Genomic DNA, 55,608 nt, shown 5'->3' with positions numbered 1-55,608 from the left:
TCATGGGTGGGCATGGAAAGCGCTCCGCTTCTCGGGAAAGGGGGACTGCGAGACGTCACACATAGCCATAGGCGGTCCATCCCCCATCGACCCCAAGCGTCTGCCCAGTGATGAAGGAAGCCCCGTCAGAGGCGAGGAAGAACAGGGTTTCGGCGATCTCATGGGCCTCGGCCAGACGGCCCTGGGGAATGCGCGCGCGCAGCACGTCCAGGTCCATGCGGCCTCGGGCCACCAGGTCCTCCACCAGTTTTGTGCGCACGTAACCCGGCGCGACGGTATTGACCCGCACGCCCCGCTTGGCCCATTCAATGGCCAGAACGCGGGTGATCATGTCCACGGCGGCTTTGGTTCCGCAGTAGGCCACCCGTTCCGGCGCGGCGACGGTGCCATACATGGACCCCATGTTGAGGATCACCCCTCCCCCGGCATCGACCATGTGGCGGCCAGCCTCGCGGGCTGCCAGAAAGACGCCGGTCATATTGATGTCCACGGCCCGGCGCCAATCCTCCAGCGACAGCTCCAAGGTGGGCAGGTTGCTGGAGATCCCCGCATTGTTGATCAGAACATCCAACCCGCCCAGCTCGGCCACCGTTCTGGCGATGACCCCGGAAACGGCGGCTTCATCGATGACAGAACCGACAATGGTCAACACCGGCATACCCAAGTCCGCCAGGTCGGCCGCTGCCTTTTCCAAGGCCTCCGCATCAATATCGAAAAGGGCAACGGCGTATCCCCCTTGCGCGAAGCGGCGGGCGGCGGCAAGACCGATCCCAGCCCCGGCACCGGTCACCAGGACCACGCGGCGGCGATCAGGCACCCCACGGTCAGGCGCCCGATCCAGTTCCGTATTTGCCATGGTCGTTTCCTTTATGGATCTTATGTTTTCTCGCTCGCTCATCCCCGGAATCAGGCCACTTCCAGCCAGTCCCGCCGAATATCGGCACGATTGCGCATGTCCTCGGGGGGGCCCGCGAAGACCACCTCGCCATGGCCCATCACCAGGACCCGGCGGGCCACCTTCAGGGCCATGCTCATTTTCTGCTCGACCAGCAGGACGCCCACACCCCGGCTGTGGATATCGCGGATGACCTCGCTCACCACGTCAACGATCTTGGGAGCCAGTCCTTCGGTGGGTTCATCGATAAGGACGACCAGAGGATTCCCCAGCAGGGTGCGGCACATGGTCAGCATCTGCTGCTCGCCACCGGACATGGTGCCCGCCCGCTGGTCCCGCCGTTCCTTGAGGCGGGGGAAGTAGGTGAACATGTCCTCCAGCCTCCACTTGGGCGCGCCCTCCACGCCGGGCAGAATGCCCATGTGCAGGTTCTCTTCCACCGTCAGGTTGGGGAAGACCAGCCGGTCCTCGGGCACGTAGCCCAGACCGGACCGGGCGATGCCATGGGCAGAGCGCCCGGCCAGCTCCCGCCCCTTGAGGACCACGGAGCCCTGGGTGGGCGGCAGCCAGCCCATCATGGCCTTCAGGGTGGTGGAGCGGCCGGAACCGTTGCGCCCCAACAGACAGACGATGTCCGCCTCCTCCATGTCGAAGGTCACGCCGTGGAGGATGTGGCTTTTGCCGTAATGGGCATGCAGGTCTTGAACATGCAATAGCATCACGCGGCCTCCTCGCCCAGGTAGGCTTCCTGGACTTTCCGGTTGGAGCGGATGTCGTCCGGAGTGCCCGTGGCCAGGATGGTGCCGTGGACCAGCACGGAAATACGATCGCAGAGACCGAAGACAACGCTCATGTCGTGTTCCACGGTCAGCAGGGTCTTGCCCTGGGTGACCTCCCGGACGAGGTCGACCACATGGGCGGTTTCCTCCCGGGACATGCCTGCGGTGGGTTCATCCAGCAAGATCACGTCCGGATCGGTGGTCAAGGTCATGCCGATTTCCAGGGAACGCTGTTCCGAATAGCTCAGGTCTCCAGCCAGGGTGTCGGCCCGGTGACCCAGGCGGATCCGCTCGAGGAGGGCCATGGCCTCCTCGTTGACGCGGCGCCGCTTGGAGATGGGACGGAACAGGTCGAAGCGCGCGCCATGGCGGGCCATCACGCCGATGCGGATGTTCTCGAAGGCACTCATCCGACCAAAGATGTTGGAGATCTGGAAGGACCGGGCCAACCCCCTGCGGTTAATCACCTCCGGCGCCAAACCCTGGATGGGGGCGCCGTTCAGGGCAATGATCCCGCCCGTGGGCGGGAAGGCGCCGGAAATCAGGTTGAACAGGGTGGACTTGCCTGCGCCATTGGGACCGATCACCGCGTGACGCTCGCCCCGGGTCACGTCGAAGGTGACCCCCCGCATGATGGACAATCCGCCGAAGTTTTTTTCTAGGCCGCGCAGGGCCAAGGCAACACTGTCGGGAATGGGCTGTTGCTTGCTCATTCTCCAGCCTCCAGGACGGGGGGGTGACGGGGTGGGGTGGGACTGGTTTCGGCCAGGGCGGCCAGTCGGCGGCGACCTTCGACCAGCAGCGTCAGGCCCAGGATCGCAACACCGAGGGGAAGGATCCAGGTGAGGGGCGACAAGGGATCCCATTCGGTGCCGAACAGGGGAACCGGCTCCCATAGGCCGGTGCGCGCCACTTCGGCTTTGTAAGTCGTACCCAAAATATGCTCGAGGGTTTGGACCACAAAAACAGTCGCGCCCGCTGTCAGCACACCGCCCAGGGTGGCCAGGGCCGCGAGGGGCGCCACCCGGGAGCAGTCCAAGCGTTCCCGCACCCGCCAAAGGTCGACCAGAGCCCCCCCCAGGCCCTTGGGCAGGAACAGCATGACCAACACGAAGATCACCCCCTGGTACAACAGCCAGGATCGGGTCATCTCCGAGACCAGGAAGCCGAACAGGGTCAACAGGCTGGCCCCCAGCACCGGCCCGAGGAAGACACCGGAACCACCGACGAAAGTCTGCAACACCACCTGGGCGGACATATGGGTGGAGAAAATATTGTAGTTGGCCGTCTCGTTGCTCAAGGCCAACAGGCCACCAGCAATGCCAGAGAACAGGGCCGAGGTGGCGAAGACCAGGATCTTGGACCGATGGGCGTCATAACCGAGGAAGCGGATCCGTTGTTCATTGTCGCGTAGGGCCAGGGTCAACCGCCCGAAGGGGGTGCGCGTATAGGCCCAGAGCAAGCCCAGGCAGAGCGCCACCCAGGCCAGGGCCACGTAATAGACTTCGATCTGATCGCCGAAGACCAACCCCATGGAGGGCATCCGCATGGACGACAGGCCGGACTCGCCGCCGAACATCCCCCCCCAATGGGGAGCCAGGGAGCGCAGTAGCTCGGCAATGGCCAGGGTCACCAGCGAGAAGTACACGCCCGCCCGCTGGGTCGCGAAATAGCCCGCGATCCCTCCGGCCACCAATCCGACCAGCCCCCCCGCCAGAGGCAGCAGCATGGTGGGGAACGCCAAACCGTCTTCCACCGCCGTCATCAGATGCAGGGTGGCAAAGGCCCCCAAACCGAAATAGGCGGCATGACCGAAAGACAGCATGCCCCCCTGCCCCATCAGCAGGTTGAAGGACATCGCGAACAATGACGCGATGAGCATATTGGTCAGGGCGTTCTGCCACCCCAGACCCAGGAAAGGCGGCAGGACCACCAGAAGGACGAGGGTCAGAGCGAGAACCGGAATACGGGATGTCATGAATGTCATGTCCTTGCCCAGCCGATCAGATCCGCGATCCCATCAAACCGGCCGGACGAACCAGCAGGACGATGAGCATCAACAGGAAGGGCACCGTGCCCGAAATGGAGGACAGGGTGAGGGTCATGAGCCCCCCCACACCCATGGCCCAGTCCCCCAATCCCACCAGGGAGAGCAGGCTGGCGAGCGACCAATCCAAACCAACGGCGAAGGAGGTGAAAATCCCGATGAGCAAGGAGGCCAGCAGGGACCCCTCCAACGAGCCCAGCCCGCCGACCACCACCACGACGAAAACGATAATGCCCAGGTCCAAGGCCATGTTGGGATTGGTGGGGAAAAAGGCCCCCGCCACCGCTCCCCCCAACCCCGCGAGCGCAGCCCCCACGCCGAAGACGCCCATGAAGATCAGCGGCACATTATGACCCAAGGCCTCGGCCATCTTGGGCAGGCGCTCGGCGCCGCGCACGATGATGCCTACCCGGGTGCGGGTCAGCAGCAGGTACAGACCCGCAAACATCACCAGCGCCACGAGACCGATGAAGATCCGATAGAAGGGGTAGTTCGTGTCGAACAGACTGAAGGCGGCGAAGCTCAGTCCCTCGGGCATGGTGTAGTTCACGGGAAAGTCCCCATAGAACAGCTTCACCAGTTCCTCGAAGATCAACGCGATACCGAAGGTCAGCAACAATTCGTGAGCATGGCCATGGGCATGGACCCGGCGCAGCATGAAGCGCTCCACCAGGACGCCAATGACGCCCACCAACAGGGGGGCGACGATGATCCCTGTCCAGAAACCGAACAGTCCCGACAGGGTGTAGGCGAAATAGGCCCCCAGCATATAGAAGGACGCATGGGCGAAGTTCAGCACGCCCATCATGCCAAAAATCAGCGTCAGGCCCGCTGAAACCATGAACAGCAACAGGCCTTGAATGGCGCCGTTCAAGATCGAAATGACGAGGAATTCCATCACGGGATCCCTTTTTCCGGTTGAAGCCATTCGGGAGCAGGCCACGCCAGCGGCAGCCCCCTGGGGAGGACGGGCATCGAGATCAAGGGACAGGGCATCGGCCTGCGCCCATCACGGTGGAAGCGGTCCGGCGAACGGGGCGCCCCGACCACCGGAGACAGTCCGTCAGGACGGACGCTTCATCCGGCAGGAGTCCTGCACCGGATAGAGGACTTGATCGGCGGGAACCACCTTCACGGGCTTGAACCCCATATCCGTGCCATCCACCGGATAGGCCACATCCTTGGACACCACCGACACCACGACGGGCATGATGGTCTGGTGGTCCTCTGCCCGGATGGACAGTTGACCGATAGGGGTGTCGAGGGTCACCTTTTCCAAGGCCAGGGCGATGGCGTTGGTGTCGATCTTGCCACCACCGAAGTCCACAGTCTCCAGGGCCTTGGCGACCATGGTCATGCCGTTGACCGCACCGGGCTCGACGTAGACGGGATTGTGCCCTGTCACCGCCTTGTAGTCTGCGGCCAGAGTGTCGCCTTCAACCTCGATGTTGTAGGGATGGGCCACGTAGTTCCCCAGGGCCACCTCCCCGGCATTGCCCAGATTGCCAACCTGATCCAGGAAGGCCGTGCCAAAGCGCAGATCGAGACCGGCATCACCCACAGCTTTCATCAGCAACAGCAGGTCATTGGACCAATTGCCGGTGATCACCGTATCGGGAGCGGCAGCCTGGATTTTGGCCACATAGGGCGCGAAATCCTGGATGCGGTTCACCTCGTGCAGAACCTTGCCCACGACCTCGTAGCCCATGGGTCCGGCATCGGCCTCGATGGCTGCCTCCATGTCCTGACCCCAGGAATAGTTCTGATTGATCGAATAGACCTTCGTCCCCAAAACTCCGGCCTCTTTCATCACCTGGGTCAAGGCACCGACACGCATGGGCGCGGTGGTGGTAAAGCGGAAACCGTGGAAGTGGCACTTCTCGCCGGTCAGCTCCAGGGCCTCGGCGCCGACGTTCAGATACAGAACCTCCTCCCCAGGGTGGCGCAGGTTGTATTTGCGGACATCCTCGGACACCTGCCCGGCAACTGCAGAGGACGAGCCCTGGATCACCACATCGACCCCATCGGCCACGGCCTGCTTGAACTTGTCCGCAGCGCCGGTGGTATTCCCCCCATTGTCATACTCGGTGACAATGATCGGTTCCCCATTGAACCCACCCTTGGCGTTGATCTTGTCAAGCACATAGTGGGCCACCGTCGCATACAGGCGCCCGGTGGAGGTCTGGGAGCCGGACAGGCTTTCAATAACGGCGACGCGGAGCGGCTCGGCCTGGACTGCGGAGACAGCGCCTAGGGTTAAGGCAGTGGCCCCAAGAAGGGTCAGGACGGGGTTCATGGGTTTCCTCCAGTCTGGTGGCTTTTTGATTATTGGCTTGGATCGGCGATAGACCGCGATCCGACCCGAAGGGTCGAAAACGCAGACCCGCCACAACACGAGACTTCAGCTTTTATGGAAGTGAACAGCCCGCGCTCTTGTTGTCCCAGAAACGGATTTTCCGCTGATCGGTCTTCATGGTCGCATCACTCCCGTTCCCGAGAGGCTCCGGCGTTTGACGCTTCGAGCGCGTCCGGATGCCCTCACGGTTTTTCCTTTTGATGATCGGCTTATGCGCCAATCTTGCACTCTGCCTAGCATATGATAAGGTTGTCTTACAACTTATTTTGTAATGTTGTATGACAAATAATGCGAGACCGCGAAAAGCGGAGGAAGGCACAGGCCCTTGCCTCCCAACACAAAAGGAGACGACCATGGGAGAGACATTGCGGGATCGCTGGGCTCTCATCACCGGAGCCAACGGAGAAATCGGTCGGGCAATCGCCCAGGCCTTGGCCGCAGAAGGCGCCAGCCTGCACCTGACGGACCGATCCCTGGCGGGGCTAGAGGACTTCGCCCGAGACCTGAACGTGCCTCACACCTGTCAGATCCATGATGCCGCAGACGCGGAAGCAACCAAACGGGTGGTGACCGCATGCACGACGCATGGTGCCTTGCACATGGTTATTCCCTGCGTGGGCCTGTATCAGCACCTGCCGATCACCGACCTGACGGTGGAGTCCTGGTCCACCTCCATCTCCGTGAACCTGAACGGCACCTTTTTAACCATCCACGCCGCCTTGCCCCATCTGGCCGAGGACAGCGCAATTGTCACCCTGACCTCCGTTGCTGGTCACCGGGGCAGCGTGGATCACACACCCTATGCCGCAGCAAAGGGCGGGATTCTGACCTTGACCCGTAGCCTCGCCCAGGAGCTGGCACCCCGCACCAGGGTAAACGCGGTCTCGCCCGGGTTAATCGACACCAAGATGCTCCAGGGCATGGATCCGGCACGCAAAACGACCACCACCGCAGGTTTACCCATGAAGCGTCTGGGGACCGCCATGGAGGTCGCGACGGTTGTCCGGTTCCTCTGCTCGCCCGAGTCCTCCTATATCACCGGGGAAACCATCCACGTGAATGGGGGCCTATACATCGCCAGTTAGGCGGGGCATATCTAGACTATTCCGAGATCAAGTTGGGTCGCTTCGCGACCAAACTTGGCCTCGAAGATACTCTAAAACTTATAGAATGAGAGTGAAACGGGACCAGCTTGACTCAAGCTGATCCCGTTTCACTCTAGAGCATCGAGCGGAAAAGTGGGCACCGGTTTTCCGGTCCACTCGATGCTCAACTTATTGAATCTAGATCAAATTTCCTGCCTTAAATCGATTCCGATTTAAGGCGGTTTGATCTAGTCGGATCAGGACCACCAACCGGTCCTTTAAGAAGAGGGTTAAGCCTATGGAGTCACGGCTCATTCGACGGTCGGCCAGCCTCCCCGAGGAGGTCGCCAACCAGCTTCGCGAGGCCATAGGCCGGGGAGAGATGAAACCCGGAGACAAAATGCCGACCCAACACGCATTGTGCGACGCCTATGGCGTGAGCCGTCCTGTGATCCGCGAGGCCATCTCCCTCCTGAAATCGGAGGGATTGGTACTCTCGCAACAGGGACGGGGGCAATTCGTGAACCCGGAAGGCAGCGGAGTTTTCCGCTTGAAACCCGACCTTGCAGACCGGGCGGACCTGACCCTCCTTCTGGAATTCCTCAAGTCCGTGGAAGTGGCCGCCACCCAACTGGCGGCGGAGCGCCACACTCCAGAGGACTTACTCCGCATCAAGGAGGCCCTGGACGACTTGGCCAAGGCGATTGAGCGGGGAGAATCCGGGGTGGACGAGGACATGCGCTTCCACGCCGCCATCGTTCAAACGGCCAAGAATCACTATTTCGGCGAGTTCGCCACCTTTCTGGAAGGGCAGGTCCGCCGCTTGATCCGAACCGCCCGCGCCAATACGGCCCGCCATGGAGATCTTGTCCGAGCCGTCCACGGCGAACACGAAGCCATTTACCAAGCCATCGCCGCACGAGACGTGGATCGGGCTCGCCAAGCGGCCGCCCAACACCTGACCAACGCAGCAACCCGCCTTGCGCACTATCGAGAAAACCAGCCGCCCGGCTAAACCATATGATCAGTAGGCTGCGGAAAAAGGACGACAAAAGAGTTTTTCCGCACCCCGTTAGAGCGGAATGGGAGCGGAAAGTCGGCGCCCATTTTTCCTCATTTCGTTCTAGACTGAAATTCTAGAACATAAGGCGATTTACGCGACATTTGAGCCCACGATACACAACACTGTTTCGTATTTTTGGGCGATAGCCCAAACCCATTTGGGGGCAAATGCCCCCAAACCCCCATTTTTTTTAGCCCGGGGTCTGGGGCCTTTCGGCCCCAGTGGAGGACGGGGCAAAACCCGTGACGGGAAAATATCCCTGTCGTATCCCGTGATTGTTGCTCGGAATACTCTAAAATTTACCGAATGAGAGGGAAACGGGGCCAGCTTGACTCAAGCTGATCCCGTCTCCCGTTAACATATCGAAGAAGAAACGAGCACCCCCAGGTTGGCGACGATTTCGTCGCTGGGGATAGTCCGCACCTCCAATGGCAGTAGCAGAAAGGAGAAAACGATCCAAAAGAGGAATGATCCGGAAAGAAAACGGAAATCGGCAACGCCATAGACGACCAGCATGGACATGGCGATTTTTCCTGCGGTGAATCTCCTCCCCCAGGACCAAGAGATTCTCTGGATCGTCACCCGCATTCTAAAGCGCCCAAGCGACCGACCTGTCACCCCGGGCACCACCCGATCCCTGCAACGGGGCTGAGCCTTTCTCCTGCCATCGAAGATTTTCCGTCTTTGTTCCGCAAATCCATGGTACCGCGCCTTCACGGCATGTACGATGTCTTGATGGTATGTTCGATAAGGACCATAGGCAAAGACTGCGAACGGAAATGAGTTTGGAGAGGTGCTTCCCGGAAGGGAGCTTACCACAATAGGCTCAAGACTTGGATTAGGTTGGACATCCGACATGAAGCAACCAGACTTCAACAGCGCTGCCCATAAAGCGCTTTCTCTATTGGAAAACCATTCCTATGTCGCCCCCCCCATTAATCCGGAACAAATCGCGAGAGATATGGGATTACGCGTTGTTTACGCGGATTTCGAAGGCGAAGACCAGAACAACGTTTCCGGATTTTTTCGTCTTGCGGATAAGACAATCCTTGTGAATAACGCCATTTCGGATAACCGCATAACGTTCACGATCGCCCATGAATTGGCGCATTACCTTCTTCACAAGGACTACATTGAATCGAATAACTACAAGCCCATGCCAAGAAACAACATCTATGTAGAAGAAAAGCCAAACGAAGAAGTAGAAGCCGATACGTTCGCGGCAAATCTGCTCGTGCCACTGAAAATGCTAAAAAAATATAAAGACGTGGCAACTCCAGAAGAACTGGCAACCCTATTTTTTGTCTCGGAGGACGTGATCAGGTACAGGCTTGATCTTCTAAAAAGGCATCCTCACTTCGCGAGGTAGACGGACATGGCACAAGTCCGCGTCCGCACAGGAAGCGAACAAGAGAGATCGCCGCGCATCCAGCTAGGCATGGACTTGGCGATATCTGAGCGCATTGAACTTGAAAAGGATATCGAACGCGCTGGAAGAAAGGACTTTTTCGAGCTCCGCAAGACATGGTCCTGTTGGATTATCGGATGGATCACGGCCCTGATTGGGTTCAACATTGTATTAACGCTTTGCATTGGATTTTCCTGGCTGAACTTCAAAGAATACGAGTGGTTCATCACGGCCGTAACAGTCGAAACATTTTTACAAATCGTGGGAATGGGGTATATCGCCGTCAAATATTTATTTAGTGATCGGCCAAATAATGAATAGGCAAAAGGAACCTAAAGACCTGTTCAAGGCGAGACAAAGCAACGTGAAAAACGGACATCATTGCGAAGGATCGGAACCATGGCCATTTCCTTTAGCGGGATGATCCCGCCCATCGACAAGACGAGCCTTGCCCGCGACAAGGTAACCCGGACGGAAAAGGGTTCCGGGGACCGGCAGGACCCCCCGGTGGATAGCGCGGGCGCCTATCGCCCTCCTCCCCGGCGTGCACCAAGGGATGACGTCTCCGTACCCGGCGTCCTTCACCTGGACCCCGGAGATATCCTGTTCGAGGAAGGGGATCCCGGCGATATGGCCTATTTCGTGGAAGAGGGGGTGCTCGACATTTTCCTCCGGCGGGGCGAGGAGACCATCACGGTCAACACCATCCTGCGCGGCCAAGTGGTCGGCGAAATGGCCGTAATCGATTCCGCGCCGCGCAGCACATCGGTCCGCGCCTCAGCCCCCACCCGTCTGCGGGAAATCGCCCCGGCAACTCTCCATGCCATGATCAACCGGGCCGATCCGGGCCTCCAGGCCCTGATGAAAACCCTGCTCAATCGGCTCCGTATGGCCACCAATCAGGTCGGCGAAACGATCAAGGAGGTCTGACTCCCGTCACGGCTTCCGCTGGCCCCCACTCACCCTTCTTCCGCTGGTCGCGGCGGAGGAGGGCTTGATGTCAAGGCCGAGGCGATCTCCACCATCAGGATGCTCCCTAAGATCAGGCCCGCGCCCACCACCTGGGTCCCGCTCATCCGCTCCCCCAGGGCCACCGCCCCAGCCAGGGCGGCGAAAACCATCTCCATTGACATAATGATCGCTGCGGCTGCCGGATGCAGGTCCTTCTGCGCCACCACCTGCAGGGTGAAGGCCACCCCCACCGACAAGACTCCCGCATAGGCGATTTCCGGGGCGGAAGCCAACAGACTCTCCCATCGAATGGTCTCGAACAGGACCGCCCCCCCGAGCCCCAGGACCCCGCAGGCGAGGAATTGCCCGAAAGCCAGACTCAGGGGTCGTTGGGTGCGGCCCACAACAATCCCCACCAGGGTGACATGACCGGCCCAAAACAGAACACTCGACAAAACCCATAGATCTCCGCCCCCCAGGGCCGAGAGTCCGTCTTCCTGGCCTCCGGTCAGCAACCAGGCTCCGCCCAGACAGCCCAAAGCTCCGGGCCAGAGAATATGGGGCACGCTCCGACCAAAGACCACCAAGGCCAGAACGGGCACCAGGGGCACGTAGATTGCCGTCAGAAACCCCGCATTGGTCACCGTGGTCCCCAAGATTCCCTGCTGCTGGGTCAGGGACGCCGTGAAGAGCACCGCCCCGATCCCAAGATAGCGCCAAAAATCCCCTCCCTCTTCTGTCCCTTTGCCGACACGGATTCCCGCTCTGGATCGTTCCCACAGCATGAAGGGCAGAACCACCAAGGCACCAAGAATAAAGCGAATACCCGTAAAGGTAAGAACGCCCAGGGGTATATTGACCCCCGACTCGCCGTGGGTTTCAAAAGCGGTTTTTTGGGCGACGAAAGCACTTCCCCAAATAAATGCAACCAAAAGCAACAACAGGGACGAGCGAAGGCGTACAAAGGGAGACGAGTTACCCATAGAGCACCTGCAAATGGGAGATTTTGGGGACTGGATCCAAAAACACTGCATACCCCCCGGCCCGCGCCCCGACAAGCCGCGCATTTCCCCACAGAGACGGAAGACGACGCCCGCAGCATAGGGTAGGGTCCTGGAAACGTCTCTCTGTTCCACCTTCGCATCAGTCCCGGAGCTGCCCTATGGTCTCTCAAACCCGATTCTCTGCCAGCGGCCAGGAACGCGCCTGTTTGTTTGCGGTGCCCCACTTGTTTGTGGAAAATACCCCTGCGCCCAGGGCTACAACTCCATTGAATCGCTGACGCTGACGGTCCGGCTATGGCATCGATCAAAACCAAACTCGTTTCCTTGAACCTGGGGATCGCCACCTTGATCACGGCGGTCCTTGGCCTGTTCCTCTGGATGGTTGCCTCCCTATCGGAGGATTTATCCCAGGCGCGGATGAGCCTGCCCCAGATGGAAGCCACCTTCACCAACCTGGATAACCAGGTGACCGAAGCGACCCTGGCCCTATGGACCCTCTCCTTCGCCGCAAACGGTCATAACCTCCTGGAACGCGCCAAGGAGGTGGAGACGGTGATCGGGACCATGCGTGAAGACGTCAACACCCTCAAGGACACCATGCAGGACGCCCCACACCAGGGTGGCGTCGTGTCCCTATCCAATGAACTGTTATTGCTCGAGAACAGAGCCCAAGCGATCACCGAAGCCCGCCGCGCGCTGCTTAATGCCAAACGCATCCGGGGCAGGAGCATCCCCCTATTGACGGAGATGCTCTTCGAACAGGCCACAACCGAGGAGGAGCGGAAGAATGCCGCTGTCCTTCTGGTTGACCTGGAACAGGCGCTGCATGGAAAGCCCGCATTCAGAGATGCCCTGCCCGAAAGATGCCAGCGCCTGACCGGAGCCCAAGACAGCCCCCCCTGTCGTCTCCTCGACGAAATCCTCAACAACCTCCTTCACCCCAGGGCCGCAGAGGACGCTCTTCGGTTGGCCGTGGGCGAGGTGGGCAATCACCTGCGGTCGTTCCGGGCCATTCTCAATGCTTCCCGGACTCAGATAGAAGACTCCCGCGCCACCGCCCTGACATCCTGGTCCGATCGGCTCACCCTGTTGACCACGGCTATGACCGTCGCCTTGGTCCTGGCCGTCCCCGTGTTGTTCTTCAGCCAATGGATCCAGGAAATTCAGATCATCCGGCGTCTCGAGGCCATGCGCAACGGCATGGCCGATTGGCTCAAGGGTCGCGCCCCGGTCATCCCCGTCCGAGGCGAGGACGAATTGGACCAGATGGAAACCTATCTCACCCGCTTCAAGGAAACCATTGAGCGGCGGGACGTCGTTCTGAAAAGCACGTCGGAAGGGTTGGAACGGGCACGGGAGAACCTCCGCACCCTGCTTGCCACTGTTCCTACGGGTATTCTTCTGATTGATCTATCCGAACGCATGATCCTGGAATCCAACGTCGCTGCAGAGCGATTGTTGGGCATCGACACAGCAGAGACCGCCCATGAAACCATCCGCCGGACCCTGCCGACTCAGGAGCCCTGGTCCGATATCCTGACCCGCGTGGCTTCTGGCGACCGGGTGGAGAACGCGGAAGTCACCTTGATGCCGGGCCGGGGCAAGGTCCCACAATCCGACAGAAACATCGCCAATGGTCCCCCAACCCAGAGTCACCCGGAACTCGGATCGGCAGAAGGGGAGAGCTCCTGGCTGCTGGTGTCTGCCCGCTCCATACCCTTCGACGGAGGACTGCGGGCGCTGATCGGCTTGGCCGATATTTCCCGACAGAAGGAGTTGGAGAAGGAACTGCGAGACCGGGCTATTCGCGACCCCCTGACCGGTCTTTACAACCGCCGCCACTTCGAAGCCTTGGCTCTCCAATCCATGAAGCGCTTCCGCCGAAACGGAGAGCCCCTGACCGTGGCCCTGATGGACATCGACCATTTCAAGGTTATCAATGACACCCATGGCCATGTGAATGGCGACCGGGCCTTGCGCCGACTGGCCGAGATCATCGCAGATACCATCCGTGAAGCTGACACCCCTGGTCGTCTGGGGGGCGAGGAATTCGGCCTGCTGTTGCCCGGCGTTGATCTCAAGGGAGCCCATGTCTTCGCCGAACGCCTGCGCAAAGCCGTGGCCGAGACGAGCATTCGTCTGCCCCAGGACGAGACCCTAACCCTAACCGTCAGTCTGGGCATCGCACAAATCCGACTGGAGGACACCCTGGAAAGCCTTGTGAACCGGGCCGACATGGCGCTCTATGCCGCCAAACACGGGGGCAGGAACCGGGTCGAGGACGAAAAAGCCCTCCTTCCCCTCAAAGACACCCCGTCGGAAGCGCAACAATGACCTTTTCGTGGATGTCCCTTCTGGACGGCTTGGCTCTGGCTTGGTTCGCCCTGGCCTGGGTGGGCTATACCTATCTCGCCGACCACAGCGCCTATCGGACCAAGGGGATCACCTTCGCCATGAACCGGCGCCGCCGGGATTGGATGATGCAGGCCACAGGCCGTACTCTGCGGATCATCGACACCAACATCCTGGGCAATCTGTTAACGGGCATCGCCTTCTATTCCACCACCACGATTTTCGTGCTGGGGGGATTGGTCGCCATGTTGGGAGTACCCGATCAGGGCGCCTTGGCCATCCAGCGCATCCCCCTGGCCACCCCGATCCCCCCCGCCGCCTGGGAAGGAAAAACCCTCCTTCTCTTGGGGATTTTCATCTATGCCTTCTTCAAATTCGCCTGGGCCTTTCGCCTGGCCAATTACACCTCCATTTCCGTAGGCGCCTTGCCCACGCCGGAGGAAGCCGATACCGAGCACGCCAAGCGCATGAGCGAGAGCACTGCGACCCTATCGGCCCTGTCTGCCCACCATTTTAACCGGGGGCTCCGGGCGTATTTCTTTGCCCTGGCCGCCCTGGGCTGGCTGATCTCGCCGGTGCTTTTCATCGGGTTAACTGCCGGAGTCACCCTCGTCCTCCATCGGCGGGAATTCCGCTCCCGTGCCGTCCAGGCGATCCGGAAGGCAGACGCCCCTCAAGACAATTTGTAGAGAGACACCAATCCATCCATGCGGTTGGCAAGTTGCGCCAGCTCTTCCGAGGCCAACTGGGTTTCTCCCGCGCTGACGGCCGCCTCCTCAGCCGAGCTTGAAATGCGTTCAACGGCCAATGTCATGGTGTCAGCGGTGCTTTTGGTCTTTTCCGTATTCTCGTTCAGCCGCAGCGCTGCGATGGAGACCTGTTCGGCATTCCGACTGATTTCATCCGTCGCTTCCCCCTGGGCCGCCACCTCTTTGGCGATGGCCGAGGCGATATCATTCACCCGCCGAACAACCTCACCCATGCCATCCATATGCTTCTGCACCTGATCGATGGATGCTCCCACACCGCCAATGCTGTCCACGGTCCGCGCCACGCGATCCTGGATCGCCGTCACCCGATTGGTAATACTTTCGGTCGCCTTGGCCGATTGGTTCGCCAGATTCTTGACCTCTCCGGCCACCACGGCGAAGCCCTTTCCCATCTCTCCGGCCCGGGCCGCCTCAATGGTGGCATTCAACGCCAACAAGTTGGTTTGATTGGCAATGTCATTGATCACTCCGATGACATCGCCCACTTCACTGGCCGTTTCGTTGAGTTCTTCAATGATGCCCCGGGCCGTCTCCATTTCCCGTTGCGCTTGCCCCATGACCTGGCCGACTTCGGTATTGGTGGCCTCGACTTCATAGGCAGCCGCCGCCGCCTGATCGGCGTGGCCCGCAACCTCGTAGATAGAGGCATTCAATTCCGTGACCGCGCCTGCCACGGTCTGGGCGGCTTCGGCCAGATCTCTCACGACCAGACTGACATCGGCAATGGCCTTCGTCAGATCCTTCGAGGCGTCGTCGGCCCGGGTACTATCACCGCTCACCGATTTGGCTTGGTCCGTCAAGGATGCGGAAGACCGCCCCAGTTCCTCTGAAGCCGCAGCGATGGAAACGGAGGCCATGGCCACTTCCTCCAACCCAAGGCGAAAAGAAGCCACAACGTCGTCCAATGCCCGCGCAATTCCGGCGATCTCGTCTCGTCCCTCGACCTCCACACGTTGGGTCAGATCCCGGGCCATCGCCGCTGCCGTCAGGCGGCGGACCTCCGGTAAGGGTGCGGTAATCGCCCGGTACATGGAAAAACAAACCCAAAGAGCCAAGACCGTGGCGCCGACAACGACCCCGACCAACACCCAGAGCTCGCTACCTGCGTCAGCCAAAGCCTGATTGGCAACCGCTTGGGCCCGGTCCCGAATCACGTCTTCCACCATTTTGATCATATTGATGCGTTGTGTGGCCGTATCGAACCAAACCTTCCCATCCACCCCTTGGCCGGTCCCTCCTTTCGGCAATTCGGCCAAAACCGCACGCCATGCCTTAACCTGATCCACGGGCGGTCCTTTGACCGTTTCCTGGAACACTCTCCGATGTTCGGGTGAAGCCAGGGATTGGAAATCAGCCAGAAACAGCTGTTCCCCCACCAAACGAGCATGGTAGGCCAAATAGGTTCCGATATCGAAGACACCACGAGCGGCGGCGTTGAACAGATTGCCTCCCAAAGCGCGCTCAAGCCCGGCATGCTCCTTGGCCTTCACAAGAGCCAGATAGGGCTGCAATTCCTTGTTTAATTCGCTCGAAGGACTGGCCTCCGACATTTTTTCCATCAGCCTGATCATCGCTTCGATCAAGCCGGTGTAGAAGGCCAGGTTGTCCGGAACGGTCATCTGTCTTGCGTCCACCTTGGCTCGGTGGGCAGCGATCCCCTCCAACCGGGATTCGATATCTGCCATCAGAGGCGAGAGCTGCCCGTGCATATCGGCCAATTCGCTTGCTCGCACTGCCTCTCGATAGGCCATGACAACCGGGTCGGTCAGGCGCCGTTGAGCCGCTACGGCTTCGGCGAAGCGGCTCTCCCAATTGCCGGAGATCAAACCGACCGTCCGCCCCCGCTCCTTTTGCACTTCATGAATAACCGCGTCGGCTTTCCCGTCGAGGTTGGCCAAAGGAACAACAACCTGCAGGTCCGAGAGCGTCCGAACCCGTTCGACAATGGCGCTTCCCCCCACAGTTAACAGCCCAAGCAAGGGAAGGATCACCAACAGGGCAAGACGCCCCCGAATGGTTGTCGGCCCATGGAACACTCTGGGCATCCGCCCCTCCTTCTCCCAAGACATGCATCCGCGCTGACCTTCCAGCCAATTCGGCTTTAGAGATTAGCCATGGTGTATACAGACAATGGGATGGCACTTGGAAATTTCAAAGGGGTGCAGAAAAAAACCCAAAGATACAATTTTGTATCTTTGGGTTGCTGCTTTACTGTCACTTCAATTTTTGACCAGGGTATCTTCGAGGCCAATTTGGGTCGCTTCGCGGACCAAATTGGCCTCTGAAGGTCCTCTAATATTTATATAATTAGAGTGAAACTGGGCCAGCTTGACTCAGCCTGATCCAATTTCACTCTCAGGAAAATTCAGACTGAGACCACAAGGCCATCGTATCCGGCGATCACGTCCAGCACATTGCTCTCCCGGGTCAGGATTTCATAACGCAGGGTCTGCTCCAGCAGGGCCTGGAGCTTTGCGTCCCCATGGACCGGTTCATGATGGAACAGGGCGAGCCGCTTGGCTCCTGCCCTCTGGCAGAGTTCCACACCCATGACATTGCTGGAATGCCCCCAATCCTCCTTGACCGTCGCCGCGTCGGCCAGGGAGTACATGGCATCGAAAATCACCAGATCGGCCCCCTGGAAAAACCTGGCAAAGCGCTCCAAATCCGTATCGTCCTCAATGCGATGTTCGGAATCCGTGGAATAGACCACACATTTGCCCGCCCGCTCCAAACGGTATCCGTAGGAGTCATTGCCATGGTGCTGCGGCGTGGGCGTGACGGAAAAACCGGCAATTTCGGTCGTCTCGCCCGGTGTGAGGACATGAAACTCAATAGTAGCCCCCAAGGCCGCGAAGGGAACCGGGAAACAGGGAGCGGACTGCTGGGCCTTCAGGGCCTCCTCCAACTGGGCATGGCACCCGTGGATGCGGATCACATGCCCCGGGATATAGGCCGGGACGAAAAATGGAAATCCCATGATATGGTCCCAATGGAGATGGGACAGCAGCACATCAAAGGTGCCTGACCGCCCTTCCAGTCGCCCCAGGGCAGACAGGGCCGCCTCTCGCACACCCGTACCCAGGTCACAAATCAGGAAATGGTCAGGTCGATCCGTTTCCACCTCGACGCAGGAGGTATTGCCGCCGAAGGTTCCCCTTTGAGCGAAGGGCATGGCATCAACAAAGGCCTCCGCCGCTCCCCGTTCCGCCAGGGTAGCGCTCTCAGGCGCCTGGGCCACAGCCATGACCGCGTCAACGATCTTGCTTCGCACACCACTGGCAGACAGAGGCGCAGAGATCGACCCCCGAGTTCCCCAAAACGTGATGTTCATCCCCTTCGGACCCTATCTGGCTCGCGGTTCTTTAGTCTCACTTTCAGTCTCACCCTTACTATGCCGCCATGGGAAACTCCTGTAAACGCACGGGTTGACGGTCAAAGGCCGTTTTCCTTGAATACACGAAACATCCTGGGGTAAATTGCGGCCATTGACCCGGGGCAACGGATCCCCGCGTTTCCCCATTTTCACACTGTCCGAAAGGGTTAGGCCATGGCCGCCGCCGCTGAGTACCGGATCGATGAGATCAAAGCCGCCTTCATTGCCTGCCTGGAGAAGAGCGATCGCCGGTCCGACCCCTACACCCACTGGATCCTTGAGGACTGCCTGCCCGAATCCGCCGCCCGCGCCATGGTCTCCCTGCCGGTCACCCCGGCCTGTATCGGCGATACGAAAGGCGCCCGCGCCACCAACAATGACAGCCGGGTCCACTTCGGCCCCGAATTCCAGAATCAACACGATATCATTGCCACCCTCTCCAAGGCGTTCCAGGATCCGGAGGTGGTTGACAAGATCGAAGAGGTTTGCGGCATCGACCTGACCGGCGACTTCCTGCGGATGGAGTACTGCCAGGACACCGATGGCTTCTGGCTCGAGCCCCATACGGACATTGGCGCCAAAACCTTCACCATGCTGATCTACCTGTCCGATCATGAGGATGCCGCCGACTGGGGTACGGACATCTACGCTGACGAGACGACCCACCTGGGCGCCACCCCCTGCGGCTTCAACAAGGGAATTATCTTCATCCCCGGTGACAACACTTGGCATGGCTTCGAAAAGCGGCCCATTCGCGGTGTACGGCGGACCATCATGCTGAATTACGTGATCCCCGAATGGCGCTCCCGCCACGAGCTTTGCTATACGGACACGCCCGTCTGATCTCTCGTCACTCTATGACTCCTCCCCCCCTGGCGCCGGTCACCTGGGCCGTCACCACCGGCGAGGTTGGCATGACCAACCAAGCAGTAGGTCTGGCCGAAGCCGTCGGCTTGCCTGTGGTGACGAAGGTCATCCATGTTCCCAAACCCTGGTGCTGGCTCCGCTCCCATTGGGTCGCCCCTCTGGGAGTGGAGGCTCTATGCGGTGCAGGTTCGGACAGCTTCGCTCCCCCCTGGCCCCGCCTGCTGATCACCTGCGGGCGGCGAAGTGCGTCCCTTTCCATCGCGGTCAAGCGCGCCTCAGGGGGACGGACCCTGACCGTTCACGTGCAAAACCCTCAGGTCCCCTTCCGCTATTTTGACCGGATCATCGCCCCGGAACATGACGGAGTGTCCGGCCCAAATGTCGAAAGCAGTCTGGGCGCCCTGCACAAGGTGACTCCCGCCAAACTGGCTGAAGGTGCCGACCGGTGGAGAGAAACTTTCGCCCCCCTCCCCCGGCCTCTGGTGGCCGTCCTCGTCGGTGGCACCAGTGGCGCCTGCCGGTTTACGGAGGTCGAAGCCCGCCAACTGGCCGAGCGACTGGCGGTTCTTGCCCGGGATAAGGGCGTCGGGCTGGTCGTCACCCCCTCCCGCCGGACAGGGGAGGAGAATACAAAAATCCTTCGCGAAACCCTGGAGCCCCTAGGCGCCCTCGTCTGGGACGGAGAGGGCGACAACCCCTATTTCGGCATGCTGGCGCTCGCCGACACCATCCTGGTGACCGAGGAGAGCATCTCCATGGTTTCCGAGGCCTGTTATTCCGGAAAACCGGTCTATACGATTGACCTTCAAGGGGAAAACAAGCGCTTGACCCGGTTTCACCAGTTGATGCGGCAGCGGGGCTACGCCCAGCCCTTCATCGGTGCCCTCACCCCTTGGAGCCCGCCCGAGGCCCTGGACGAGACCAAGCGCCACGGGATGGCCATTCGCGCTTTACTCGACCACGCTTAGATCACAAGGTATACGACAGTCAGTGCTTTCCAGTGACAGGGCTTTGCACTGTCCCCCACTGGGGCCAATTTCACTGTCCCCCACTGGGGCCAAACGGCCCCAGACTATGTTTCTTGACCGAACGGCCCCAGACCCCGGGCAAAAAAGGGGGGTTTGGGGGCATTTGCCCCCAAATGGGCTTGGGCAATCGCCCAAAAACACAAGACACTGTCGTGTACTGTGAAGCTGGCCCCGTTTCCCTCTCATTCTATAAGTTTTACAGTCACTTCAAGGCCAAGTTTGGTCGCAAACCGACCCAACTTGATCTCGGAATACTCCAGGCTCTCCGCTGGCCTCGCCCATGCGAAAGATTACCGATCCGTAAAAAGCTATTGAAATAATCTGAAACAATATCGTTGCCACCGTGCCCAGAGCGTGGCACGTTTTCGCCATTGAATAGTCAGAAAAGAGATCTTGGTCCCATGCGATTCCGTATTCAGTCGGCTTCCGCCCTGTTCGTCTTCGCCGCCCTGACTGCTGCTTCTCTGGCATCTCTTACGCCTCCAGCCTTCGCGACGAACAGTGGAGGTCCCCAGGTAGGGCCTTTCACTCCCGCCTTTATGAAGGACGGCGAGACCAAAATTTCCGTGGCAGGACTGCATATCAATGCCAACAAATATTGGAGCTGCGTCCCCTTCGTAAAGGCGGTCTCGACGATTCACTTGAGCGGAGACGGCTGGCGTTGGTGGGACAACGCAAAGGGCCAATACGACCGAGGCAATGCGCCGAAGGAAGGATCCGTCCTGGTCTTCAAGCGCAAAAAGGGCCTGAAACACGGCCATGTGGCCCTGGTCCGCGAAGTGGTGGATAAGCGCACAGTTCGCCTGGACCACGCCAATTGGGGCACGGGATCCCAGAAGGGCAAAATCGACCTTGGCGTGATCGCCAAGGATGTGTCCAAAAAGAACGACTGGTCTGCCGTGCGGGTCTGGTACTCCCCCATCAACGACCTGGGCTCGACCGCCTACCCGGTCTATGGGTTTGTCTATCCGCGCTAACGACTCTCTCTACAAGGGGAATCCCCCCAGCCACCTGCCAAACGGAGTGGATCAGCCGGAACATTCGAGTCCCACTTTGGGACAGACTGGCGCCTTCATAAGCCACTGAAATGTCTCAACAGGTCAAGTCACGGGGCTTTGCCCCGTCCCCCACTGGGGCCGAAAGGCCCCAGACCCCTGACATTTGTTGGCCGAAAGGCCCCAGACCCCTGGCTCTTATTTGTAAAAGAAAAATGGGGTTTGGGGGCGTTTGCCCCCCCAACTTGATCCCGTTTCACTCTAGGCTATCGCCCAAACAACACGAGACACTGTCGCCTATCCTGTCACAATTCAGAAAAGCTTATCTAAGTCTTTGCTTCTGCATCCACTTACCAAACGGCAACTGATGCCTTCGTTTGGGTCGCGGCGCACGACGTGCTCCATTCTTCTTCCGTCCACATCCCAATCCCTATCCGCGACACTTCCGAAGCTGAGAAGCACAATAGTTTCAACCGCATAAGGGATCACCTGGGAAACCACACAGCCGCATCGCAAAAACGTTACTATAATTGAAAATCGTTTTGCTTGCACCTTCCTGGTTCCGAGCTTAATTTTTCCTTAAGCTTAAAATTCGTTGAAACCAAACATGGTGCCCCCCCTCAGATGCACCTTCCACCCGAAGCGATGGAGAGCCCCTCCGGTTCACTTTTCCCGCTAAATTCGTCCTTATGGAGGAATTTAGATCCAAGGCGTTTAAGTCTAGTCTTTTTCATGAATGGAGATATGCCAATGGTAAAAATCGGTCGTTTTCTTGCTTCCCTTTTCGTGGGCTTCTTCTTCGTCAGCAGCACCTGCTTGGCTAGCGACACCCATACAATCGAGGAAGTACAGGCCCTCGCCGAGAAAGCACATGCCCTGGTTGTCGAAAAAGGGATTGAGGGCGCGAAACCCGCCCTCCATGACAAGAGCGGTGAATTCTGGTCAGCGGACCAGGAATTATACGCCTTCGTGATAGACTACGATGGCAATTGGGTCATCTACCCACCCAAGCCTGCGGGTGAGGGGAAAAACCTTCTAAACGTCAAAGATGCCGACGGCAAGGAGTTGGTCCGCGAGATGATCACCCTCTCCAAGACTGAGGGATCGGGCTGGACGGAGTACCGCTGGATGAACCCGGCAACCCAGAAGATCCAGAAAAAGAAGACCTTCGTCAAAGCCGTGGACGGCCAACCTTATTTCGTCGCCGTTGGACTCTATCTGGACTAATTCCTTGGGTAGAGCGCAGACGTCCTCCGTCCCGCGTCATAGCCTTCGTCGGTCTGCGGGACGGACTTCGAACCCCTGACTTCCAGCTCGATGAAGAAAGCACCATGATATTCCTGAAGAACCTCCCAATCATGGTGAAGGTGTTCATCGCGCCCCTCACCATTGTTTTGGTCCTGATTGGTATTTCCCTCACCTCTTTGCAGGGCTTTTCCATCCAACGCAAAGCGCTGTACCAAATCGTCCATGTGGCCCAGGCCAAAAGCGATCTGGTCGGGGAACTGATGACCGAGATTACAGCGACCCAGGCCAACCTCTCGCAGATCCTCGCCCTCAGTGATTCGGGCTTGGAAGACACCAAGATCGAAAGCTATCGGACCACCGCTCGCACCCATGAAAAGAAGGCCCAAGACCTTTTGGAGACCTTGGAAACCCGCTTTTCCCTGGATGCCGATGAACAAACTGCCGTCAAGAAGGTCTCTGCGGCCCTTTCCGCTTACGTGGACTCAGGCGAACTCCTGATGCAGCTCGCGGACCTGGAGCGCACCATTGCCATCCCCCAGATGCCCGACACGGAAGCCAAGTTCCTCGCCCTGACTGACGCCACCACAGCCCTGATCGCCAGAGAGCGCGAGAAGGCGGAAGCCCTGAACAGCCATGCGAACAAAGAATCGGACTCCGCGCGCTCCCTGTTCCTGCTTTTGACTGGCTTGGCCATTCTCCTGTCGTTAGGCCTGACAGCTCTGACATCCCGCCTGATCACGCGACCGGTCCGCGCCCTGACCGACGCGATGACCCGCCTCGCCGATGGGGATATGGCCGTCGATATCCCGGCCCGGGACAACCGCGATGAAATTGGCCACATGGCCCGGGCCGTGTTGGTTTTCAAGGAAAACGCCCTGCGCATCGCGCAAATGCGGAACGAGCAGGAAACCCGCAAGGTCGAAATGGAGCAAAAGGACCGCGAGGCCCGCCACCAACTCGCGAGCGATTTCGAGGCCACGGTGGGACGGGTCTTGACGACGGTTCGAAGTGCCGCCGAGGGCCTGCATGGAACAGCCCGGGGTCTGGCCACGGGAGCCGATGACACCTCCCTCCGATCCAGCGCGGTTGCCTCGGCCTCGAAACAGGCATCGGCCAACGTGGCAGCCATGGCAGCCGGTTCAGAGCAGATCCACCACTCCATTGAAGCCATCCGGGACCGCGTCTCCCAATCCACGGTCATTTCTGGCCGCGCGGTTGAAATGGCGGGTCGGGCCAGCGGATTGATTTCCGGTTTGAGAGACAATTCCCATAGGATCAGTGATGTGGTCAACTTGATCACCGACATCGCCAGTCAAACAAATCTCCTGGCCCTGAACGCCACCATCGAGGCCGCTCGGGCCGGGGATGCGGGCAAGGGCTTCGCCGTGGTTGCCCAGGAAGTCAAGAACCTCGCCACCCAAACGGGACGGGCCACGGGGGAAATTGCCGAACAGACAACGAATATTCAAACCGCCACCCTGCAAGCGGTGGAGGCCATCGAGGCAATTGGCCGGGTGATCGCCGAAATAAACGAAGCCACCGGAATGATCGCCTCCTCCGTTGAGGAGCAAAGGGAGACAACCGCCTCCATCAATCAGAATGCCCAAGAAATCGCGCAGGGCAGCCGCCAGGTGACCACCCATATCGAAGGTCTGCAAAATGCTGCCGAGCACACAGGATCAGCATCACGGGATATGGTAGAGGCCGCAGAAAAGCTCACCGGAGAATTCAAGTCCCTGCATATGGAAGTCGCCAGCTTCCTCACGGCGGTCCGTTCGGCCTGACCCTTCGGCCATTTCCGCTACTCTCCGCAGAACGACCTCGCCCCCTTTTGCCTAATTCAGGGGGGAATCCACCGCGATTTCCAGGCAGCTGAAAAAGTCCGCCGTGTACTGTCCAAAATCGTCATTCCCGCGTACGCGGGAATCCAGGGTGGGAAGAACCAGCGGCGGCGATTGACGCATCCTGACGCGCTAGATCAAATTACCCGCCTTAAATCGATTCCGATTTAAGGCGGGTAATTTGATCTAGATTCAACAGGTTGAGCATCGAGTGGACCGGAAAACCGGTTCCCACTTTTCCATTCGATGCTCTAAGCGCCAATACCAGAGAAATCAACCATGGATGCCCGTTTTCGCAGAAATGATACATATATCATAAACAATTGGCAATACACGATATTTTTTGATATAATTTAATATACAAGCCTTGCACAGATACGGAAAATCAAGAGCTTACGCCGCCGGTCTGCACGGAAACTGCACAGATTTGATGATGTTATGACCTTTATCACCGACAAGGAGGAACTGAAACCGGGACTGATCATCTTCCGCCGTGGCGATGTTGTGCATCATCGCAACTGGTATTGTCGGATCAAACTTCCGCAGGCCGACCGCTACAAGACCTATTCGCTAAAAACCTCGGATACTCACGCAGCCCGCGAGCACGCCTTTGATTACGATGCCGATTTGCGCTTTCGCATCAAACACGACGTGCCGGTGTTCAACCGTCCCTTCCGGGAGGTCGGCAAGGAGTATCTCGCCTTGCAGGAGGAGCGCGCGAACCGAGGCGAAATCAGCGCGTCCCGCGTGAAAAAGCTCCGGGCGGTGATCGAAGGCGCGCTGGAGCGCTATACCGGTTCGCGGCAGGTGCATCTGATCGGCAACGAACTCTGGGACGGCTATCCGGCATGGCGGCGTGAAAACGGTGCGGGTCGCAACAAGCGCAACGGCGTGCGCGAAGTGTCCGCCGAACTGGAGCAGCAGTTGGCGACACAGGAAAGCACCGCCCGCGTCAAGGCGCTCCAGAGCCGGGGCATTCGGCGCGGCAAGTCGCTAACCGCCCAACTCGCCGCGTCGCAGGAAGGCGCGACGGTTGCTTTCATCAGCGACTCAACCATTCGCTTTGAGATGTCGATTTTCGGGTCTGATGCGCATTCGCGCCATTTCACAGGCAACAGAGCCGAATGACCGGGTGTTTACGACCATCGACGGCACGCCCGCCAAATCGCTCTGCAAACATTTGATCGCGGACCTGCTTGAAGAAGCCGGGCTGCGCGAGGGGGCGCAAGGCGTGGCGCGCTCCACCTATTCGTTTCGCCACACTATGCAACCTTTAGGTTGCAGGAAGGCGTTGATGTGTATTTCCTCGCCGAACAAATGGGCACTTCGGTCAAAATGATCGAGGATCACGACGGCCATGTAAATACCATCCGGCATGCGGACCGCGTGCTACAAGGCATGGGCGGCTGGGACCCGCTTCCCGCCGATGCGGAGAAATCCGGCAGCACGTCTTCCAAGGCAGCACAGTTGCGCGATCAGGCGGCGCTGCCCGCATCCGCCAAACAAACAAAAGCTCGGCGCATCAAGCCGCGCTGAGCTCCGATCCCGCGTCCGGCCCGGACATTCTTGCGGGATCGCGCCTTGCTAATCCGCCGCCGGGTTCACGGATTAGCTGTACTCAGCCTAATGTTCAAGACCGTCACAGACGGGCTCACAACCCCTTCAGGTGGGGTTCAAGCATGGCCCATAATTCCGAGGGTGTGAGGATCAGTAACGGGATCCGTTTCAATACGGCACCCGCGCTTTTGGGCAGTTTCTTTTCAATGGTCAAAAAGACATCGCATTCCAATGCCACGGCTTCAACGAGCAGCTTGCGGTCAGCAGTGCTGATGCCCGCAAAACGTGGATCCGCCATGAGCTTCGCCATTTCGGCTGCGGTGAGTGAGGGGGGATTGTCGGCCACGCAGATGGAGGAATGGTCCATGACGTCCCGCGCATACCGGCTTCTCGCCTCGCACCGCGCCGCGTCGATTTCGGCCAGCGAAGCGGGAGAGACGATCCAGTCGAACATAGCGCGCTGGTCAAACATAAAAATGTAACGCAGGTATTCGAGGATTTCCTGACCGTCCGGCCGTCGCAAAATTTGCGGGCAAGAACGAGAATTGAAATCCTCGGCTTCCGGCATGTCGTCTTCGCCGAAGACGAACCCGCCACATTCCTGAATAGCCTGAAAAGCGCCGGTATCGAGGTATATCCGACGCGGAGTGATGTCCGACACTGAGAATATCATTCGCCGAATCTCTGGCCATGCAACGACATGAAAAGAGTAATCCTGGTGCTTGCGTCTACCGTACTGATTTCTGTGCCGAAAATCTCGCTTTCCCCTTCATCCATCCTCGCCGGGTTCGTTGATCGTGACGACGATGCGGACCGAACCGATCCTGATGCGCAGGGTCATGCGGCTAGTTGCGGTGAATTCAAGCTGAAGAATCTTGTATGGCATGGTGTCCTCCATGGGTTGCGGGCTCCGGCCATCGGGGCCTGTTGTGGCGGACATCGAGAGGGCGTTTTGCCTTCCTTGCACCCCTCTCCCTTTTTTTGGGGGCCGAAACGCAGAGAAGGAGCCTCCGGCTTGCCCAGAAAGCAAAAGGGCCTCACACGCGCCTTAAAAACAGGACAGGAGAGCCCCGGACACGCCGCATGGGAGGAAACCGGGACATGGGCTTGGGTATTTGCGAGAAAACGCTGCAAATAAACAATTTATTATGGTAAAATAAACCGAAAGTAGTATTTTATGGCATTGTCAGATGAACAGCAATCTCCCGACAGGGAGCCGCAGGAAGACACGGAAGCACTCCGTGATGAAGTCGTCGCGATCGCGACCCTGACGGCGCAGAGGGCCGAACTGGAGGCCGCCCTCGCGATGCTCGAATGGCAGCAGCAGGACGGAGTGGGACTGGCCGATATCGCCGCCACCCTTCGGGCGCGGATCAGCGCGTTGGACGCCCAGATGGAAACGGTCCGCCTCGCATCGGGCCCTGAAGTTTCACGGGTCGCCGCGTCTTTGCCATCGGTGGCGATGACCTGTCAGGCCGTCATTGGGAACGCTAGGGAATGCTACCGAATGGCCTATTTGGTTGCAAGCCCTGAATTCCTGCGGGTTTCAGCCCCGCTTTCGTCTTGCGGCACCAGTTGACCCTTGATGAATAATGCAATGATATGAACATCTTGCTCCCCTCTGAAACATTATAGGCCACAAGGTTGCAGCCATGCCCGGTCCGAAGACGTTCACGCCAAGCCTCTATGATTGGCGCGGTCAGCGCAAATACCTCACGCGCAGCCAAAGCCTCCGCTTCATCGAGGTCGCGGGCCAGCAGCCCTTTGACCGCTGCGTCTTCGCCTGGCTGATGATCAGCACCGGCTGCCGGATTTCCGAGGGCACCGCGCTCACCCCCTTCCAGATCGACGCCGAGGATCGGGTCGTGGTATTTCGGACCCTTAAACGTCGCCAGACCCATTTCCGGCCCGTTCCCGTCCAGTCCAGTCCATTCTGATTGACCTGCTTCAGGAGCTTGCGACCCTGCGTGGGGGCGAAGGGCCATTGTGGCCAATCTCACGCAGCACCGGCTGGCGTTGGATCAAAACCATCATGCGTGATTCCGGAATAGACGGAGCCTGCGCAACCCCCCGGGGGTTGCGGCACACCTTCGGCGTCACCTGTGCACTGGCCTACGTGCCGCCACCCGTGACCCAGAAGGCAATGGGGCACAGCAAAGCCGAAACCCCGCCATCTATCAGCAGATCATCGGACAGGAAGCCGCCACGCTTCTCACTAATCTGTGGCGCTTTGAAGCGGAACGGTCCGGGATGCCGGGAGGCGCGGAACAATGAATGCAACTCTTGCCTATCATTTCTCAATGAATACTCTTTCAGAGAACTGAGCGCTTTGGTAAGCTGACGACTTACTCTGAGAAAGAAATTTAAATCGTCATATCACGGCGTTGAATTTCATAAATATTTTGCGTCCATTGATATGAAATAGGAGGGTAATTTGTTGAATATATTGTCTGCGATAGTACCGATGCATGATGTTTTTGATCTTACGGCGGCAATTGTCTCTAAGAGTCTTGAGGAAAAGAATAAGGCGGCCGAGGAAAAGAAAACGCTTCGAGAAAAATTAGAAACCGCTTCTGGAGAAGAGGTTTTTAAAATAATGAACCTTATTTCATTTTCCAATATGGATGAATTTACGGCTGAGGCTCGCTTGCATGCGCAGCAAAGCTTTAGAATTTGTATGTTCTCTGCGATTTCAGGATTTCTGATAATTTGTGTGTCTGTGGGATTCGCCATTTACTTTCAGTTAGCGGGAATTGAAGGGTTGTCATCTGCTTATCTCGGGGCCGTTGTCGGGTTAATAACGGAAGCTATATCAGCAATATTTTTCTCATTATATTCAAAGACAACACGACAAGTGAATCGCCTTCATGATCGTCTCTTGGGAAGTCAGTCCGCGTATTCCGCTGTATTAGTGACATCCATGCTGGTTGATGCCAGTGAAAGAAATGCTCAATTGATTTCTCTTTCAAATAAAATGATGGCTCGACTAGAGGGTTTGGATAGAGTGTCGTGAATCTTATTGATGGTTAGCGGAATTATATAGACTTATCCATGTGTTGGCGCGTCCGGCAAGCCGGTCGGGCTCTCGTGAACCGAACCCCGGAGAGATCGGGTTTCGGCCTTCGGCGTCGATCCCTCATGCAGACACGAGCAGGGGATTGCGGTTCCCATGGCTGTTATGGCTGGGGATGATCCCCAGGGCCATGGATCGGCGGTAGGTTCGCCAGCTCAAAATGATCCTCGATCCGACGCTGCCGGGCATCCATCTGGTCAACGCGATGGGTGAGATGGACGATTGCCCCCTGAAGCTGCGCGACATTCGTCTCAAGAGCACCCAGTCGGGAAATGACATCGTCAATACGCTGGTCCATTCGATCCAGCTTCTGATCGAACTTTCGCATATATTCGAGAACGATATTAAATTATTCAGCCATATGTTTCTAATATAATTGATTAACTCAATGGATGAAAGGGAAAAGAAGTTGTCTGCATGGCAGTGCTTTTTCTTCAGTCAGGGGCTTGCAGCCCCATCAACCGTCAAGACCAGGCCCCATCGCGTAGCGCGCTGGGACGCCTCGGGCGGTCTCCCCGTTCTTCCGCGCTGCGCTTGTGCAGATCGGGCGATCCCCCTCCGCCCGACGCGGTCCTGACGGCCTCCCCCCGCTCATTGGCGCGGGCCTAGTTCGGTTGCATGCGCAACCGACTAAACCACCGGGGAGACAGGGAAAATGACCATCACACTTTACGCTCAACCGTACAACATCGACGCCACCGGCTTCTATTTCGACAGTATCGACCACTATCAGCAGCGCGCGAGCCTTTGCCGCGACGGCTTCGGCCAGCCCGCGGAAGAGTTTGAAATCCAGTTCATCGATGGAGAGCGGCTTGATGCCGCGCTAGCCTTGGCATGGGACCTGCACCAAGGCAGTTTCCCGGCGTTTCTGGAGGCCGCCGAAACATGGGACGACGATCAAAAGCGCCGTTTCATCATCGCCGTGGGCGAATGTGGTTATGACCGGGACCAATGTGCTCAGGATCCCGATGCCGTGGAAATCGACCTCTACCAAGGCATCACCCTATGTGAACTGGCCGGGCAATTCGTCGAAGAGGGCCTGTTCGGAGACATCCCCGAACCGCTGCGCTTCTATATCGATTACGATGCCATCGCCCGCGACCTGTCCATGGACTACAGCGAAACCGAAATCGCCGGAGAAACCATCATTTATCGGTGCGCCTGAACGTGAGGGCACGAGATCAGAAGCGGGCTGTCTGTTCAGTCAGTCCGCTTTTCCTTTTCGCGCGGCGCCTTCGGCGCGACGCGCCGAAGGCGGGTGATTATGTCTGTGGACGCAATGAGGCGAAGCCTAGAAAAAATCGCTTTCGGTTTCCATGCCCGTTTTTTCTATTTTACGTGCGATTTTCCGGCACTCCTCGACTACCTTGTCACGAAGAATAATCAGACTGCGGATGAAAATTTGCGTCTCAAGGTCGGTCGAATTGCCGATGATCAATGACGTAACATGCATTAGGGAATAGGCGGTGTTAATAGCTGGTATATCCAATCCAATATTCATCGCTCCCGCGTGAATGCGTGATTGGAAACCAGCGGATCCAAGACTTCTAACCGATCCAGATACACCAGCGTGAACTTTGTAGCTTGACCACTTATAGTGTGGAGGTAATGTCTTCCAATCAATGGCCGCTTCAAGATCCTGGAAGCGGGGGCTTTTGATTCCGAGGTGATGCGCGGCCCATCCATATGGTCCCTTATATGACTTGCCAAATCGGGAAAGGAGTTCTTGAAATAGATCTTCTGTTCTCTTGTCTTCTCCCCGAAGAGCAGTTGGTTCATACGCGACCCCATCGTGTTTGAACTCATTCATGATCGATTCCCGTACACTGACCACATCATGTGCCAAATACCGTTCCGCGATATCGTCTCCGAATTGGTCAATGACGAACGCAACGATGGAAATCTCATAGAGTGTACGCCATCTCGCATAGGCGCCGTCAGGGAGGCCACTTTCAAGAAGAGTCACTATTTCCAGCGCGGTCTGACAGGCGCGCATGTGCAATATCAAGATGGCGTGACGCCGGAAGATTCCCTTTTTAGCCTTGGAACTGCTGAGTTTTTCCGCAAAGTTCTGACCGGCTTCCCGTGATGAAATGAGAATCATACGCAGCGGATCGAGACCTTCCGCCCATTGTAGGTCCAGACGGTCCTGAAAATGGCGCATCTGATATTTCTCATATAGTTTTTCTTGAGGCCATTCGCGTTCTGTGTCTTTTATGATTTGCGTTGCGCTTTCTTTTACGAAGGTATCGATGATCTCCGGCAACTTATTATTTAAAAATGAATCCGTATCTTGCTTCAGAGACCTGATTTCGTCTTCGGTGAAGGAAAGGCGGATGTTCTGACTTGGTCCATCGTTACCGTCATCCCACAAAAAGTTTTCATCTCCTTTTGTGGTGAGATGTTCCGCGAGAGCAGCAGGCAGGGCTTCGTCGCTTATTCCGATATCATGTAATTTCCGAGAAAGAAGTTTCTGCAAGAGAACTTTTGGAATTTTGGATGCTTCATCATTGAGAATTTCTTTTATCTTCTTCATTACTATGAATCCAAAGGAAATTTAAGGGCGAAGGCTTTAGGAGAAGGATACTCGTCACGCATGGAAAACGCACTTCACCGACACTGAAAGTTTACGTTCTTTGGGTGGCAGATAAAAGATCTCACACTTACAAAGTGATGAGGCACCGATGAACGATGCCTCTCTATGTGGTCGGATCGCGGTGTCTCTACGGTGTTGCCGCTCCAACGGCTTTGCGTCGTCGTGCTTTGCGGGGCGGCGCAAGTTGGGAGGGCGGCACGGTAGGCGACGGTGGCGCTTGCGGCACACCGGGGAGCGGCAATTGTCCTTGTGGACTGGGTGCCGGTGCCCGAGGGACGGGCGCTGGCGGCGCGACGGCTGGCGGGGTGGGCGCGGTCTGAGCGCCCCGCATCAGCGCCTCATAGCGATCTTGCGCCTGTCCCGACTGGCTGAACACCTGACGAACCTCGGGGTCAAGCCGCGCGATCAGGCGTTTCAGCTTCAGGGGACGGGCCTTCCCCTGTCCCCACACGGCCATCCGGGCGCGGACCCGTTTCAGCCGGAAGACCCTCGCCCGCAAAGGCAGACGCGGCAGCATTGGTGGGGATGGCGCGGGCAGCGCGCCGATAATCGGGCGGATCAGCGTGGAAACCAGATAGAGCACCACGAGAAACGCCACCAGCGACACCCCTCCGGCGATCCACAGCCGATAGGGAAACAGCAGGGCATAAAGCTCCGCGTCAAAGGCGCGCACCGGTTCCGCCGCAAACCGGATCAGGGGTCGGCCAGCCCGGTGACAAGGTCCGCCTGCCAATAGATCAGGCCGCCCAGCGTCGCGGGGATCAGGAAACGCGCCCCCGGCTTGCTGATGAAAATCACGGTGCTGTGCAGCAGATAGAGCAGCAGACGGGGCGGATAGAGCAGCAGCTTCAGCAGATGCCACACATAGAGGAGCGCTCTCATTGGCGGAACTCCACTTTCAGATAGTTGGATTTCGTCGCGCGGAAGGTTCGGCCTGACACCACCATGATCGCGTCGGTGCGCCGCCGGTTGATCCGTCCGCCCGTGCGCAGTTGCTGGCCGAAGGCTTCCGGCGGGAAGATGTAGTCCTTCTGCGTGCTGACGCTGAGCGACTGGCCGCGATGGGAAGAATGCCCGCCCGAATAGGACCCGCTTTCCTCGCCGATGGCGTCGCCGCCGTTGCGGCCTTCGCCGTCCGTTTGTACCCGGCTTTCCCGCTCATGCTGCATCTGGCCCATGATGTCGCTGGCGAAGCGGTTGGTTTCCATGTCCGTTTGGGAAAAGAACAGGCGGGTCTGGAACTTGCCGATCAGCGCGTTCGCCAGTTCCCGGTTGCCAAGGCGCGCGGCGAAGGTGGCGATGTCCTGGGCGATGAACACATTGCAGACCTTGGCCGACCGGCAAACGCCCAGATGTTCCTCGTCCCCGGCATTGGCGACGAACCCCGCCTCGTCGCACCAGCAGAAGACCGGGCGGGTTTTGGCTCCGGCGGGTTTGCGTTCCATCGCCATCTGGAACAGCATCTTGAAAATCTGCTGTGCCACCGCGCCCGCCGGGCCAAAGGTGCGCGTGTTGATATCCAGCAGGATGATCGTGCCGTCCTGGCAGAAGTCGGGACAGAAGGTGGTGTCGGTGCAGAACAGTTCATTGAGCTTGCCGCTCAGGAACGGATAGATGGCACCGGTCAGGGTCGCCACCACCGATCCGCGCGTGCGCTCGCCCATGCCGGGGAAGTCATGCAGCCAGTAATCCGCATGCTCCTCGACGATCCGCTCCGCCTCCGCGTCGCCCTGCCGCGCCATCTCCGCGACGCGCAGCATCAGGCGTGAACAGAAGGAGCCATGGATCCAACCGGGATGGTTCGCCATCTCCAGCGTTTGCGGGGCGCTGATGATCATCTGATGCAGATGCTTCAGTTGAATCCCGCCCAGCCCCTTGCGCAGGTAAGGCAGGGCATGGGCCACCATCTGCATGGCGTTGGTCTTGAAGAAGGCGTCGTCCCGCCCCTGAGATCCCTGAGCCGCGAGGCCGCTGGCGGCTTCGGTGATCCGTTGCAGCAACTGGATCAGGTTTTGATCCATGCCGTTGCGCCCGACCGTGGCCGAGGCATAGTCGAGGAAGTTGAAGCGGTGCTGCCCATCGACACTGAAGCGCAGCAGGTCGCCCTCCCGGCCACAGCGCTTTGCCAGCTCAAGCCAGCTTGCCGCTTCCTCCGGTTTGACGCAGCAGACCACGCCGCCATATCCGGCTTTCAGATAGGCCCGGGCAAACCCGGTCGGGCCGAGCGCGGAACTGGTCTTGCCCGACCCGGAGCCGCCAAGGATCAGCACCCCGCCGGCGACCGCGTCGCGCAGGCGGAAATCATCCCGTCGGCCAAGGCGCAGCAGCCGTGCATCCAGCGAAGCCCGGTAGGGTGTGAAGCGGTGGCCCAGCCACTTCCGGGTCAGCCACAACAGTGTCAGGGCGAACAGCGCGAGAATGATGCCGTCGGTCATGGCTCCATCTCCTGTTCCGCCTGCTGCGCGCCATAGAGGTCGGACATCTCCGGCTGGCGGGCCGCGCTTTCGCCATACAGGTCGTGCGCTTCGGGCGTTTCGGACCGGCTATAGCCGTAAAAGGCATCGATAGCGTCCTCCTCGTCTTCCCAGCCATACAGGAATCCAGGGTGGGGACAACTGACCTATGCAGTTGACGCAACAGGAGCGCACGTCACCGATACCACCGAAATCAACCCTGGATCCCCGTTCTCACGGGTATGACGCAACCCTTTGAAATCACGGCATGAATCTTGGTTTTGACTCTAAAATCACTCTGGGCATCTCCAGATTTTTCTAGACACGTTCAACAACCATGGCAATGCCCTGCCCCACCCCGATGCACATGGCGCAAAGGGCATATCGCTGAGCCCTGCGCTGAAGCTGATGGACGGCTGTTTGCACGAGGCGCGCGCCACTCATACCCAGGGGGTGGCCTAAGGCGATGGCGCCACCTTGCGGATTGACCCAGTCGGCGGCGTCGGGCAAATCCAGATCCCGCAGCACCGCCAGGGCCTGGGAGGCGAAGGCCTCGTTCAATTCGATAACCTCCATGTCCCGGACTTTTAGACCGGTCAACGCAAGCACCTTGCGGATCGCCGGTGCCGGGCCGAAGCCCATGATGCGTGGCGGCACACCTGCGGTTGCCATGCCCACCACACGCGCCCGGGGAGTCAGTCCGTGGATCTTCACAGCCTCCTCTGAAGCGATGACCAAAGCGCAGGCGCCGTCATTGACCCCCGACGCGTTGCCCGCCGTGACCGTGCACTCCGGACCGTTCACCCCCTTCAACGCCGCCAGTGTTTCCAGGGTCGTTCCGGGCCGGGGGTGCTCGTCGGTGTCCACCACCAGAGAGGCGCCCTTGCGGCGCGGCACGGTCACGGGAACGATTTCCTCTTTGAAGGCTCCGGCCTCCTGGGCCTTGGCCCAGCGGTGCTGACTGCGCAGGGCGAAGGCATCCTGGTCAGCGCGGGAAATCCCGAACTCCTCTGCCACGGTGTCTGCGGTCTCAGGCATACTGTCGACACCATGGGCCGCCTTCATGAGCGGGTTAACGAAGCGCCAGCCGATGGTGGTGTCCTCGATCCGCGTGGAGCGGCTGAAGGCACTCTCTGCCTTTCCCATGACGAAGGGCGCGCGGGACATGGATTCTGCTCCACCGGCCACGACCAAGTTCAGCTCGCCCGCTTTGATGGCCCTGGCAGCGGTACCGACCGCATCCATCCCGGATCCGCAAAGCCGGTTGATGGTGGTGCCCGTGACGCCGTCGGGCAGGCCCGCCAGCAGCGCCGCCATGCGGGCCACATTGCGGTTGTCCTCCCCCGCCTGATTGGCGCAACCGAGAATGACCTCGTCCACCGCGCCCCAATCCAAGTCCGGAGCGCGCGCCATCAGGGCCTTGATCGGCAATGCCGCCAAATCATCGGCCCGAATTGAGGACAGCGCCCCGCCGAACCGGCCAATGGGCGTCCGGATGGCATCGCAGATAAACGCATCCCTCATGACCGCGCCTCCACCGGCCGACGGGAGACGGATCGCCCTGCGGCCGCAGCCCGGCGCAGCAGGGGCGAGCAGCGGTAGCGGTCCCAGCCGTACCCGTCGTGAAGGTTTCGCAGAACCACCTCGACCAGATCCAGACCGACCCCCTCGGCCCAGGCCAAGGGCCCCCGGGGATAGTTCACACCGCCACGCATGGCAATGTCCACGGCCTCGGCATCGCAAACGCCCTGTAGCACCGCATCGGCCGCCTCATTGGCCAGCATGGCGACCGTGCGCATGACGATCAGACCCGGCACGTCGTCGATCACGCTGACCGCCTTGCCCAGGGATTGGAAGAGGCCCACGGCGTCGTCCAGAGCGGCATTCGAACACTGGTCCGAGGGAGCGAGCGCGACCCGCGTGCAAGTGGCGTAGTCCAGCGCCAGATCGAAAAGCACAAGGTTCTTCAGCCCCTCGTCGCGGGCGCGCAGCGTGGCGGACCTCCCGTCTGTCAGGGCCAGCGTCACATCCCCGGCCTCAATCCGTCCACCGGGGGCCTCGCGGTCGACCCAGGTCACGTCGGTCCCGGCCCCGTTGATCAGACCGGCCAGCGCCCGGGCGGGCCCCAGCCCGCCTGTCACCGAAGCCCAGCCCAGGTGACCCGCCGACGGCGCAGTCGTCGGAGCGGCGGCCCCCGCAGCATCCGCGCCGTAGGCATGAAAGCCCCGTCCGGTCTTGCGCCCCAGACGGCCAGCCCGCACCAGCTCCAGTTGGGTCAGCGACGGCAAATAGCGCGGGTCCTTGTTGTAGGCGTCGAACACCGACTGGGTCACGGCCAGATTCACGTCATTGCCGATCAGATCCATCAGGGCGAAGGGTCCCATGGCGAAGCCGCCGCAGTCCGTCAGGATGGCGTCAATAGTCGCGACATCCGTTGCGCCTTCCTCCAGCACCCGCAGGGCTTCGGCATAGAAGGGCCGGGCCACCCGGTTGACGATGAAGCCCGGCGTGGAACGGACATACACCGCCTGCTTCTTCCAGGCCGTGGCCGTGGCATGGATGGTCTCGGCTACAGCGGGGTCGGTGGCCAAGCCGCTGACGACCTCAACCAGCTTCATGACCGGAGCCGGGTTGAAGAAATGCATCCCCACCAACCGCTCTGGCCGTTTCAACCCGGCGGCGATCGCCGTAATGGAAATTGACGAAGTATTGGTCGCCAAGATGGTCTGATCTCCACAGATGTCCTCCAGGGCGGCGAACAGATCCCGCTTGACCCCCAGGTCTTCTATGATTCCCTCGATCACCAAACGGGCCGGAGCCAGGTCAGCCAGGGCGCCCACCGGGCGGATCCGGCCGACGAGGGACTCCCGAGCCTCGGCCTCCATCTTCCCCCGGGCAACCAGCTTGTTTAACCCTTCAGCGATACGCCCGAGGCCGCGCTCCGCTGCGCCTTCGGCCGCATCGAACAGCAGCACGGCGTGACCGGCCGTAGCCGCCACCTGGGCAATTCCGGCCCCCATGGTCCCGGCGCCGATGACGGCAACCGTCTCTGTTGGCGACAATGCGCCCATGGTTTCATCCTCCCTTCGCGAGACCCGCTCTAGCCGCGTCTGCCGATTGTTATCGTTTTTCAAGAAACGCCCGGACCCGCTCCCGGTACTCCGGATCACGACCCGTCATTCCCTGGCAATCCCGTTCCAGATCCAGTTGCCCGTCCAGACTGTTGCCAAGCGATCGATTGAACGCCCGCTTGGTCAAGGCCATGCCCAACCGGGGCTGTGCGGATAGTCGGCTTGCGATGGCCTCCACCTCGTCGGCCAGGGCCTCGTCATCCACGCATCGCCAGATCAGCCCCCAGGCCTCGGCCCGTTCGGCGCTCACGGTGTCGCTGGTCAAGACCGCAGCCAAGGCCCGACCCTGTCCAGCCAGACGAGGCAGAGACCAGGTAGTTCCCGCATCGGGAATCAGGCCCAGCTTGTTGAAAACCAGGGCGAAACGGGCCGAGCGCGCAGCAACGACAATATCGCAGGCCAAAGCGATCCCCACACCGGCCCCGGCAGCCACACCGTTGACAGCGGCGATCACGGGAATCGGCAGATCGCGCAGGGATCGGATCAGCGGATTGTAGCGCTGATCCAGGGAAGCGGAGAGATCCGGGGGGGGGCCATCTGCAGAAACGCGACGCTCCTTCAGGTCCTGGCCGGCACAGAACCCCCGCCCCGCTCCGGTCAAGATCAAGCACCGAGCCGTCTCTGACTTGCGCACCCTGCGCAGGGCCTCGGCCACCTCCCGATGCATATCGACCGTAAAACTGTTCAAGCTGTCTGGCCTGTTCAGAGTCAGGCGAGCAATGGGACCATCGACCCGAAATTCAATGCTGCTGTCCGTCATGGCTTCCCCCTTTCGGCTTACTCATCGGCCCGGTCAACGGCTTACTCATCGCCAAGCCGCACCGGCCTCGACCAGCGCGGCGATGCGGGCGGCATTGGCTTGAATGGCCGTGCGCTGGGAATAAAACGCCATCCCGCGCAGCCCCCCCAGTTCCTCACCACCGCCTGCCCGGCCCGGTCCTCCATGACTGCATTGGGGCATCACCACACCATGGCCGGAATGACCCCGCCCAATGCTGTCATCAACGATCAACAGGCGTCCGTGGTGTACCGCCATCTCCAGCGCGGCAGCCCGGGCGAAGCCGTCGTCGGCGGTGAAGACCGAGGCCACCAGAGAGCCTCCGCCCCGGGCCACCAGGGCAAAAGCCTCCTCGGGACCGTCATAGGGCATGACCGTGGCCACCGGGCCAAAGACCTCCACCGCATGGACGGCCTTGGCCTCAGTCGGGCTGTCACAGCGCAGCAGCCGGGGCGTAACAAAGAACCCTGCCTCGGACAGAGCTTGGGCCTGCCCCTCGAAAACCACGCTCGTTTCCGCCGCCAAGGCCGCGATGCCCTCCAGGGCCGCCTGTTTCTGGCGGGCACTCACCAACGGCCCCATGCGGACACCCTCTTCGGCCGGATTCCCGAGGCGGATGCCCGCGAGTTTCTCGGAGAGCGCCGCGCAGACGCTGTCGATGCGGTCGGACGGAACAATGATCCGCCGCACCGCCGTGCATTTCTGCCCCGCCTTGACGGTCATTTCCCGGACCACTTCGCGAATGAACAGCCCGAATTCTGCGGTTTCGGGCGTCGCGTCCGGTCCCAGGACGATGGCGTTGAGGCTGTCGGCCTCGATGGTGAAGCGGACAGTGTTGGCGATGACATTGGGATGGCCCCGCAGCATCCGCGCCGTGTCGGCGGAACCGGTGAAGGCAACGGCATCCTGTCCGGTCACATGGTCCATCAGGTCACGCCCGCCCCCGCAGAGCAGGGACAGCACCCCTTTGGGCAGCACTTCGGCCTCCACCACATCTTGCACCATGGTCTGGCTCAGCAACGCCGTGGCCGTGGCAGGCTTGGCCAGAACCGGCACACCGGCGAGGAAAGCCACGGCGACCTTCTCCCAAAGCCCCCAAGAAGGGAAGTTGAAGGCATTGATATGCACCGCGACTCCCCGCAACGGGGTCATCACATGCACCGCCTGGAAGGCCTCCTCCTTGGTCAGTCGCTCGGGGGCACCATCCACCAGATGGGTCGCCGCGCCCAACCCCTTGCCCAAGGCTGCATAATATTTGAGGGTTCCTATGCCGCCATCCACATCCAACGCCGCATCCCCCGGCGTATTCCCGGAGTTTTGCAGGGCGATGGCGGTGTAGCGCTCCCGGTTGGCGGTCAGCACGTCGGCGATGGCGCGGATCAGGGCCCCACGCTCGGCGAAGGTCATGGACCGCAGCGCCGGGCCGCCCACGGCGCGGGCGTGCTCCAGAGCCGCCTTCAGGTCCAGGCCCTCACCGCTGGCGCGGGCGATCTCTTCTCCCGTCACCGGGTCGTGAAGAGCTGTCCCCTCCCCGGTTCCATCCACCCACCGGTCATTCAGAAAGCTATTGAGGCGCATTCTCGTTCCTCCCTGGGCAAGCCACCATCCCGCCCCGGAGGCTCCCCCTCCGGGTCCTGGCAGCGGTTGCCTTGATTATCCGTGTTATCGGTCTGGCCAGATCCTGGCGGCAAAGCGCTCGAGTGCCTGGAGCACAGGCTCCCTTTGATCCCGATGCGGGCTGTGACCGCAGCGCTCCAGGATCAGGCACTCGACCGGTCCGGACACCTGGTTGCGGATTGCCTTCACTTGGCGCAGGGTGCCGTACTCATCGTCCTCGCCCTGGATCACCAACAGGGGAACCTGGATGCGGGGCAAAAAAGCCTCGATGTTCCAGGTCTTGAACCCGGGATCGAGCCAGGCCCGGTTCCATCCCCAAAACGCGTTGTCCACATTGTCGCCGTGGTAGCGCATCAGGCGATCTCGCAAGCCACCGCTTTCGAAGGCCGTCCGAGCCTCAGCGATGGATTGGACACTGATCTCCTCGTTGAACACATGGGCAGCCATGGACACCACGCCCTTGAGGCGCGGGAGGGCGCCGGTTTCGTCGCCGGCATGGATCAGGGCGATGGAGGCGCCATCGGAATGGCCGACCAGGACCACATTCGTCAGCCCCAGGGCATCCAGCAGGCTGGGCAGAACAAGGCGGCCCTCGTCGTGCATGTAGGTCAGGGGCCAGGGCGGCGGCTTGGGACCAGACCGGCCATAGCCCGCGCGGCTGTAGACCACCACGCCGACCCCCAGGGCAGCGGCGACCCGCTCGGGAAAGTCCTTCCATAGGGCAACACAACCCAATCCCTCGTGCAGGAAGACCAGATGCGGCGCGTCCGGATCCGTCGATCCATGGCGCACCACCTCCAGGGGGACCCCACCGACGGTGACGCAGGTATCCAGAGGCGCGGTTCCATCCATGGTCCTCACCACTCCTGCCCCGTGTTGGACTCGAAGGCGGCTGTGATTTCTTCCCAGTCCTCGTCGGTCAGGCACCGCTCGGCCATGGGAAGCAGCAACCGTTCCTCCGTGCGCATATGCTGGTAGTGGAAAGTCGCGTAGTCCTCCATGCTCCGGGCGAAGGCCTCCAGGTTTCCGGTCTCGCGCAAGGCCTTGAGATGGGCGCGCATCTCCCCGACCAGGGCACGGGAGCGGACGTGTTCGGCCTCGAGTTGGTCCAGAATGGCATGGGACTCCGCCGTCCGCTCGCGCAGTTTGCGGAAGAGGTAGCGGTCCTCCTTGGGGTGGTGCAACCGTTCTGGATAAGCCTCGATGTAGTCGAGTTGCGCCCCGATCAGATGGGGATCGACCTCGCGGTTTCCGGACCGCGCGTCGGAGACATGTGATACAAGACCCTTCAGCACGGAGCTGATCGAAATGTGCTCGTCTTTGATGATGGCAATCGCCTTGTTCATGGGCCTACCGCGCCTCCTCGTGCTTTCATTTTATCATCCGCGCAACTTGAACCGCTGAATCTTGCCCGTCGCGGTTTTCGGCAGGTCGTCGACGAATTCGAGCCAGCGCGGATATTTATAAGGGGCCAGGCAGGCCTTCACATGCGCCTTCAGCTCTGCGGAGAGGGTTTCGCTGGGTGCAAAGCCGGTCTTCAGCACCACGAAGGCCTTGGGCTTCACAAGCCCCGCTTCGTCCTCCTTGGCCACCACCGCGCATTCCAGAACAGCCTGGTGTTCGATCAGGGTGGCTTCCACCTCAATTGGCGACACATAGATCCCACCGACCTTGAGCATATCGTCGCTGCGGCCGGCATACACATAGTATCCGTCGCCGTCGACGGAGTACTTGTCGCCACTGCGGGTCCATTCGCCCAAGAAGGTCGCCCGGGTCTTGGCCCTATTGTTCCAGTAGTAGGCGGCGCTGGTGGGCCCCCTGACCTGCAACTCCCCGGGCTCGCCGGGGGTGACCGGCATGCCATCCTCATCCACCAAACGCACCTCATAGCCCGGCACCGGCTTGCCTGTCGTGCCGTAGCGCAGGTCGTCCAGCCGATTGGACAGGAAGACATGCAACATCTCGGTGGAGCCGATGCCATCCAGGATCGGCACGCCAAAGCGGTCTCGCCAGCGCCGCCCCAATTCCTCGGGCAGGGCTTCCCCGGCCGAGGTACAAACCCGCAAGCCAAGGTCGGCGGCGTTCGGCAAATCCGGATCGGCCAACATGGAGGCATAGAGGGTGGGGACACCATAAAAGATCGCGGGCTTATGCTCGACCAGCCGCTGACACACTGCGGATGGCGTGGGCCGACCGGCCATGAGGACGGTCGTTGCCCCAACGGACATGGGGAAGCTCAAGCCATTGCCCAACCCATAGGCAAAAAACAACTTGGCCGCCGAGAAGACAACATCATCCTCCCGGATCCCCAGGGTCGGGCGGGCGAAATATTCTGCCGTCTGGATCAGGCTCGAATGCACATGGGCCGTCCCCTTCGGCGCCCCCGTGGACCCGGAGGAATAGAGCCAGAAGCAAATGTCATCGGCCAAGGTTGGCGCAATGATGTCGTCGTCCGGAGCGGAGTCCAGGAGCCTTGCCAGGGACTCCTCGCGCGCGCCGATGCGGTCCGAGACAATCAGCCGCTCCAACGTCGGCACCTTGTCCAGAAGCGGCTCGAACAGGGGCAGTAGGGCCTCAGACACCACGGCGACGCGGGCTCGACTGTCGGCGAGCATATAGGCATAGTCATTGACAGTGAGCAGGGTGTTCACCGCCACTGGCACCACACCGGCTTTGATGGCGCCCAGAAAGACGACGGGAAAGTCGACGGTGTCGTGTAGACAGACCAGGATCCGGTGCTCCATACCCAGGCCCAAGGCCCTGATTGCATTCGCGAAGCGAGTCGTGTCCCGGTTCAACTCCGCATAGCTGCAGCGACCGTAATCGTCGATAAAAGCCACTTTATCGCCTCGCCCGGCATTCAGATTCCTCTGGAGAAGGTCATAAGCGGCATTATAGTTTCTTGGAATATCGACGATGGGCGGCGAGCGCCCATGGTCGGCCTTGCTCAATTCGGGCATGCACACGATCTCCCTGTGTTTGCCGCGTGGCCAGTTGACTGGCCTTGGGCGTGCTTTTCTTACTCGCTATCTTGCGTCGCGCCGGAGTGCGGCTGTTGTTGCTTCCATCCTCACTCAAAAAACGGAGTGCGCACTTGGCCTCGAAGGCACTCTAAAATCACCATAATGAGAGTGAAACTGGGCCAACTTGACTCAAGCCGGTCCAGGCTCACTCTAGACTTTCGAGAACGCGATGGCACCGTCCGGCAACAGGTAGAGCACAACGGCCGCCCCGCCTCGGACGGTCGGATAGTGGGCACTGCCGGGGCCATAAACCTTCCATCCGGCCCCCTGACCGTCGAAGGCCGCGTCCTTGTCGATGGGCATCACCATGTCCACTTCACCTTTCGGATGGCTGTGATGCGGCCCCTGGCAATCGTCCATGACCACCACGTCGACACTGAAACCCGAAAGCTCGGGCGAGGGCTTGACCACCCGACCGAATTTGATGCCGCCCGCTTCCCGGGCACAGATCCACCCCTCCGCAATTCCCCTTGTGCAAGCCTCGGAAATGGCCTGAAAGGCGGGGCTGGAGGACGGAAAAGCCTCATTAAGAAAGGCCTCCAGGGCCCCATCCAAGGGCTTTCCCGCAATGGCGTCCGTTACCTGTCGAACAAGGCCCGAAAACGCCGTGACCGTCGGCTCGCTCATTTTGCCTCCCTCTTCATTGGCATGCGCGATGCTTTTGACAACACATATATAGCCAACGATCACGCCTTCCGCAAGATAATTCATGTTTTACATCATCATTAAGCATGTTATTTCCTTTTTGGAACTCAAACCACGGCTTTAGGCGAGCGTTCGATGTGATCGTCAGCCATCCTTACCGTAATAAGGAAATATAAATACACACCCATTGACCCGCCTTTGCCACCTTCCCCGAGAAGCGCCACCTCTGTTCCAGGGCGCTGACCAGCTTCCAGACAGCCCTAACACCGGCCTGCGCCGTGAGCGGGCCTCGGGTGTGGCACCCGTCGCGCCGCTCGGTAGACGAGCCCCACCACGGCGCCATTTACAAACCGCATGGGGCTCGCCTATCGCTTGGTATCGGGCAAGAACAACACTTTGGGAGATCCAGGAATGAAAGCAGTCGTCTTAACGGAAAGGGGCAAGGAGGGCGTGCGCGTCCAGGACCACCCCGCACCGGTTCGCAAACCGGGCTGGGCAACGGTCCGTATGCGCGCCGCATCCCTGAACAGGGTCGATATATACATGCGCGACCTGGGCCTGGGCATCACCCACAGCCTGCCCCAGGTCATGGGCGTCGACGGCATGGGCGAAGTCATCGACGCCGATCCGGACTCGCCGTTGATCGGGCGCCGCGTCCTGCTCTATCCCTATCTGTTCTGTGGCGTCTGCCCCTCCTGTCTGGCCGGAGAGCAGCCCCTTTGCACCAAGGCTCGGATCTATGGCGAGCATATCGACGGAACTCTGGCGGAAACCATCACCATCCCCGAGAGCAGTCTGGCTGTTTTGCCCGATGACGGAGATGATCTGGCTGCGGCCTCATTGGGCGTTGCCTATCTGACCGCCTGGCGCATGGTCTTCGGCAAGGCCGGAGCCTCGGCCGGCCAGACGGCGTTGGTCCAGGGTGCCGGCGGCGGGGTCGCTGCGGCGGCGATTCAGCTCGCCCACCTCGCTGGCTGCCGGGTGATCGCCACCACCAGCGGCGCCAACAAACACGATCAGGCCCGCGCCCTCGGCGCCGATCGGGTCATCGACTACAAGGAAGAGGACATCGCCAAAGCGGTGCTGAAGGAAACGGGCGGCTTAGGCGCGGACTTCGTCATCGACAATGTGGGAGAGGCCACCTGGGGACACTCCCTGCGCGCGGTCAAACGCGGGGGACGCGTGGTCACCTGCGGCGCCACCACCGGAGCCCACCCCTCAGCGGACTTGCAACGCCTGTTCATCCGGCAAGTGTCCGTGCATGGCTCGACCATGGGGAACCTGACTGAATTCAACCGGTTGGTGGCGGCCTTCACCCTGGGACGCGTCACGCCCGTCATCGACTCCGTTTTTGCCTTGGACGAGATTCACGCGGCCTTCGACCGCCTGGAACATCCGGATCGCTTCGGGAAAGTGGCGATCCGGATTGCCTGACGCCTGGGAGGAGGAGGAGGAGGAGGATGGGACGGAAGTGCCTCACGCGCCGGTGAAGACGGGGGGGCGCTTTTCGAGGAACGCCCGCACACCTTCCCGGCGGTCCTCCGTGGCGAACAGCAGGGCGAAGGCCTTGCGCTCCAGGGCCAGACCGTCTTTAACCAGACCATCGCTTGCGGCCAGAACAGCCTCCTTGGCCAGCTCCACGGCCAAAGGTGCCTTGGAAGCGATGACCCGGGCCAGCGTCATCGCCCGCTCCAGGGTCAGTTCCGGCTCGCAAACCTCCGCCACCAGCCCCGCCGCGCAGGCTTCCTCTGCGGTGATCCGCTCTCCGGACAGAATCATCCGCATGGCCTTGCTCTTGCCCACCATGGCAGTCAGACGCTGGGTCCCCCCCGCCCCTGGAATGATCCCCAAATTGATCTCCGGCTGACCGAAGCTGGCCGTCCGCCCGGCGATCAGGATATCGCAATGCATGGCCAGCTCATTCCCCCCACCCAAGCAGAATCCATTGATGGCGGCCACCAGGGGTTTGCGAAAGGTGCGGATGGTCGCCCAGTGGGCCGCGCGGGGATCCCGCACCACATCCACCGGTGTCTTATCCTGCATCTCTCCGATATCGGCCCCGGCGGCGAAGGCCCGGTCATCTCCGGTGATCACCACACACCCCACGTCCCCATCGTCCCCGGCCGCCAAAAGGGCTTCGGCGATCTCTTCCAGCAAGCGGGTGCGTAAAGCGTTCAAAGCCTTGGGTCGGTTCAAGCGGATCAGCAGGACGCCGTCCTCCCCCCGCTCCGTGATGATATCCTTGAACGCGCCATCCTGGGTCATTGCCCCTCCTCCCCCTCCAGCAACCTCGCGACAACTTACCTTTGTTGCTTGTTTGAAACGGGATGTAGCATTTTAATTCCACAAACGTCAAGACTCAGCCCCCGGGCCAGAGTCAGCCCTGAAAAGGAACGAGCCCGCCTCCAAGGCTTTTACAGCATCGAGTAGAGCGGAAAACCGCTTTCCACTTTTCCGCCCGATGCTCTAAGCTTCCGAATTCGAGGGTCGACCCATTTTCCTACCGTCGGACCGTGACAGCGTTGGTTTTCTCGACCTGCCCTTCCGCCTTCACATACAGTCAACGGAGACTCAAAGAATGCACCGCACAAAACCGATTCCGTTAAATTACCTTCAAATTTTCGCCGATACTCCGAACAACGATCAACTCAATGCTCAGTTTCAGCAATACCATCATGATTTGATGCCGTTTTTCAAAGAAAAGCCCTGGCCGAACTGGCAATTTCGTATCGGGGTAACACGTAAGCCGGGTGAACTGCCATCAAGCAATGGGGCAACCCTTGACCGGCAAAAATACATGTTTATTTTTCAAGTAAATGACTTCAACACATTGCCCTACGTGCACAGAGCGCTTCTAGACAGCATCACATACAAAAATATGTCTGAACTTGTTCTGTGGGAAACCCAAACGTTTGCCAGCGCACTATCCTATAATCCGCAAACGATCGATCCAAACTTTGAGATTGGGTCCCGCGTAAAATATTATTTCACAATGACAGTGGACCTGATCGACGATCAGCAAAAAATCATTGATCTTAAGAATTTCATGTTCAATTGCACCAAAGATAATAATTCACAAATGAAAACGGACTATGGATTCACGCTTGCTCACGCAACATTTGGGCAGACCGGTGTGATGCGCCGCCTTTACTTTACATGGGTTACAACCAGCAAGAGCCCGGAACCGGAAAAGGCTGCGATCTGGTTCGAGAACCAAGCCGCTGTGCGGGCCGTGTTGAACGCTCCTTTGGAATGGTCCCTTTGGTCGCCCATGGACCTGAGTATGTCATGAAATCCCATGGCGACATCTCGGCTCAATAGGGGCAATTGAATAAGCACAAACGCAGAGGAAGAATGTCACGCATGCCCGCAATGATCGGCCCCCATCGCACGTCCCGACTTCTTGGTTAAGGGAGCGAGTGGATTGACCGAAACGGGAGAGGCCGCATAGGGACTGCCAAAAATGCTCGGAACCGTGACGAGGGAGCATGGGAGTCAATCCACTATATGGCCCCTATATCGGGACGCGACCCATACCAAAGTGCGGAGAATTTGCCTCCCCGCACTTTGGAAATTGAAATAATGAGAGTCATTTCGGACTCGGCCTCCAAGGGAGAGGAATTGTTTTAAAAATATTTTACTTTAGGTTAACATTCTTATATAATATCTTTCTAGTTGCAAAAGCTTTTTGTCGCCGGGCAGGATGGGTGCGCTGAGTCTGGGGCCTTGGACAAAAGTTACGAAAAGTAACTGCCAACGCGCGCCATCCCTTCTATCAACCACCCTCCCCTCCGTCGCGATCAAGGAACGACCCTATGAACGATGATGCAAAGTCGATCATTCTCAACTGTGGCGGCAAACTGTACTATATTCCCGAAAACTTATGGACTGCCACCGAACTTCCCGAAGACCTGCGGGGGGAGGCTCATAGTTTGGCAGCATCCGGAATGATGCTGCTGGTCGGTCCAGGCAACAGATCGAATACCGCCTTTGTCAATTTGGATTGCATCGATTTCGAAGACACCGATGCCGTGGACGTGTAACGCAAACAAGGAAGAAGCCGTGAATAAGCATACTCTGAGCTTGTCATTTTGACACGGAATCTGGGGATTACGAATTATCTGCGGACTGAAATGACAATGGGGTTGCTTTTTCCCAAATTCTTCCGTTGGTGCGTTTTCCAATCACAGGAAAACAGTCGGAAAGGAAGGACGGTCTTCCTCTCTATGGGCAACACGAAGAAGGAATTATACCATGACTGAACCCAAGACCCCCTCTTTTGACGGAACAAACCCATATCAGAAGGCCATTGTGGTAAAATGGGGACTTGAATATTACTATGTCCCACAAGAAGCATGGATGAATAAAGATAATTTGATGCCTGAGGCACTGAGAACCCAAGTCGAAGACTTGGTGAAGCAGGGAGCAGTCCTCGCTGCGATCCCCGCAGAGGGGCCGACCATGGGATCCACATGCTACTTGGTGAATTTAAGCCGGGTGAATACCAAAAATCCCGAGTTGGTCTAACCCTGCCCTTGCGGAAGGCAAGAGCCTGATGCATCGCCCCAAACGGAGGCTTCAGCCGGAGCTTTGGAAGTTGATGCATACACACAGTCCTGGCGCACCGACCATTGAACCTTTTGACGAATGACTCTTTTGACTGCGTCGGTGCTCTAGGCTTCAGGAACAGGAAATAAGGGGTTGGATGCTTGGCCCTTTTCATATCCTGTGGCAAATATCCCCTGTCGCCATCATCGCGTTAATTCGATCGTGAGTGATCAAGGGGAAAAGATCTACCGGCAAGGGACAGACAGGTCATGCCCACCCGCTGTTTCCGTCCGGAATGACAAGGGAAGTGCCTTTTCCCCAGTCCTCCTTCTGGTGCGCTTTCCACGTTCAGGAAAACGGTCGAAAAGGGAAGACGTTCTTCCTCTCTATGGGCGACACGAAGAAGGAATTATGCCATGACTGAACCCAAGATCCCCTCTTTTGACGGAACAAACCCATATCAGAAGGCCATTGTGATAAAGTGGGGACTTGAATATTACTATGTCCCACAAGAAGCGTGGATGAATAAAGATAATTTGATGCCTGAGGTGCTGAAAACCCAAGTTGAAGATTTGGTGAAACAGGGCGCAGTCCTGGCTGCAATCCCTGCTGAAGGACCAACCATGGGATCTTCATGCTACTTGGTGAATTTAAGCCGGGTGAATACCAAAAATCCCGAACTGATCTAGAGTGTCGAGCGGAAAAGGGGAAACCGGGTTTTCCGGTCCAGCCGATACTCCAAGCATTAGATTTCAGATCAAACCGCCTTAGAGCTCAACCCAAAAGTCTTGCTGTGCAATCAAAGGGTTCCGTCATGCCCGTTTTCACTCTAGAGCATGCGCGGGAATGATGACCAAGGTGTTGAAATCATCAGAGTCATTTCGGGTTGGGCTCTTAAATCGATTCCGATTTAAGGCGGTTTGATCTAACCCGCCCTGCGGAGGAGAAAAGCGAGATCAATGGCGAATAAAACAGGAAATACAGGGCCGGATGACTCGCCCGTTTCACACCCTGCAGCCGTCATCGCGTCTTCGGATGCAAGTGATCAAGGGGAAAAGATCTATCGGAAAGGGACACACAGGTCGCGCGCGCCCTTCGAAACCCTTGCCCTCGTGACGCCCCATCTGGCCGCCATGGGAATTACGCGGGTGGCGAATGTTACCGGTCTGGATCGGGTTGGATTGCCCGTGGTCGCTGTCTACCGTCCCAATGCGCGATCGGTTGTGGTGGCACAGGGGAAGGGACTGGACTTGGCGGCGGCTAAGATATCGGGCCTCATGGAGGCCATCGAAAGCGACCATGCGGAGCGCCCCGACCTGCCCTTGCACTTGGCGAGCGAAGCCGATTTGCGTCAACAGGGACGTGCCGTAGCCGACACAACGCGCCTTCCGCGGTTGTCGGTGAGTCGATACGACCCTTTTCGCCCCATACTCTGGTGCGAGGCCGAGGACCTGATGGCCGACGGGGCGGCGTTGGCCGTTCCTTTCGAGATGGTCCACACCAATTTTACCCGGCCCCTGCCTACGGGTAGCGGAAATTTCCAGATGAGTTCCAATGGGCTGGCATCGGGCAATCACCCTTTCGAAGCCATTTGTCATGGTCTGTGCGAGGTCATCGAGCGCGATGCCTTGGCCTTATGGTCTTTGAGGGGAGGCTCGCATAATCCGCAGGGCCGTCTGGATTTGGACAGCGTGGATGATCCCACGGCCCGGGACCTGATAGCCAGATTGCACAACGCCGGTCTGACGGTGGGAGTTTGGGATATAACCACGGATGTCGGTGTCGCCGCATTTTTGTGCCTGACGGCGGATCGCGAAACCGGCGCGTTTGGCCCAGCCTACATCAGCCAAGGGTCGGGATGTCATCCCGCCCGGGAAGTCGCCTTATCCCGGGCCTTGACCGAAGCGGCACAAACACGTCTGACATACATTGCCGGGACCAGGGACGATGCCAACCGGGAGTTTTTTGAATCGGCCCGCAATTCCGAACGGGTTGCCGCACTCAGGACCCGCCTGGACGCGATTGAGGCGTCCCCCCGCCGATCTTACGGGGCCGTTGCTCACTACGAGGCGCGGCTCTTCGAAGACGATCTAAACTGGATTCTCAAAGGATTAACCTCTGCGGGACTCTCCCAGGTCGCCGTTGTACGGTTCCCATCACGAATTGACGGAATTTTCGTGGTCCGAGTGATCGTGCCGGGCCTTGAGGGGCTGTGCGAAGCACCGGGGTACGTGCGGGGCGAGCGCGCCTTGGCTGCGGTCCATCCGAATCGGGAGCATATGGCGTCGTGAGTGTTTTCGTTTTTCTTGGCCCCAGTCTGTCAGCGAGACAGGCCCGGGACCTGCTGCCAGACGCGGTGATCTGTCCGCCCGTATCCCAAGGGGACGTGACCCGGGCGGTTCGCACCGGGGCGAGAGTCATCGGGATCATTGATGGGTATTTCGAGCGGGTGCCTGCGGTCTGGCACAAGGAAATCCTCTGGGCCATGAGCCAAGGTGTCCATGTGTTCGGCGCATCGAGCATGGGTGCATTAAGGGCGGCTGAATTGCAGCCTTTCGGGATGATCGGAGTTGGGCTCATCTTCGAGGCATTCCGTGATGGAGTACTGGAGGATGACGACGAAGTGACGGTGGCGCACGGCCCGGCGGATACCGGCTATCTTTTGGCGTCTGTGGCCATGGTAGACCTGCGCGCGACACTCCAGGCGGCTCTGGCGGCGGAGGTGGTGACGGCTCCTGTCCATGAAACGCTTCTCGCCTTGGCAAAGGCGACCTATTATCCCGAGCGGTCCTATCCAAACCTGCTTAAGAAGGGGGCGGAGGCTGGTCTGCCTCAGGAAGAGCTCGACGCGCTGAAGGCCTGGTTGCCCGATGGCCAGATCAGACGCAAGACCGAGGATGCCCGGGCCATGCTTGAACAGATGGCTCTGTTCCTGGCCAGCAATCCCCCACCGAAGACCGTGACCTATCATTTCGAACCAACCGACGCCTGGGAGCAGGTGTTGCGGCGCGATGGGCATCAGGTCGCTGCGGCTCTTCCCGATGCCCTGCCGACCGAAGCCTTATTGGACGAGGTCCGGTTGCGGGGCGAGGCTTGCTATGAGCAGATTCTGTCAGGGGCTTTTGGCCGGGCCCTGGCGTTACGCGAGACCCGGCGGAACCAAGCGCCAATCGATCCGGCCATCTTTCGCGAAATCCTGCATGCCTTTTTCGTAAAGCGCGGCCTCATCGCCCCGGAAAAGATCGCCGCTTGGCTTGACCGCCAGCAGTTGGACACGGATGGGCTCACCTCCCTGATTGCCCGAGAAGTTGGAATCGAACAGGTCAAGGTCGAGACCCGTGACGACATTATGGGGCAGATAAACGACGTTCTGCGTATTACCGGACTTTACGGGGACCTCGCCAACCGGGCCGAAGACAAGCAGCGCTGGCTGGCCACCGTAGATTTGCAGAACGCCGCTTCAGCGGATTGGGGCCAAGATGAACAGGCTCTGCTCTCGTGGCATTTCATCGAACAGAGAGGCCAGCCGGTTCCAGACGATCTGGATGCCTATGCGAGAAGCCTAGACCTTACGAACCGCCACGACTTGGTGCGTATTCTGATAGGGGACTATCTGTATAGCCAACACATTACAAATACGACTGGCTGAATAACCCCGAATAGGTCACGGCGAAGTGGCCGCCGCACCCAATGGCGCGGTAAAGCCTCCTTGACATTTGACCTCAAGAAAAGCGGCCTGGGGCTCAACCCGCGCCGCTTCGTAGGAGTGGTCGTCTATCTGGCACCACTACATGACAGGGGATGTTTTCCCGTCACGGGGCTTTGCCCCGTCCCCCACTGGGGCCGAAAGGCCCCAGACCCCGGGCAGTGATTGGCCGAAAGGCCCCAGTGGGGGACGGGCTCATATTTGTAAAAGAAAAAGGGGGGTTTGGGGGCATTGGCCCCCAAATGGGCTTGGGCTATCGCCCAAAAGGCACAGAACACCCTAACACCAAAGTGCGGTGAGTTTGACTTACCGCACTTTGGAAGCGGCCAAGTGACCGCCGCACCCAATAGCGCGGTAAAGCCTGCCTCGAAGGCACTCTAAAATCTATATAACGAGAGGGAAACTGGACCAGCTTGACTCAAGCTGATCCCGTTTCCCTCCAGCGTTTGAACGCAAGAAAAACGCCGCGGCTCCTTCCAAGCCCCGGTGGGGCAAACCCCGTCAGGGAGAGCCGGCCACCGTTCCCAAGGTACCGGGAATGATACCGTTGCCCGCCTGGCTCCGGGACGGCGTGGATGCCCCCGCCCATTCGATGCCGAACTGCATGTTCGTTCCCGCCGGATCGATGGTGTTGCCGGTCACGGAAATGGCACTACCCCCATCAATGGTCAAGGCCGGCCGACCGGTCGCACCACAGCCCCGCAAGACATTGCCCACCACGCTGATATCCCGACTGTCCCCGCGCACGTCGATGCCCCGATCCCCGGCATAGGAGATCACATTGCCCGTGATCGCCACGGCGTAGGTCTGGCCCCCATCCCCGTGGTCCAGGCGGATTCCGAAGGAATCCGCGCCCTCGCAGGTAAAGGTGTTGGACGCAATGGTCCATTTGGCGCAATCCGAAGTGGGGAATAGGACGATGGCTCCCCTGGTCAAGTCCGGCTCGACCAGATTGCCGATAACCCGCGCATTGACGATGCCATGCCCGGTCACGAGAATGAACCGGGGCCAGTTCTCAACCGTGCACCCCTCCACCACCAAACCATCCCAATTATTGTTGGTGTTGCTCTGAGAGATCAACGACCGATCCGCCGTCTCCGTCGCGTTGCCGTTGAAAAAGCAGTCGCGGATCACGCAGATCGCCCCGGACAGCAGGTTAATACAATGGTCGGCGGAAGCCTGATCGATCCGGCATCCCTCAATATAGATCTGCTGAACGTCGTTGGCGACACTGGAGGACCCCAGTTCGGCGAACTTATGGAAGGAATTGAAGCGGCAGTCGGCGACGGTCACGTTAATGACCTTGGTCATGCGCAAGCAGGCGCCTTGCGTATGCACTGCTTTCGCACCGATGCGCAGACCACGGATCGAGAAGTTCTCGTGCCATGATATTCCGGAGGGCCCGGCCAGCGTGATGGCGTCCCCCGATGCAAAGCCGGTCTGAAGGGTCGTCTGCAGGTAGCCCAGGCCCCAGAAATGGATATTCGACCCGGAGACGGTTAGGCCCGCGTCGATCTGGTAGGTTCCGGGGGGAAAGAAAATGGTGCCTCCCCCCGCCGATTGCGCGTCGTTGATCGCCGACTGGATGGCCGGTTGATCGTTGGTCGTGCCGTTGCCGGTGGCGCCGTAATCCTTGACGTCATAAGCGCCCAAGGTCGATGCAGACATGGTGTTTCCTTTCAAATCCTGGGAAAGAGCGCGGCAAAGCGATCCACTCGCCCCCCTCGCGACACCAAGGAGGTACCATCCAAATTCGTCCTAACGGAGGCAATTGACACCTTAAAATTGCCAAATAGATTTTATATCCTTATTGCGGGAAAAACCCCAGAGTAAGCCTCTGATGTTGGCATTGCCCAGGGTACACGACAGGCCGTATTTTCCCGTCGCGGGGCTTTGCCCCGTTCCCCCCCCCTCTTTGGCGAGACCGGGGCCGAAAGGTCCCAGACCCCAGGCTAAAAAAATGGGGGTTTGGGGGCATTGGCCCCCAAATGGGCTTGGGCTATCTCCCAAAAAACACGAGACACTGTCGTGTACTGTAGCCATGGCGTTGCTGGGCTCGTCCCGCGAGAATGATCGGCGAGCGTGACCGACCAACGGATCGATGGAACAAAGGGAGTTAGCGAACAGATCACCCCCAATCCGCAACCTCCCCTGAAAGCGACGGCATGAATGGCGAAAACCGTTCCCTGCGGTTGGATTCTTTCGACATCCATCTGGATGACATCGCCGAGGTTCCCCTGGACGGTCTCCAGCCCCTGTCCATGGGGGCCCGAAGGGAGGGCCGAACGGACAACCGATTTTCCGCCCCACTCAATGCTCTAACCAGACAATTCTAGATCAAACCGCCCTAAATCGATTCCGATTTAGGGCGGTTTGATCTAAGAACAGAGTAGGGGAGTCTCATAGGCCCAACCTTTGGAGGGATACCCCATGCGGGCCCGTCAGCTTGAAGTCTTCACCGCCATGATGCGCGCGGGCAGCGTGACCGGCGCTGCGCATATGCTCAACATTTCCCAGCCTGCCCTCAGTCAAATCCTGCGCCACACGGAGGATGAGCTTGGGTTCGCGCTTTTCGACAGGGAAAAGGGTCGGCTGAAACCGACACCGGAAGCCATGGAACTCTATCCGGAAGCGGAGCGACTGGTCGTCGGAATGGAGGGATTGCGCCGCAAGACCGAGGACCTTCGGCAAGGCAAGGTCGGGATCGTGCGCATTGCTGCGTCCACTCCGCCCGGGCTGGCGCTCCTTCCCAGAGCCATGGCGGAGTTCCGGGCGCGTCATCCTGACATCGCCCTAAGGTCCCACGTGACGCCAATGGCCGGAATAACGCCCATGCTCCGCGCCGGAGACGTGGCCCTGGCGCTGGCCCTGGATGACCGTCCGCCGCCGGATATCCAGGTGGAACCCCTCGGACGGGTGGCGTTTCGGTGCCTTTTGCCGGAAAACCACCCCCTGACCGAACGGGAGGCCCTGACCTTCGCCGACCTCGAGGCGGAAACTGTCATTTCCTACGGCGCGGACAAGCGCCCCCACGAAGAACTTGTCATCGCCGCCCGGTCCAAGGGGCAGACGTTCCATTCCGGGATTGAGGTGGGAGTGTCCATATCCGCCGTGGGGTTCGTGCAGGCGGGCCTGGGCGTGGCGGTGGTCGACGCCATGCTGCCCTGGGAGCAGTTCGCGGGAATCGCGGTGCGGCGGCTGGTGGATGGCCCAACAATACCCTTTTGCCTTCTGACCCTCTGCGGCCGGGCCCTCTCCAGGGCAGAGGAGGTGATGGCCGATCAGATCAGAACCCTTTGCGCGGCCCGTGGTGACTGGTCATAAGAGATGCCTAGCAGTGTGTCTGAGAATTTTTCTGGGAGTTTGCTGTCGGCATGGTCTGGAGGGGGGCAGGGGGCGCGGTGCCCCCCTCAAGTAGAATAAAATGGGATCAGCTGGGAACAAGCTGCTGACTTGCCCTAGAGACAGCTAGCCGCGCATCACGATCACGAATGGTCGGCGTACCTGACATCTGCGCGGAGACAGCAAGGGCTGTCAGATAGACATCTTGGGCATCACAAATTTCTCGGTGAAATATCTCGCTGTTCGAGGAAACCGCCTCATGGGCTTCAACCATATGGCGAAGCACTTCTTCCTTCGTCTCGGGCAAATCTCCCGATGTAGTTGCCTGAATTAGGGCCCGAAGATAGAAGGGGATTGCGACGAGATCCCTTAAGCCCTCTGTTCGCCAAGCGGCATCGAGAACCTCAACGCCATCTTGTCCCTTCATACTCTGGGCTATTTCGTACTGCTGGTCCTCCGATAGAGAAAGGATAGGAGAATACGGCGTCCCGAAAGTGGAATACCCAGTGTCGTTCTACGACTGCTTACTACTATTTTCAGTAGTGGGAATTGCGTTTCCAACTCTTCGATCTCTTGAATGACATGGCGGCGTGCTGACTCCGCAACTTCATTCCAACCATCTAGAAATAGCGTCAGTTCACCACTGTCCCCCAAAAGCTGGAAGTGGGCTCTGGATAGGGCTTCGTAAGCTCTACGTCGAAGCCCCTCTGTGCCAACGTGCTTGCGACACTCTGAACGGTGTCGTTTAGTGAGTTTGGACCGGAGAGAGATGCGTGACGACGAAGAATTCACCTGCGTTTGAAGTTGACGGGCCCCAGCCTTCACCGGCACCTCCGGATCCGGAGGTGCCGGTGAAGGCCCGGCGGCGCACGTTCACGACTGCCTACAAACTGGCGATCCTCGCCGAACTCGACAAAGCCAAGCCCGGCGAGGTGGGCGCGATCCTCCGGCGGGAAGGGCTGTATTCGTCATCCCTCGTTGAATGGCGACGGCAACGCGCCCGGGGAACACTCCGGCCCAAGGAGCCGACACGGAGGGGGCCACCGGCCATTCCGAAGGCCCCGGATACGGCTG

Annotated in this window: 56 protein-coding genes and 2 pseudogenes (1 of these 58 only partly in view); 31 read left to right on the top strand and 27 right to left on the bottom strand. The window is 59.3% G+C overall.

Annotated features, from left to right (window positions below; all coding sequences use genetic code 11):
- The 7 genes from ACLIRY_RS22250 to ACLIRY_RS22220 all read right to left on the bottom strand — a co-directional run.
- A protein-coding gene (locus tag ACLIRY_RS22250) for a thiamine pyrophosphate-dependent enzyme (protein ID WP_413207622.1) crosses the window boundary here: on the bottom strand, nt 1-14 show its 5' portion. 2,170 nt of this gene lie to the left of the window's left edge; only the first 14 of its 2,184 coding nucleotides appear in the window; it begins with the start codon at nt 12-14; its stop codon lies beyond the left edge, outside the window.
- Nucleotides 15-55: 41 nt separating this feature from the next.
- Nucleotides 56-856, bottom strand: a complete 801-nt coding sequence (locus tag ACLIRY_RS22245; protein WP_413207621.1) for an SDR family NAD(P)-dependent oxidoreductase — start codon at nt 854-856, stop codon at nt 56-58.
- A 50-nt stretch (nt 857-906) separates the two neighbouring features.
- Nucleotides 907-1,614, bottom strand: coding sequence for an ABC transporter ATP-binding protein (locus ACLIRY_RS22240; RefSeq protein WP_413207620.1), 708 nt, complete (start codon nt 1,612-1,614; stop codon nt 907-909).
- Nucleotides 1,614-2,387 carry an ABC transporter ATP-binding protein gene (locus ACLIRY_RS22235; protein ID WP_413207619.1) on the bottom strand — a complete coding sequence of 258 codons (774 nt, stop codon included), beginning with the start codon at nt 2,385-2,387 and terminating at the stop codon, nt 1,614-1,616. Before ACLIRY_RS22235 ends, ACLIRY_RS22240 begins: the two co-directional genes overlap by 1 nt.
- The gene (locus tag ACLIRY_RS22230) at nt 2,384-3,652 is read right to left on the bottom strand and encodes a branched-chain amino acid ABC transporter permease (protein WP_413207618.1); all 1,269 of its coding nucleotides are present in this window, start codon (nt 3,650-3,652) and stop codon (nt 2,384-2,386) included. The genes ACLIRY_RS22235 and ACLIRY_RS22230 overlap by 4 nt, the downstream gene beginning before the upstream one ends.
- A 25-nt stretch (nt 3,653-3,677) precedes the next feature.
- The gene (locus ACLIRY_RS22225; RefSeq protein ID WP_413207617.1) at nt 3,678-4,619 is read right to left on the bottom strand and encodes a branched-chain amino acid ABC transporter permease; all 942 of its coding nucleotides are present in this window, start codon (nt 4,617-4,619) and stop codon (nt 3,678-3,680) included.
- A gap of 165 nt (nt 4,620-4,784) precedes the next feature.
- On the bottom strand, nt 4,785-6,017 hold the full coding sequence (locus tag ACLIRY_RS22220; RefSeq protein WP_413207616.1) for a branched-chain amino acid ABC transporter substrate-binding protein: 1,233 nt from the start codon (nt 6,015-6,017) through the stop codon (nt 4,785-4,787).
- Between the two features lie 413 nt (nt 6,018-6,430).
- Here ACLIRY_RS22220 and ACLIRY_RS22215 point away from each other — a divergent pair, with 413 nt between their 5' ends.
- Both ACLIRY_RS22215 and ACLIRY_RS22210 read left to right on the top strand, forming a co-directional pair.
- Complete coding sequence (locus tag ACLIRY_RS22215) at nt 6,431-7,162, top strand: SDR family NAD(P)-dependent oxidoreductase (RefSeq protein ID WP_413207615.1); 732 nt, start codon at nt 6,431-6,433, stop codon at nt 7,160-7,162.
- 298 nt (nt 7,163-7,460) lie between these two features.
- Nucleotides 7,461-8,177 carry a FadR/GntR family transcriptional regulator gene (locus ACLIRY_RS22210; protein WP_413207614.1) on the top strand — a complete coding sequence of 239 codons (717 nt, stop codon included), beginning with the start codon at nt 7,461-7,463 and terminating at the stop codon, nt 8,175-8,177.
- A gap of 402 nt (nt 8,178-8,579) precedes the next feature.
- Here ACLIRY_RS22210 and ACLIRY_RS22205 read toward each other — a convergent pair whose 3' ends face one another.
- Nucleotides 8,580-8,747 carry a hypothetical protein gene (locus ACLIRY_RS22205; protein WP_413207613.1) on the bottom strand — a complete coding sequence of 56 codons (168 nt, stop codon included), beginning with the start codon at nt 8,745-8,747 and terminating at the stop codon, nt 8,580-8,582.
- On the opposite strand from ACLIRY_RS22205, the gene ACLIRY_RS22200 reads away from it, so the two are divergent.
- The 4 genes from ACLIRY_RS22200 to ACLIRY_RS22185 all read left to right on the top strand — a co-directional run bounded on the left by ACLIRY_RS22200 (nt 8,740) and on the right by ACLIRY_RS22185 (nt 10,563).
- On the top strand, nt 8,740-8,877 hold the full coding sequence (locus ACLIRY_RS22200) for a hypothetical protein (RefSeq protein WP_413207612.1): 138 nt from the start codon (nt 8,740-8,742) through the stop codon (nt 8,875-8,877). The two genes, ACLIRY_RS22205 and ACLIRY_RS22200, sit on opposite strands and share 8 nt — an antisense overlap.
- 204 nt (nt 8,878-9,081) lie before the next feature.
- Complete coding sequence (locus ACLIRY_RS22195; RefSeq protein WP_413207611.1) at nt 9,082-9,594, top strand: ImmA/IrrE family metallo-endopeptidase; 513 nt, start codon at nt 9,082-9,084, stop codon at nt 9,592-9,594.
- A gap of 6 nt (nt 9,595-9,600) precedes the next feature.
- Nucleotides 9,601-9,954: a hypothetical protein gene (locus ACLIRY_RS22190; protein ID WP_413207610.1), complete on the top strand. Its 354-nt coding sequence runs from the start codon at nt 9,601-9,603 to the stop codon at nt 9,952-9,954.
- A 78-nt stretch (nt 9,955-10,032) separates the two neighbouring features.
- A complete protein-coding gene (locus ACLIRY_RS22185; RefSeq protein WP_413207609.1) occupies nt 10,033-10,563 on the top strand; it encodes a Crp/Fnr family transcriptional regulator in 531 nt (176 codons plus the stop codon).
- A gap of 29 nt (nt 10,564-10,592) precedes the next feature.
- Here the strand turns inward: ACLIRY_RS22185 and ACLIRY_RS22180 are convergent, their stop codons facing one another.
- Nucleotides 10,593-11,567: a DMT family transporter gene (locus ACLIRY_RS22180; protein ID WP_413207608.1), complete on the bottom strand. Its 975-nt coding sequence runs from the start codon at nt 11,565-11,567 to the stop codon at nt 10,593-10,595.
- A 315-nt stretch (nt 11,568-11,882) separates the two neighbouring features.
- Here ACLIRY_RS22180 and ACLIRY_RS22175 point away from each other — a divergent pair, with 315 nt between their 5' ends.
- Nucleotides 11,883-13,922 carry a diguanylate cyclase gene (locus ACLIRY_RS22175; protein WP_413207607.1) on the top strand — a complete coding sequence of 680 codons (2,040 nt, stop codon included), beginning with the start codon at nt 11,883-11,885 and terminating at the stop codon, nt 13,920-13,922.
- Entirely contained in the window at nt 13,919-14,629 is a 711-nt protein-coding gene (locus tag ACLIRY_RS22170) for a DUF599 domain-containing protein (protein ID WP_413207606.1), read from the top strand. Before ACLIRY_RS22175 ends, ACLIRY_RS22170 begins: the two co-directional genes overlap by 4 nt.
- Here the strand turns inward: ACLIRY_RS22170 and ACLIRY_RS22165 are convergent.
- Together ACLIRY_RS22165 and ACLIRY_RS22160 are read right to left on the bottom strand one after the other, a co-directional pair.
- Complete coding sequence (locus tag ACLIRY_RS22165) at nt 14,614-16,755, bottom strand: methyl-accepting chemotaxis protein (protein WP_413207605.1); 2,142 nt, start codon at nt 16,753-16,755, stop codon at nt 14,614-14,616. The genes ACLIRY_RS22170 and ACLIRY_RS22165 overlap by 16 nt on opposite strands.
- A 320-nt stretch (nt 16,756-17,075) precedes the next feature.
- Nucleotides 17,076-18,044: an MBL fold metallo-hydrolase gene (locus ACLIRY_RS22160; protein WP_413207604.1), complete on the bottom strand. Its 969-nt coding sequence runs from the start codon at nt 18,042-18,044 to the stop codon at nt 17,076-17,078.
- A gap of 216 nt (nt 18,045-18,260) precedes the next feature.
- Between ACLIRY_RS22160 and ACLIRY_RS22155 the strand changes: the two genes are divergently transcribed.
- The 8 genes and pseudogenes from ACLIRY_RS22155 (at nt 18,261) to ACLIRY_RS22120 (ending at nt 25,601) form a co-directional block, all read left to right on the top strand.
- Complete coding sequence (locus tag ACLIRY_RS22155) at nt 18,261-18,929, top strand: 2OG-Fe(II) oxygenase (protein ID WP_413207603.1); 669 nt, start codon at nt 18,261-18,263, stop codon at nt 18,927-18,929.
- Between the two features lie 14 nt (nt 18,930-18,943).
- Nucleotides 18,944-19,921: a mitochondrial fission ELM1 family protein gene (locus ACLIRY_RS22150; RefSeq protein ID WP_413207602.1), complete on the top strand. Its 978-nt coding sequence runs from the start codon at nt 18,944-18,946 to the stop codon at nt 19,919-19,921.
- 461 nt (nt 19,922-20,382) lie between these two features.
- On the top strand, nt 20,383-20,958 hold the full coding sequence (locus ACLIRY_RS22145) for a CHAP domain-containing protein (protein ID WP_413207601.1): 576 nt from the start codon (nt 20,383-20,385) through the stop codon (nt 20,956-20,958).
- A gap of 762 nt (nt 20,959-21,720) precedes the next feature.
- Nucleotides 21,721-22,203, top strand: coding sequence for a cache domain-containing protein (locus ACLIRY_RS22140; RefSeq protein WP_413207600.1), 483 nt, complete (start codon nt 21,721-21,723; stop codon nt 22,201-22,203).
- Between the two features lie 755 nt (nt 22,204-22,958).
- Nucleotides 22,959-24,008 (top strand): annotated as a pseudogene (locus ACLIRY_RS22135) (methyl-accepting chemotaxis protein); the annotation flags it as partial.
- 495 nt (nt 24,009-24,503) lie between these two features.
- A complete protein-coding gene (locus tag ACLIRY_RS22130; RefSeq protein WP_413207599.1) occupies nt 24,504-25,193 on the top strand; it encodes a hypothetical protein in 690 nt (229 codons plus the stop codon).
- Complete coding sequence (locus tag ACLIRY_RS22125) at nt 25,153-25,404, top strand: hypothetical protein (RefSeq protein ID WP_413207598.1); 252 nt, start codon at nt 25,153-25,155, stop codon at nt 25,402-25,404. Before ACLIRY_RS22130 ends, ACLIRY_RS22125 begins: the two co-directional genes overlap by 41 nt.
- On the top strand, nt 25,401-25,601 hold the full coding sequence (locus tag ACLIRY_RS22120) for a hypothetical protein (RefSeq protein ID WP_413207597.1): 201 nt from the start codon (nt 25,401-25,403) through the stop codon (nt 25,599-25,601). The genes ACLIRY_RS22125 and ACLIRY_RS22120 overlap by 4 nt, the downstream gene beginning before the upstream one ends.
- A 115-nt stretch (nt 25,602-25,716) precedes the next feature.
- On the opposite strand, the gene ACLIRY_RS22115 is transcribed toward ACLIRY_RS22120, so the two are convergent.
- Entirely contained in the window at nt 25,717-26,283 is a 567-nt protein-coding gene (locus tag ACLIRY_RS22115; protein WP_413207596.1) for a hypothetical protein, read from the bottom strand.
- 516 nt (nt 26,284-26,799) lie between these two features.
- Here ACLIRY_RS22115 and ACLIRY_RS22110 point away from each other — a divergent pair.
- From ACLIRY_RS22110 to ACLIRY_RS22090, 5 genes are all read left to right on the top strand, one after another.
- Complete coding sequence (locus ACLIRY_RS22110) at nt 26,800-27,201, top strand: hypothetical protein (protein WP_413207595.1); 402 nt, start codon at nt 26,800-26,802, stop codon at nt 27,199-27,201.
- Nucleotides 27,202-27,274: 73 nt separating this feature from the next.
- Entirely contained in the window at nt 27,275-27,559 is a 285-nt protein-coding gene (locus ACLIRY_RS22105) for a hypothetical protein (RefSeq protein WP_413207594.1), read from the top strand.
- Nucleotides 27,560-28,086: 527 nt separating this feature from the next.
- Nucleotides 28,087-28,635, top strand: a complete 549-nt coding sequence (locus tag ACLIRY_RS22100; protein ID WP_413207593.1) for a TRADD-N-associated membrane domain-containing protein — start codon at nt 28,087-28,089, stop codon at nt 28,633-28,635.
- Between the two features lie 220 nt (nt 28,636-28,855).
- On the top strand, nt 28,856-29,071 hold the full coding sequence (locus tag ACLIRY_RS22095) for a hypothetical protein (protein ID WP_413207592.1): 216 nt from the start codon (nt 28,856-28,858) through the stop codon (nt 29,069-29,071).
- 279 nt (nt 29,072-29,350) lie between these two features.
- Nucleotides 29,351-29,860, top strand: a complete 510-nt coding sequence (locus ACLIRY_RS22090) for an antirestriction protein ArdA (RefSeq protein WP_413207591.1) — start codon at nt 29,351-29,353, stop codon at nt 29,858-29,860.
- Between the two features lie 126 nt (nt 29,861-29,986).
- Here the strand turns inward: ACLIRY_RS22090 and ACLIRY_RS22085 are convergent, their stop codons facing one another.
- From ACLIRY_RS22085 to ACLIRY_RS22030, 12 genes are all read right to left on the bottom strand, one after another.
- Nucleotides 29,987-31,231, bottom strand: coding sequence for a DUF5677 domain-containing protein (locus tag ACLIRY_RS22085; RefSeq protein WP_413207590.1), 1,245 nt, complete (start codon nt 31,229-31,231; stop codon nt 29,987-29,989).
- Nucleotides 31,232-31,418: 187 nt separating this feature from the next.
- The gene (locus tag ACLIRY_RS22080; RefSeq protein WP_413207589.1) at nt 31,419-31,964 is read right to left on the bottom strand and encodes a hypothetical protein; all 546 of its coding nucleotides are present in this window, start codon (nt 31,962-31,964) and stop codon (nt 31,419-31,421) included.
- A gap of 20 nt (nt 31,965-31,984) precedes the next feature.
- Entirely contained in the window at nt 31,985-32,173 is a 189-nt protein-coding gene (locus ACLIRY_RS22075; RefSeq protein WP_413207588.1) for a hypothetical protein, read from the bottom strand.
- Nucleotides 32,170-33,726 carry a type IV secretory system conjugative DNA transfer family protein gene (locus ACLIRY_RS22070; RefSeq protein ID WP_413207587.1) on the bottom strand — a complete coding sequence of 519 codons (1,557 nt, stop codon included), beginning with the start codon at nt 33,724-33,726 and terminating at the stop codon, nt 32,170-32,172. The genes ACLIRY_RS22075 and ACLIRY_RS22070 overlap by 4 nt, the downstream gene beginning before the upstream one ends.
- A gap of 336 nt (nt 33,727-34,062) precedes the next feature.
- Complete coding sequence (pcaF, locus tag ACLIRY_RS22065) at nt 34,063-35,268, bottom strand: 3-oxoadipyl-CoA thiolase (RefSeq protein ID WP_413207586.1); 1,206 nt, start codon at nt 35,266-35,268, stop codon at nt 34,063-34,065.
- Nucleotides 35,265-36,815, bottom strand: a complete 1,551-nt coding sequence (gene paaH, locus ACLIRY_RS22060) for a 3-hydroxyacyl-CoA dehydrogenase PaaH (RefSeq protein WP_413207585.1) — start codon at nt 36,813-36,815, stop codon at nt 35,265-35,267. The genes pcaF and paaH overlap by 4 nt, the downstream gene beginning before the upstream one ends.
- Nucleotides 36,816-36,864: 49 nt before the next feature.
- Complete coding sequence (paaG, locus tag ACLIRY_RS22055; protein ID WP_413207584.1) at nt 36,865-37,635, bottom strand: 2-(1,2-epoxy-1,2-dihydrophenyl)acetyl-CoA isomerase PaaG; 771 nt, start codon at nt 37,633-37,635, stop codon at nt 36,865-36,867.
- A gap of 45 nt (nt 37,636-37,680) precedes the next feature.
- Entirely contained in the window at nt 37,681-39,231 is a 1,551-nt protein-coding gene (locus ACLIRY_RS22050; RefSeq protein WP_413207583.1) for a 3,4-dehydroadipyl-CoA semialdehyde dehydrogenase, read from the bottom strand.
- 84 nt (nt 39,232-39,315) lie between these two features.
- The gene (locus ACLIRY_RS22045) at nt 39,316-40,122 is read right to left on the bottom strand and encodes an alpha/beta fold hydrolase (RefSeq protein WP_413207582.1); all 807 of its coding nucleotides are present in this window, start codon (nt 40,120-40,122) and stop codon (nt 39,316-39,318) included.
- A gap of 5 nt (nt 40,123-40,127) precedes the next feature.
- Nucleotides 40,128-40,616, bottom strand: a complete 489-nt coding sequence (locus ACLIRY_RS22040) for a hemerythrin domain-containing protein (protein ID WP_413207581.1) — start codon at nt 40,614-40,616, stop codon at nt 40,128-40,130.
- Between the two features lie 33 nt (nt 40,617-40,649).
- Entirely contained in the window at nt 40,650-42,230 is a 1,581-nt protein-coding gene (locus tag ACLIRY_RS22035; RefSeq protein WP_413207580.1) for a benzoate-CoA ligase family protein, read from the bottom strand.
- 213 nt (nt 42,231-42,443) lie between these two features.
- Entirely contained in the window at nt 42,444-42,920 is a 477-nt protein-coding gene (locus ACLIRY_RS22030; RefSeq protein ID WP_413207579.1) for a DUF4863 family protein, read from the bottom strand.
- A 429-nt stretch (nt 42,921-43,349) separates the two neighbouring features.
- Between ACLIRY_RS22030 and ACLIRY_RS22025 the strand changes: the two genes are divergently transcribed.
- Nucleotides 43,350-44,372, top strand: coding sequence for a zinc-binding dehydrogenase (locus tag ACLIRY_RS22025; protein ID WP_413207578.1), 1,023 nt, complete (start codon nt 43,350-43,352; stop codon nt 44,370-44,372).
- A 42-nt stretch (nt 44,373-44,414) separates the two neighbouring features.
- Here the strand turns inward: ACLIRY_RS22025 and ACLIRY_RS22020 are convergent, their stop codons facing one another.
- The gene (locus ACLIRY_RS22020; protein WP_413207577.1) at nt 44,415-45,203 is read right to left on the bottom strand and encodes an enoyl-CoA hydratase-related protein; all 789 of its coding nucleotides are present in this window, start codon (nt 45,201-45,203) and stop codon (nt 44,415-44,417) included.
- A 313-nt stretch (nt 45,204-45,516) separates the two neighbouring features.
- Between ACLIRY_RS22020 and ACLIRY_RS22015 the strand changes: the two genes are divergently transcribed.
- The 6 genes from ACLIRY_RS22015 to ACLIRY_RS21990 all read left to right on the top strand — a co-directional run bounded on the left by ACLIRY_RS22015 (nt 45,517) and on the right by ACLIRY_RS21990 (nt 51,135).
- Nucleotides 45,517-46,230, top strand: a complete 714-nt coding sequence (locus tag ACLIRY_RS22015) for a hypothetical protein (protein WP_413207576.1) — start codon at nt 45,517-45,519, stop codon at nt 46,228-46,230.
- Between the two features lie 523 nt (nt 46,231-46,753).
- The gene (locus ACLIRY_RS22010) at nt 46,754-46,981 is read left to right on the top strand and encodes a hypothetical protein (protein WP_413207575.1); all 228 of its coding nucleotides are present in this window, start codon (nt 46,754-46,756) and stop codon (nt 46,979-46,981) included.
- A gap of 211 nt (nt 46,982-47,192) precedes the next feature.
- Complete coding sequence (locus ACLIRY_RS22005; RefSeq protein WP_413207574.1) at nt 47,193-47,465, top strand: hypothetical protein; 273 nt, start codon at nt 47,193-47,195, stop codon at nt 47,463-47,465.
- A gap of 437 nt (nt 47,466-47,902) precedes the next feature.
- Nucleotides 47,903-48,175 (top strand): hypothetical protein, encoded by a 273-nt coding sequence (locus tag ACLIRY_RS22000; protein ID WP_413207573.1) that lies wholly within the window; start codon nt 47,903-47,905, stop codon nt 48,173-48,175.
- Nucleotides 48,176-48,445: 270 nt separating this feature from the next.
- The gene (locus tag ACLIRY_RS21995) at nt 48,446-49,777 is read left to right on the top strand and encodes a YcaO-like family protein (RefSeq protein WP_413207572.1); all 1,332 of its coding nucleotides are present in this window, start codon (nt 48,446-48,448) and stop codon (nt 49,775-49,777) included.
- Complete coding sequence (locus ACLIRY_RS21990; protein WP_413207571.1) at nt 49,774-51,135, top strand: TfuA-like protein; 1,362 nt, start codon at nt 49,774-49,776, stop codon at nt 51,133-51,135. Before ACLIRY_RS21995 ends, ACLIRY_RS21990 begins: the two co-directional genes overlap by 4 nt.
- A 558-nt stretch (nt 51,136-51,693) precedes the next feature.
- Here the strand turns inward: ACLIRY_RS21990 and ACLIRY_RS21985 are convergent.
- Nucleotides 51,694-52,860 carry a glycosyl hydrolase family 28-related protein gene (locus ACLIRY_RS21985; RefSeq protein ID WP_413207570.1) on the bottom strand — a complete coding sequence of 389 codons (1,167 nt, stop codon included), beginning with the start codon at nt 52,858-52,860 and terminating at the stop codon, nt 51,694-51,696.
- Nucleotides 52,861-53,357: 497 nt separating this feature from the next.
- On the opposite strand from ACLIRY_RS21985, the gene ACLIRY_RS21980 reads away from it, so the two are divergent.
- Both ACLIRY_RS21980 and ACLIRY_RS21975 read left to right on the top strand, forming a co-directional pair.
- Nucleotides 53,358-53,528 (top strand): hypothetical protein, encoded by a 171-nt coding sequence (locus ACLIRY_RS21980; RefSeq protein ID WP_413207569.1) that lies wholly within the window; start codon nt 53,358-53,360, stop codon nt 53,526-53,528.
- 94 nt (nt 53,529-53,622) lie between these two features.
- Complete coding sequence (locus ACLIRY_RS21975) at nt 53,623-54,516, top strand: LysR family transcriptional regulator (RefSeq protein ID WP_413207568.1); 894 nt, start codon at nt 53,623-53,625, stop codon at nt 54,514-54,516.
- 106 nt (nt 54,517-54,622) lie between these two features.
- Here the strand turns inward: ACLIRY_RS21975 and ACLIRY_RS21970 are convergent, their stop codons facing one another.
- Nucleotides 54,623-54,961 (bottom strand): hypothetical protein, encoded by a 339-nt coding sequence (locus ACLIRY_RS21970; RefSeq protein WP_413207567.1) that lies wholly within the window; start codon nt 54,959-54,961, stop codon nt 54,623-54,625.
- A gap of 346 nt (nt 54,962-55,307) precedes the next feature.
- Between ACLIRY_RS21970 and ACLIRY_RS21965 the strand changes: the two are divergent.
- Nucleotides 55,308-55,608 (top strand): annotated as a pseudogene (locus tag ACLIRY_RS21965) (hypothetical protein); the annotation flags it as partial.

The sequence above is a fragment of the Rhodospirillum sp. A1_3_36 genome, assembly GCF_047263945.1.
Lineage (GTDB): Bacteria > Pseudomonadota > Alphaproteobacteria > Rhodospirillales > Rhodospirillaceae > Rhodospirillum.
Note: the sequence above shows the minus strand (reverse complement) of the source record. Positions and strands in the feature narration are given on the sequence as shown.

Excerpts from the sequence above, each read along its gene's own strand:
- ACLIRY_RS22245 (WP_413207621.1), bottom strand. The coding sequence starts at position 856 with ATGGCAAATACGGAACTGGATCGGGCGCCTGACCGTGGGGTGCCTGAT.
- ACLIRY_RS22240 (WP_413207620.1), bottom strand. The coding sequence starts at position 1,614 with ATGCTATTGCATGTTCAAGACCTGCATGCCCATTACGGCAAAAGCCAC.
- ACLIRY_RS22235 (WP_413207619.1), bottom strand. The coding sequence starts at position 2,387 with ATGAGCAAGCAACAGCCCATTCCCGACAGTGTTGCCTTGGCCCTGCGC.
- ACLIRY_RS22230 (WP_413207618.1), bottom strand. The coding sequence starts at position 3,652 with ATGACATCCCGTATTCCGGTTCTCGCTCTGACCCTCGTCCTTCTGGTG.
- ACLIRY_RS22225 (WP_413207617.1), bottom strand. The coding sequence starts at position 4,619 with ATGGAATTCCTCGTCATTTCGATCTTGAACGGCGCCATTCAAGGCCTG.
- ACLIRY_RS22220 (WP_413207616.1), bottom strand. The coding sequence starts at position 6,017 with ATGAACCCCGTCCTGACCCTTCTTGGGGCCACTGCCTTAACCCTAGGC.
- ACLIRY_RS22215 (WP_413207615.1), top strand. The coding sequence starts at position 6,431 with ATGGGAGAGACATTGCGGGATCGCTGGGCTCTCATCACCGGAGCCAAC.
- ACLIRY_RS22210 (WP_413207614.1), top strand. The coding sequence starts at position 7,461 with ATGGAGTCACGGCTCATTCGACGGTCGGCCAGCCTCCCCGAGGAGGTC.
- ACLIRY_RS22200 (WP_413207612.1), top strand. The coding sequence starts at position 8,740 with ATGGACATGGCGATTTTTCCTGCGGTGAATCTCCTCCCCCAGGACCAA.
- ACLIRY_RS22205 (WP_413207613.1), bottom strand. The coding sequence starts at position 8,747 with ATGTCCATGCTGGTCGTCTATGGCGTTGCCGATTTCCGTTTTCTTTCC.
- ACLIRY_RS22195 (WP_413207611.1), top strand. The coding sequence starts at position 9,082 with ATGAAGCAACCAGACTTCAACAGCGCTGCCCATAAAGCGCTTTCTCTA.
- ACLIRY_RS22190 (WP_413207610.1), top strand. The coding sequence starts at position 9,601 with ATGGCACAAGTCCGCGTCCGCACAGGAAGCGAACAAGAGAGATCGCCG.
- ACLIRY_RS22185 (WP_413207609.1), top strand. The coding sequence starts at position 10,033 with ATGGCCATTTCCTTTAGCGGGATGATCCCGCCCATCGACAAGACGAGC.
- ACLIRY_RS22180 (WP_413207608.1), bottom strand. The coding sequence starts at position 11,567 with ATGGGTAACTCGTCTCCCTTTGTACGCCTTCGCTCGTCCCTGTTGTTG.
- ACLIRY_RS22175 (WP_413207607.1), top strand. The coding sequence starts at position 11,883 with ATGGCATCGATCAAAACCAAACTCGTTTCCTTGAACCTGGGGATCGCC.
- ACLIRY_RS22170 (WP_413207606.1), top strand. The coding sequence starts at position 13,919 with ATGACCTTTTCGTGGATGTCCCTTCTGGACGGCTTGGCTCTGGCTTGG.
- ACLIRY_RS22165 (WP_413207605.1), bottom strand. The coding sequence starts at position 16,755 with ATGCCCAGAGTGTTCCATGGGCCGACAACCATTCGGGGGCGTCTTGCC.
- ACLIRY_RS22160 (WP_413207604.1), bottom strand. The coding sequence starts at position 18,044 with ATGAACATCACGTTTTGGGGAACTCGGGGGTCGATCTCTGCGCCTCTG.
- ACLIRY_RS22155 (WP_413207603.1), top strand. The coding sequence starts at position 18,261 with ATGGCCGCCGCCGCTGAGTACCGGATCGATGAGATCAAAGCCGCCTTC.
- ACLIRY_RS22150 (WP_413207602.1), top strand. The coding sequence starts at position 18,944 with ATGACTCCTCCCCCCCTGGCGCCGGTCACCTGGGCCGTCACCACCGGC.
- ACLIRY_RS22145 (WP_413207601.1), top strand. The coding sequence starts at position 20,383 with ATGCGATTCCGTATTCAGTCGGCTTCCGCCCTGTTCGTCTTCGCCGCC.
- ACLIRY_RS22140 (WP_413207600.1), top strand. The coding sequence starts at position 21,721 with ATGCCAATGGTAAAAATCGGTCGTTTTCTTGCTTCCCTTTTCGTGGGC.
- ACLIRY_RS22130 (WP_413207599.1), top strand. The coding sequence starts at position 24,504 with ATGACCTTTATCACCGACAAGGAGGAACTGAAACCGGGACTGATCATC.
- ACLIRY_RS22125 (WP_413207598.1), top strand. The coding sequence starts at position 25,153 with ATGCGCATTCGCGCCATTTCACAGGCAACAGAGCCGAATGACCGGGTG.
- ACLIRY_RS22120 (WP_413207597.1), top strand. The coding sequence starts at position 25,401 with ATGATCGAGGATCACGACGGCCATGTAAATACCATCCGGCATGCGGAC.
- ACLIRY_RS22110 (WP_413207595.1), top strand. The coding sequence starts at position 26,800 with ATGGCATTGTCAGATGAACAGCAATCTCCCGACAGGGAGCCGCAGGAA.
- ACLIRY_RS22105 (WP_413207594.1), top strand. The coding sequence starts at position 27,275 with ATGCCCGGTCCGAAGACGTTCACGCCAAGCCTCTATGATTGGCGCGGT.
- ACLIRY_RS22100 (WP_413207593.1), top strand. The coding sequence starts at position 28,087 with ATGCATGATGTTTTTGATCTTACGGCGGCAATTGTCTCTAAGAGTCTT.
- ACLIRY_RS22095 (WP_413207592.1), top strand. The coding sequence starts at position 28,856 with ATGATCCTCGATCCGACGCTGCCGGGCATCCATCTGGTCAACGCGATG.
- ACLIRY_RS22090 (WP_413207591.1), top strand. The coding sequence starts at position 29,351 with ATGACCATCACACTTTACGCTCAACCGTACAACATCGACGCCACCGGC.
- ACLIRY_RS22085 (WP_413207590.1), bottom strand. The coding sequence starts at position 31,231 with ATGAAGAAGATAAAAGAAATTCTCAATGATGAAGCATCCAAAATTCCA.
- ACLIRY_RS22075 (WP_413207588.1), bottom strand. The coding sequence starts at position 32,173 with ATGAGAGCGCTCCTCTATGTGTGGCATCTGCTGAAGCTGCTGCTCTAT.
- ACLIRY_RS22070 (WP_413207587.1), bottom strand. The coding sequence starts at position 33,726 with ATGACCGACGGCATCATTCTCGCGCTGTTCGCCCTGACACTGTTGTGG.
- pcaF (WP_413207586.1), bottom strand. The coding sequence starts at position 35,268 with ATGAGGGATGCGTTTATCTGCGATGCCATCCGGACGCCCATTGGCCGG.
- paaH (WP_413207585.1), bottom strand. The coding sequence starts at position 36,815 with ATGGGCGCATTGTCGCCAACAGAGACGGTTGCCGTCATCGGCGCCGGG.
- paaG (WP_413207584.1), bottom strand. The coding sequence starts at position 37,635 with ATGACGGACAGCAGCATTGAATTTCGGGTCGATGGTCCCATTGCTCGC.
- ACLIRY_RS22050 (WP_413207583.1), bottom strand. The coding sequence starts at position 39,231 with ATGCGCCTCAATAGCTTTCTGAATGACCGGTGGGTGGATGGAACCGGG.
- ACLIRY_RS22045 (WP_413207582.1), bottom strand. The coding sequence starts at position 40,122 with ATGGATGGAACCGCGCCTCTGGATACCTGCGTCACCGTCGGTGGGGTC.
- ACLIRY_RS22040 (WP_413207581.1), bottom strand. The coding sequence starts at position 40,616 with ATGAACAAGGCGATTGCCATCATCAAAGACGAGCACATTTCGATCAGC.
- ACLIRY_RS22035 (WP_413207580.1), bottom strand. The coding sequence starts at position 42,230 with ATGCCCGAATTGAGCAAGGCCGACCATGGGCGCTCGCCGCCCATCGTC.
- ACLIRY_RS22030 (WP_413207579.1), bottom strand. The coding sequence starts at position 42,920 with ATGAGCGAGCCGACGGTCACGGCGTTTTCGGGCCTTGTTCGACAGGTA.
- ACLIRY_RS22025 (WP_413207578.1), top strand. The coding sequence starts at position 43,350 with ATGAAAGCAGTCGTCTTAACGGAAAGGGGCAAGGAGGGCGTGCGCGTC.
- ACLIRY_RS22020 (WP_413207577.1), bottom strand. The coding sequence starts at position 45,203 with ATGACCCAGGATGGCGCGTTCAAGGATATCATCACGGAGCGGGGGGAG.
- ACLIRY_RS22015 (WP_413207576.1), top strand. The coding sequence starts at position 45,517 with ATGCACCGCACAAAACCGATTCCGTTAAATTACCTTCAAATTTTCGCC.
- ACLIRY_RS22010 (WP_413207575.1), top strand. The coding sequence starts at position 46,754 with ATGAACGATGATGCAAAGTCGATCATTCTCAACTGTGGCGGCAAACTG.
- ACLIRY_RS22005 (WP_413207574.1), top strand. The coding sequence starts at position 47,193 with ATGACTGAACCCAAGACCCCCTCTTTTGACGGAACAAACCCATATCAG.
- ACLIRY_RS22000 (WP_413207573.1), top strand. The coding sequence starts at position 47,903 with ATGACTGAACCCAAGATCCCCTCTTTTGACGGAACAAACCCATATCAG.
- ACLIRY_RS21995 (WP_413207572.1), top strand. The coding sequence starts at position 48,446 with ATGGCGAATAAAACAGGAAATACAGGGCCGGATGACTCGCCCGTTTCA.
- ACLIRY_RS21985 (WP_413207570.1), bottom strand. The coding sequence starts at position 52,860 with ATGTCTGCATCGACCTTGGGCGCTTATGACGTCAAGGATTACGGCGCC.
- ACLIRY_RS21980 (WP_413207569.1), top strand. The coding sequence starts at position 53,358 with ATGAATGGCGAAAACCGTTCCCTGCGGTTGGATTCTTTCGACATCCAT.
- ACLIRY_RS21975 (WP_413207568.1), top strand. The coding sequence starts at position 53,623 with ATGCGGGCCCGTCAGCTTGAAGTCTTCACCGCCATGATGCGCGCGGGC.
- ACLIRY_RS21970 (WP_413207567.1), bottom strand. The coding sequence starts at position 54,961 with ATGAAGGGACAAGATGGCGTTGAGGTTCTCGATGCCGCTTGGCGAACA.